General features: G+C 68.7%; 55 protein-coding genes and 1 pseudogene (1 of these 56 cut by a window edge). 30 read left to right on the top strand and 26 right to left on the bottom strand.

What is annotated here, in order from left to right; translation table 11 throughout:
• On the top strand, positions 1 to 159 hold the 3' end of the coding sequence (locus LIN44_RS00270) for a sensor histidine kinase (protein ID WP_227313053.1). 612 nt of this gene lie to the left of the window's left edge; the window shows 159 of its 771 coding nt (coding positions 613–771); its start codon lies beyond the left edge, outside the window; its stop codon occupies positions 157 to 159.
• A gap of 50 nt (positions 160 to 209) precedes the next feature.
• Here the strand turns inward: LIN44_RS00270 and LIN44_RS00275 are convergent, their stop codons facing one another.
• The 4 genes from LIN44_RS00275 to minC all read right to left on the bottom strand — a co-directional run bounded on the left by LIN44_RS00275 (position 210) and on the right by minC (position 3,584).
• Complete coding sequence (locus LIN44_RS00275; RefSeq protein ID WP_112776080.1) at positions 210 to 1,289, bottom strand: porin; 1,080 nt, start codon at positions 1,287 to 1,289, stop codon at positions 210 to 212.
• A gap of 336 nt (positions 1,290 to 1,625) precedes the next feature.
• The gene (minE, locus tag LIN44_RS00280; RefSeq protein WP_012351386.1) at positions 1,626 to 1,880 is read right to left on the bottom strand and encodes a cell division topological specificity factor MinE; all 255 of its coding nucleotides are present in this window, start codon (positions 1,878 to 1,880) and stop codon (positions 1,626 to 1,628) included.
• Positions 1,881 to 1,901: 21 nt separating this feature from the next.
• Positions 1,902 to 2,717 (bottom strand): septum site-determining protein MinD, encoded by an 816-nt coding sequence (minD, locus tag LIN44_RS00285; protein ID WP_062796161.1) that lies wholly within the window; start codon positions 2,715 to 2,717, stop codon positions 1,902 to 1,904.
• A 66-nt stretch (positions 2,718 to 2,783) separates the two neighbouring features.
• Entirely contained in the window at positions 2,784 to 3,584 is an 801-nt protein-coding gene (gene minC, locus LIN44_RS00290; protein ID WP_227313054.1) for a septum site-determining protein MinC, read from the bottom strand.
• A 219-nt stretch (positions 3,585 to 3,803) separates the two neighbouring features.
• Between minC and LIN44_RS00295 the strand changes: the two genes are divergently transcribed.
• Both LIN44_RS00295 and LIN44_RS00300 read left to right on the top strand, forming a co-directional pair.
• Complete coding sequence (locus LIN44_RS00295) at positions 3,804 to 4,775, top strand: magnesium and cobalt transport protein CorA (protein WP_227313055.1); 972 nt, start codon at positions 3,804 to 3,806, stop codon at positions 4,773 to 4,775.
• Positions 4,776 to 4,921: 146 nt separating this feature from the next.
• Positions 4,922 to 5,623 (top strand): tetratricopeptide repeat protein, encoded by a 702-nt coding sequence (locus tag LIN44_RS00300; RefSeq protein ID WP_227313056.1) that lies wholly within the window; start codon positions 4,922 to 4,924, stop codon positions 5,621 to 5,623.
• 165 nt (positions 5,624 to 5,788) lie between these two features.
• On the opposite strand, the gene LIN44_RS00305 is transcribed toward LIN44_RS00300, so the two are convergent.
• From LIN44_RS00305 to gatC, 6 genes are all read right to left on the bottom strand, one after another.
• Positions 5,789 to 6,901 carry an IS481 family transposase gene (locus LIN44_RS00305; RefSeq protein ID WP_227313057.1) on the bottom strand — a complete coding sequence of 371 codons (1,113 nt, stop codon included), beginning with the start codon at positions 6,899 to 6,901 and terminating at the stop codon, positions 5,789 to 5,791.
• Between the two features lie 239 nt (positions 6,902 to 7,140).
• Complete coding sequence (gatB, locus tag LIN44_RS00310) at positions 7,141 to 8,598, bottom strand: Asp-tRNA(Asn)/Glu-tRNA(Gln) amidotransferase subunit GatB (protein ID WP_227313058.1); 1,458 nt, start codon at positions 8,596 to 8,598, stop codon at positions 7,141 to 7,143.
• 89 nt (positions 8,599 to 8,687) lie between these two features.
• On the bottom strand, positions 8,688 to 9,800 hold the full coding sequence (locus LIN44_RS00315) for a dienelactone hydrolase family protein (protein WP_227313059.1): 1,113 nt from the start codon (positions 9,798 to 9,800) through the stop codon (positions 8,688 to 8,690).
• A gap of 18 nt (positions 9,801 to 9,818) precedes the next feature.
• Positions 9,819 to 10,277, bottom strand: coding sequence for a hypothetical protein (locus LIN44_RS00320; protein WP_227313060.1), 459 nt, complete (start codon positions 10,275 to 10,277; stop codon positions 9,819 to 9,821).
• A gap of 2 nt (positions 10,278 to 10,279) precedes the next feature.
• The gene (gene gatA, locus LIN44_RS00325) at positions 10,280 to 11,785 is read right to left on the bottom strand and encodes an Asp-tRNA(Asn)/Glu-tRNA(Gln) amidotransferase subunit GatA (protein ID WP_227313061.1); all 1,506 of its coding nucleotides are present in this window, start codon (positions 11,783 to 11,785) and stop codon (positions 10,280 to 10,282) included.
• An 85-nt stretch (positions 11,786 to 11,870) separates the two neighbouring features.
• On the bottom strand, positions 11,871 to 12,170 hold the full coding sequence (gatC, locus tag LIN44_RS00330) for an Asp-tRNA(Asn)/Glu-tRNA(Gln) amidotransferase subunit GatC (RefSeq protein WP_018006687.1): 300 nt from the start codon (positions 12,168 to 12,170) through the stop codon (positions 11,871 to 11,873).
• Between the two features lie 598 nt (positions 12,171 to 12,768).
• Here gatC and LIN44_RS00335 point away from each other — a divergent pair.
• From LIN44_RS00335 to LIN44_RS00365, 7 genes are all read left to right on the top strand, one after another.
• On the top strand, positions 12,769 to 13,812 hold the full coding sequence (locus LIN44_RS00335; RefSeq protein WP_008648066.1) for a rod shape-determining protein: 1,044 nt from the start codon (positions 12,769 to 12,771) through the stop codon (positions 13,810 to 13,812).
• A gap of 196 nt (positions 13,813 to 14,008) precedes the next feature.
• Positions 14,009 to 14,974, top strand: coding sequence for a rod shape-determining protein MreC (gene mreC / locus LIN44_RS00340; protein ID WP_092315236.1), 966 nt, complete (start codon positions 14,009 to 14,011; stop codon positions 14,972 to 14,974).
• Positions 14,971 to 15,483, top strand: coding sequence for a rod shape-determining protein MreD (gene mreD, locus LIN44_RS00345; RefSeq protein ID WP_012351397.1), 513 nt, complete (start codon positions 14,971 to 14,973; stop codon positions 15,481 to 15,483). The genes mreC and mreD overlap by 4 nt, the downstream gene beginning before the upstream one ends.
• Before the next feature lie 66 nt (positions 15,484 to 15,549).
• Positions 15,550 to 17,859, top strand: a complete 2,310-nt coding sequence (mrdA, locus tag LIN44_RS00350) for a penicillin-binding protein 2 (RefSeq protein ID WP_227313062.1) — start codon at positions 15,550 to 15,552, stop codon at positions 17,857 to 17,859.
• A gap of 11 nt (positions 17,860 to 17,870) precedes the next feature.
• A complete protein-coding gene (gene rodA / locus LIN44_RS00355; protein ID WP_227313063.1) occupies positions 17,871 to 19,013 on the top strand; it encodes a rod shape-determining protein RodA in 1,143 nt (380 codons plus the stop codon).
• A gap of 284 nt (positions 19,014 to 19,297) precedes the next feature.
• Complete coding sequence (locus LIN44_RS00360) at positions 19,298 to 19,984, top strand: DUF484 family protein (RefSeq protein ID WP_227313064.1); 687 nt, start codon at positions 19,298 to 19,300, stop codon at positions 19,982 to 19,984.
• A 23-nt stretch (positions 19,985 to 20,007) separates the two neighbouring features.
• Positions 20,008 to 21,084 carry a tyrosine recombinase XerC gene (locus tag LIN44_RS00365; RefSeq protein ID WP_227313065.1) on the top strand — a complete coding sequence of 359 codons (1,077 nt, stop codon included), beginning with the start codon at positions 20,008 to 20,010 and terminating at the stop codon, positions 21,082 to 21,084.
• A 1-nt stretch (position 21,085) separates the two neighbouring features.
• Here the strand turns inward: LIN44_RS00365 and LIN44_RS00370 are convergent, their stop codons facing one another.
• Positions 21,086 to 22,042, bottom strand: a complete 957-nt coding sequence (locus LIN44_RS00370; protein WP_227313066.1) for a transcriptional regulator GcvA — start codon at positions 22,040 to 22,042, stop codon at positions 21,086 to 21,088.
• Positions 22,043 to 22,289: 247 nt separating this feature from the next.
• Between LIN44_RS00370 and LIN44_RS00375 the strand changes: the two genes are divergently transcribed.
• The 3 genes from LIN44_RS00375 (at position 22,290) to lipA (ending at position 24,590) form a co-directional block, all read left to right on the top strand.
• Positions 22,290 to 22,658, top strand: coding sequence for a DUF2917 domain-containing protein (locus tag LIN44_RS00375; RefSeq protein ID WP_115663362.1), 369 nt, complete (start codon positions 22,290 to 22,292; stop codon positions 22,656 to 22,658).
• A 158-nt stretch (positions 22,659 to 22,816) separates the two neighbouring features.
• Positions 22,817 to 23,545 carry a lipoyl(octanoyl) transferase LipB gene (gene lipB / locus LIN44_RS00380; RefSeq protein ID WP_227313067.1) on the top strand — a complete coding sequence of 243 codons (729 nt, stop codon included), beginning with the start codon at positions 22,817 to 22,819 and terminating at the stop codon, positions 23,543 to 23,545.
• A gap of 40 nt (positions 23,546 to 23,585) precedes the next feature.
• Positions 23,586 to 24,590, top strand: a complete 1,005-nt coding sequence (lipA, locus tag LIN44_RS00385) for a lipoyl synthase (RefSeq protein ID WP_112776097.1) — start codon at positions 23,586 to 23,588, stop codon at positions 24,588 to 24,590.
• A gap of 59 nt (positions 24,591 to 24,649) precedes the next feature.
• Here the strand turns inward: lipA and LIN44_RS00390 are convergent.
• Both LIN44_RS00390 and LIN44_RS00395 read right to left on the bottom strand, forming a co-directional pair.
• Positions 24,650 to 24,999: pseudogene (locus LIN44_RS00390) on the bottom strand (type II toxin-antitoxin system RelE/ParE family toxin).
• A complete protein-coding gene (locus LIN44_RS00395; RefSeq protein WP_227313068.1) occupies positions 24,996 to 25,274 on the bottom strand; it encodes a type II toxin-antitoxin system ParD family antitoxin in 279 nt (92 codons plus the stop codon). Before LIN44_RS00395 ends, LIN44_RS00390 begins: the two are co-directional and overlap by 4 nt.
• 211 nt (positions 25,275 to 25,485) lie before the next feature.
• Between LIN44_RS00395 and pxpB the strand changes: the two genes are divergently transcribed.
• From pxpB to pcp, 6 genes are all read left to right on the top strand, one after another.
• Complete coding sequence (pxpB, locus tag LIN44_RS00400; RefSeq protein ID WP_227313069.1) at positions 25,486 to 26,133, top strand: 5-oxoprolinase subunit PxpB; 648 nt, start codon at positions 25,486 to 25,488, stop codon at positions 26,131 to 26,133.
• Entirely contained in the window at positions 26,130 to 27,149 is a 1,020-nt protein-coding gene (locus LIN44_RS00405) for a biotin-dependent carboxyltransferase family protein (protein WP_227313070.1), read from the top strand. Before pxpB ends, LIN44_RS00405 begins: the two co-directional genes overlap by 4 nt.
• A 42-nt stretch (positions 27,150 to 27,191) precedes the next feature.
• On the top strand, positions 27,192 to 27,932 hold the full coding sequence (pxpA, locus tag LIN44_RS00410) for a 5-oxoprolinase subunit PxpA (protein WP_227313071.1): 741 nt from the start codon (positions 27,192 to 27,194) through the stop codon (positions 27,930 to 27,932).
• A gap of 107 nt (positions 27,933 to 28,039) precedes the next feature.
• On the top strand, positions 28,040 to 28,786 hold the full coding sequence (locus LIN44_RS00415) for a DUF969 domain-containing protein (protein ID WP_227313072.1): 747 nt from the start codon (positions 28,040 to 28,042) through the stop codon (positions 28,784 to 28,786).
• A gap of 12 nt (positions 28,787 to 28,798) precedes the next feature.
• Positions 28,799 to 29,749, top strand: coding sequence for a DUF979 domain-containing protein (locus LIN44_RS00420; RefSeq protein ID WP_227313073.1), 951 nt, complete (start codon positions 28,799 to 28,801; stop codon positions 29,747 to 29,749).
• A gap of 16 nt (positions 29,750 to 29,765) precedes the next feature.
• The gene (gene pcp / locus LIN44_RS00425; protein WP_227313074.1) at positions 29,766 to 30,416 is read left to right on the top strand and encodes a pyroglutamyl-peptidase I; all 651 of its coding nucleotides are present in this window, start codon (positions 29,766 to 29,768) and stop codon (positions 30,414 to 30,416) included.
• 27 nt (positions 30,417 to 30,443) lie between these two features.
• Here pcp and LIN44_RS00430 read toward each other — a convergent pair whose 3' ends face one another.
• The 5 genes from LIN44_RS00430 to LIN44_RS00450 form a co-directional block, all read right to left on the bottom strand.
• On the bottom strand, positions 30,444 to 31,694 hold the full coding sequence (locus LIN44_RS00430; RefSeq protein WP_227313075.1) for a VanZ family protein: 1,251 nt from the start codon (positions 31,692 to 31,694) through the stop codon (positions 30,444 to 30,446).
• 18 nt (positions 31,695 to 31,712) lie between these two features.
• Positions 31,713 to 32,345 (bottom strand): ABC-type transport auxiliary lipoprotein family protein, encoded by a 633-nt coding sequence (locus LIN44_RS00435; protein WP_227314425.1) that lies wholly within the window; start codon positions 32,343 to 32,345, stop codon positions 31,713 to 31,715.
• A 92-nt stretch (positions 32,346 to 32,437) separates the two neighbouring features.
• Positions 32,438 to 33,382, bottom strand: a complete 945-nt coding sequence (locus LIN44_RS00440) for an MlaD family protein (protein WP_227313076.1) — start codon at positions 33,380 to 33,382, stop codon at positions 32,438 to 32,440.
• Positions 33,379 to 34,218, bottom strand: coding sequence for an ABC transporter ATP-binding protein (locus LIN44_RS00445; protein ID WP_227313077.1), 840 nt, complete (start codon positions 34,216 to 34,218; stop codon positions 33,379 to 33,381). The genes LIN44_RS00440 and LIN44_RS00445 overlap by 4 nt, the downstream gene beginning before the upstream one ends.
• A 17-nt stretch (positions 34,219 to 34,235) precedes the next feature.
• On the bottom strand, positions 34,236 to 35,366 hold the full coding sequence (locus LIN44_RS00450) for an MlaE family ABC transporter permease (protein ID WP_370641591.1): 1,131 nt from the start codon (positions 35,364 to 35,366) through the stop codon (positions 34,236 to 34,238).
• A 188-nt stretch (positions 35,367 to 35,554) separates the two neighbouring features.
• Between LIN44_RS00450 and LIN44_RS00455 the strand changes: the two genes are divergently transcribed.
• From LIN44_RS00455 to LIN44_RS00465, 3 genes are read left to right on the top strand one after another with little or no spacing between them, the layout of a single operon-like run.
• Complete coding sequence (locus LIN44_RS00455; protein ID WP_227313078.1) at positions 35,555 to 36,430, top strand: biotin--[acetyl-CoA-carboxylase] ligase; 876 nt, start codon at positions 35,555 to 35,557, stop codon at positions 36,428 to 36,430.
• On the top strand, positions 36,427 to 37,269 hold the full coding sequence (locus LIN44_RS00460) for a type III pantothenate kinase (protein ID WP_227313079.1): 843 nt from the start codon (positions 36,427 to 36,429) through the stop codon (positions 37,267 to 37,269). The genes LIN44_RS00455 and LIN44_RS00460 overlap by 4 nt, the downstream gene beginning before the upstream one ends.
• Before the next feature lie 33 nt (positions 37,270 to 37,302).
• Positions 37,303 to 37,515 carry a hypothetical protein gene (locus LIN44_RS00465; RefSeq protein ID WP_227313080.1) on the top strand — a complete coding sequence of 71 codons (213 nt, stop codon included), beginning with the start codon at positions 37,303 to 37,305 and terminating at the stop codon, positions 37,513 to 37,515.
• 15 nt (positions 37,516 to 37,530) lie between these two features.
• On the opposite strand, the gene rfaE2 is transcribed toward LIN44_RS00465, so the two are convergent.
• The 7 genes from rfaE2 to LIN44_RS00500 form a co-directional block, all read right to left on the bottom strand.
• On the bottom strand, positions 37,531 to 38,025 hold the full coding sequence (gene rfaE2 / locus LIN44_RS00470; protein WP_227313081.1) for a D-glycero-beta-D-manno-heptose 1-phosphate adenylyltransferase: 495 nt from the start codon (positions 38,023 to 38,025) through the stop codon (positions 37,531 to 37,533).
• A 382-nt stretch (positions 38,026 to 38,407) separates the two neighbouring features.
• Positions 38,408 to 39,265 (bottom strand): ferritin-like domain-containing protein, encoded by an 858-nt coding sequence (locus LIN44_RS00475; protein WP_227313082.1) that lies wholly within the window; start codon positions 39,263 to 39,265, stop codon positions 38,408 to 38,410.
• A gap of 200 nt (positions 39,266 to 39,465) precedes the next feature.
• Positions 39,466 to 40,743, bottom strand: a complete 1,278-nt coding sequence (locus LIN44_RS00480) for a patatin-like phospholipase family protein (RefSeq protein ID WP_227313083.1) — start codon at positions 40,741 to 40,743, stop codon at positions 39,466 to 39,468.
• A 35-nt stretch (positions 40,744 to 40,778) separates the two neighbouring features.
• Positions 40,779 to 41,576, bottom strand: coding sequence for a PhaM family polyhydroxyalkanoate granule multifunctional regulatory protein (locus tag LIN44_RS00485; protein ID WP_227313084.1), 798 nt, complete (start codon positions 41,574 to 41,576; stop codon positions 40,779 to 40,781).
• A 65-nt stretch (positions 41,577 to 41,641) separates the two neighbouring features.
• Complete coding sequence (locus tag LIN44_RS00490) at positions 41,642 to 42,475, bottom strand: enoyl-CoA hydratase/isomerase family protein (protein ID WP_227313085.1); 834 nt, start codon at positions 42,473 to 42,475, stop codon at positions 41,642 to 41,644.
• Positions 42,476 to 42,595: 120 nt separating this feature from the next.
• A complete protein-coding gene (locus tag LIN44_RS00495) occupies positions 42,596 to 43,576 on the bottom strand; it encodes a fumarylacetoacetate hydrolase family protein (RefSeq protein WP_227313086.1) in 981 nt (326 codons plus the stop codon).
• 89 nt (positions 43,577 to 43,665) lie between these two features.
• Entirely contained in the window at positions 43,666 to 44,664 is a 999-nt protein-coding gene (locus LIN44_RS00500; protein ID WP_227313087.1) for a tripartite tricarboxylate transporter substrate binding protein, read from the bottom strand.
• Positions 44,665 to 44,839: 175 nt separating this feature from the next.
• Between LIN44_RS00500 and LIN44_RS00505 the strand changes: the two genes are divergently transcribed.
• From LIN44_RS00505 to LIN44_RS00520, 4 genes are all read left to right on the top strand, one after another.
• Positions 44,840 to 45,673 carry an IclR family transcriptional regulator gene (locus LIN44_RS00505; protein ID WP_227313088.1) on the top strand — a complete coding sequence of 278 codons (834 nt, stop codon included), beginning with the start codon at positions 44,840 to 44,842 and terminating at the stop codon, positions 45,671 to 45,673.
• 58 nt (positions 45,674 to 45,731) lie between these two features.
• Positions 45,732 to 46,748 carry a DUF3108 domain-containing protein gene (locus LIN44_RS00510; RefSeq protein WP_227313089.1) on the top strand — a complete coding sequence of 339 codons (1,017 nt, stop codon included), beginning with the start codon at positions 45,732 to 45,734 and terminating at the stop codon, positions 46,746 to 46,748.
• 52 nt (positions 46,749 to 46,800) lie between these two features.
• Entirely contained in the window at positions 46,801 to 47,643 is an 843-nt protein-coding gene (locus LIN44_RS00515; protein ID WP_227313090.1) for an alpha/beta fold hydrolase, read from the top strand.
• 226 nt (positions 47,644 to 47,869) lie between these two features.
• The gene (locus LIN44_RS00520; RefSeq protein ID WP_012351433.1) at positions 47,870 to 48,127 is read left to right on the top strand and encodes a DUF3567 domain-containing protein; all 258 of its coding nucleotides are present in this window, start codon (positions 47,870 to 47,872) and stop codon (positions 48,125 to 48,127) included.
• Positions 48,128 to 48,229: 102 nt separating this feature from the next.
• Here the strand turns inward: LIN44_RS00520 and LIN44_RS00525 are convergent, their stop codons facing one another.
• The gene (locus LIN44_RS00525; protein WP_018006652.1) at positions 48,230 to 48,622 is read right to left on the bottom strand and encodes a rhodanese-like domain-containing protein; all 393 of its coding nucleotides are present in this window, start codon (positions 48,620 to 48,622) and stop codon (positions 48,230 to 48,232) included.
• A 211-nt stretch (positions 48,623 to 48,833) separates the two neighbouring features.
• Between LIN44_RS00525 and LIN44_RS00530 the strand changes: the two genes are divergently transcribed.
• The 4 genes from LIN44_RS00530 (at position 48,834) to LIN44_RS00545 (ending at position 54,325) form a co-directional block, all read left to right on the top strand.
• A complete protein-coding gene (locus LIN44_RS00530) occupies positions 48,834 to 49,895 on the top strand; it encodes a homocysteine S-methyltransferase family protein (protein ID WP_227313091.1) in 1,062 nt (353 codons plus the stop codon).
• Between the two features lie 18 nt (positions 49,896 to 49,913).
• Positions 49,914 to 52,661: a methionine synthase gene (metH, locus tag LIN44_RS00535; protein ID WP_227313092.1), complete on the top strand. Its 2,748-nt coding sequence runs from the start codon at positions 49,914 to 49,916 to the stop codon at positions 52,659 to 52,661.
• A gap of 262 nt (positions 52,662 to 52,923) precedes the next feature.
• Positions 52,924 to 53,385, top strand: coding sequence for a hypothetical protein (locus LIN44_RS00540; protein ID WP_227313093.1), 462 nt, complete (start codon positions 52,924 to 52,926; stop codon positions 53,383 to 53,385).
• 307 nt (positions 53,386 to 53,692) lie between these two features.
• Positions 53,693 to 54,325 (top strand): response regulator transcription factor, encoded by a 633-nt coding sequence (locus LIN44_RS00545; protein ID WP_018006648.1) that lies wholly within the window; start codon positions 53,693 to 53,695, stop codon positions 54,323 to 54,325.
• Positions 54,326 to 54,366 lie beyond the last annotated feature (41 nt).

The raw sequence follows: 54,366 nt of genomic DNA on the forward strand, positions 1-54,366 counted from the left end.
GTGCAACTGGCCCGGCCCGGGCCCGCGCTGCTGTGCGCGCAGCGCGTGGTGGCGCGCCATGGCGGCCTGCTGGTGCCGCTCCAGCCGCTGCAGCCAAACCAGGGCGTTGCCGCGCAGGCCGGCTGGTACCTGTGGCTGCGGCGCCGGCCGCGCCCATGAAAAAAGGCACCCGAAGGTGCCTTTGCCAGGAACTGCTGATCAGGTATCGATCAGAAGATGTGGCGGATGCCCAGCGCAGCGCCGGTCTGGTTGTTGCGGCCCGGCATTTCGGTGGTGGTGCCGCCCGAAACCTTGTTGAAGTCAACCGTGCCGTAGACCTGGGTGCGCTTGGACAGCGAGTACTCGGCCAGCAGCACGCCGGTGTAGCGGCGGCCGTTGTTGTTGTTCACGCCGTTCTTGTTCTCGACGTAGTCGCCGTAGAACACGCCGGTCAGCGCCAGGGCCGGGGTGGCCTGGTAGGTCAGGCCGATGTAGCCGATGGTGTCCTTGCGCGGGTTGCTGGCAGCGCCGGCGGCGACCACGCCCGGTGCCGGAGCGGCAGCCGAGTTGTTCAGGAAGCCGTTGTCGATGACGCCGGTGCGGTCCTTGCCGCCGATGTAACCCACGAACAGCTTGGCCGGGCCAAAGGCGTACTTACCGGCAGCGCCCCACATTTGCTGCTTGTTGCCGTTGATATCGCGGACTTCCTGGTACACGCCGCCGATGCCGAACGGACCGAACGAGTAGGCGGCACGGGTGCCCCAGTACTGGTTCTGGCTCATGCTGCCCGGCTGCTCGCCGAAGCCGTAGCTGGCGCCGACGTCCAGGCCGCCGAACTTGCCGGCGTAGCTGACCACGTTGTTGTTGCGGAACTGGGTCAGGAAGAACGGCCAGGCGTTGTTGGTGTAGTTGCCGATGGTCAGCGGATCGTAGTCGCCGAAGAAGTTAAAGCCTTCGGTGTACTGGCGGCCCAGCTTGATCGTGCCGAAGTCGCCCGACAGGCCGACGTAAGCCTGACGGCCAAACAGGCTGTTGTTCTGGTTGGCGCGGCCGGTATCCGGGTCAAAGCCGCCTTCCAGCTGGAAGATCGCCTTCAGGTTGTTGCCCAGGGCTTCGCTGCCCTTCAAGCCCCAGCGGCTGTTGGTGATGGCGCCGTTGGTCAGTTCCCACGAGTTGTCATTGTTGGCGTTCGCGTTCGTCTGGAAGCGGATGCTCTGGTCGACGATACCGTACAGGGTGACGGAGGTTTGTGCGAAAGCCGAACCTGCCAACAGGCTGCCGGCTGCGAGGACGATGGCCGATTTCTTCATGGTGCTCCTTTTCTGTCTTGTACTGTGCCCTTCGCCGGATCACGGCGGGGATATGGTCTACGTTTCGTGTAAACGCCGCGAAAATTTAACAAAACGTAAGGAACAAGGACACAAAACTCCGTGGAGCCGCGCTTTCAAGCAGGAAATTAGTGCAATTTCGTTGTCTGGCCGCTACAGAATTCTGCATTCGGGGGCAAAGGCAGCGCTGTGGCACCGCCTCGGAGCCGGGCTGCGCGACGGCAGGGCGCTGGAGCGCCAGGGAGCGAAGGCGAGAGAAGGGAACGGGGCGGGGAGCCCCGCGGGCGCAGGGACCCGGCGCTGCCGGGTCCTGTGTCCTCAGTGCTGCGGGATTTCGATCTTGACCTCGAGCACCTCGAGGTTGTCCTGGCGTTCCAGGCTGACGCGCAGGTCCTGGTCGCCGATCTTGACGTATTTGGAGATCACCGCCACCAGCTCGCGCTGCAGCGCGGGCAGGTAGTCGGCGGGGGCGGAATGGCCGGTGCGCTCGTGCGCCAGAATGATCTGCAGGCGCTCCTTGGCGACTGACGCGGACTTCTTCTTCTCTCCCAGCAGGAAGGAAAGGATCGACATGGGGTGAGCCCTCCTTGACCGTTACTTGTTGCCGAAGATGCGCGAGAACAGCCCGGGCTTCTGGTAGTCGGTGAAGCGCATCGGCTTGTCCTTGCCGAGGAAGCGGTCCACCACGTCGCTGTAGGCGTCGGACACGTCGCTGCCTTCCAGGTGGATGGCGGGCGTGCCCTGGTTGGACGCGTGCAGCACCGCTTCCGATTCCGGCACCACGCCGATCAGCTTGATGCGCAGGATTTCCTGGATGTCGGTCAGCGACAGCATCTCGCCGCCATGCACGCGCTTGGGGTTGTAGCGGGTGATCAGCAGGTGTTCCTTGATCGGGTCGCCGCCCTCGGTGGCGCGCTTGGTCTTGGACGCGAGGATGCCGAGGATGCGGTCCGAATCGCGCACCGACGACACTTCCGGGTTGGTCACGATCAGCGCCTCGTCGGCGAAGTACATGGCCATCAGCGCGCCCGATTCGATGCCGGCGGGCGAGTCGCAGACGATGTATTCGAAATCCATCTCGATCAGGCCGTCGATCACCTTCTCGACGCCCTCGCGCGTGAGCGCGTCCTTGTCGCGCGTCTGCGAGGCCGGCAGGATGAACAGGTTCTCGCACTTCTTGTCCTTGATCAGCGCCTGGCGCAGGTTGGCTTCGCCCTGCACCACGTTGATCAGGTCATACACCACGCGGCGTTCGCAACCCATGATCAGGTCGAGGTTGCGCAGGCCGACGTCGAAGTCGATCACGGCAGTCTTGTGGCCGCGCAGGGCCAGGCCGGCGGCAAAGCTGGCGCTGGTGGTGGTCTTGCCGACGCCTCCCTTGCCGGAGGTCACAACGATGATTTTTGCCATGGCTCTTTGGTCCAGTAATAAGTTGAAGCTTGCGCTCTCTGCGATTCGGTCCCGAGGGGCGAGCGGTTACTTGAGCCGCAGCGCTTCGAGGATCAGTTTTTCATCGGCCAGGCGCACCTGGGCGGTCTTGCCGTGCACATCGGCCGGAAGCGTCTGCTCCGCGGTCCGGTAGATGCCGGCGATGGAAATCAGTTCGGGCTCCATGCACGTGCTGAAGATGCGCGCGGCGGTGTTGCCCTTGACGCCCGCCAGCGCGCGGCCGCGTAGCGGGGCATAGATATGGATGTTGCCTTCGGCGATGACCTCGGCACCGTAGCTGACCACGTCCATGATCACCACGTCGCCATGCGCATAGACCTGCTGGCCGGAGCGCAGCGGCTTGTCGATCAGCAGGGTCTGGGTCTGGCGCACGGCGGCGGCCACGGCGGCGTCGGTGGCCGCCTGCGCCGCGGCGCGGGCGGCTTCCTCGCGCGCCGCCTGCTCGGCGGCAGCCTGTTCCGCGGCGGCAGCGGCCTTGGCCTCGGCGGCGCGCTCGGCGGCGCCGCTGCGGCGGGACTGGCTGTCGAGCAGCGGCAGGCCGAAGCGCTCGGCCCACTCGCGCTGGCCCGCACGCGCGACCACGCCGATGGCGCGGGCCTTGAGCGTGGCGAGCGTGTCGATCACGGTGCCGAGCGCGACTTCGCTGTCGTCTTCCAGCGCGCGCAGGTCCAGCGCGATCACGTCATTGGAGAAGAAGTCGGGAGTGGCTTCGAAGCGGGTGAGGAGGTCATCCCGCAGCGCAGCCATGTCGGCGGTCTGGAGGGCGAGAAGGAGGGCGTCGACGTTGCCACTGCGCAGCTCGAAGCGTGGCGATTTCTTCTGGGACATAGCCGGGTGACCGTGGAAATGCCACATTCTAACGTTGTCTCTGTCGCGAACTGTAACAATTGGATCGATATGTACCGCAGGTGGCGCGTGGGCTCCTTGCGCGCGCCGGTGGCGCAGCGCAAGTGGGGCCGGCGCGGCTTGCGCGGCATCGGAAACCGCGCAGTGCGGGCATCGTGCAAAGCCTTGTTACGATTGCGCCATCTGATCAGCGGAGTTTCCATGGGCGCCATCGTCAATTGCGTGGCTTACCGGCAGGGCAAGCGGCTCGGTACGGTAAGCATGGAGGAAATCCCGGCGGTGCTGGCGGTGCCCGGCACCTTCATCTGGCTGGGCCTGCACGAGCCAGAGCTGGCGCTGCTGCGGCAGGCCCAGCAGGCCTTCGGCCTGCACGACCTCGCGGTCGAGGACGCGACCAACGCGCACCAGCGCCCCAAGCTCGAGGCGTATGGCGATTCCGTCTTCGTGGTGCTCAACACCGCGCAACTGGTGCAGGATGAAGTCGTGGTCGGCGAGACCCATCTGTTCGTCGGCCCCAACTACGTGGTCTCGGTTCGCCACGGCGCGAGCAGCACCTATGCGCCGGTGCGCGAGCGCTGCGAACACGACCCGCATGGCCTGGCGAACGGCCCCGGCTACGTGCTGTACGCGCTGATGGACTTTGTCGTCGACCACTACCTGCCCATCGTCACGCGCCTGGAGGACACCTTCGAGGCGCTGGAGCAGGGCATCTTCCGCGACGAATTCGACCGTGCCGCGATCGAGCGCCTGTACCAGATCAAGCGCCAGGTGCTGCGCCTGCGCAATGCGGTCAGCCCGGTCGAGGACATGTGCGGCCAGTTGATCCGGCTGCACGAAGAACTGGTGCCCAGGGAGTTGCGCGCCTATTTTCGCGATATCGAAGACCACGCCAGCCGGCTGGTGCGCACGCTCGACGTGGTGCGCGAAATGCTGACCACGGCGGTGCAGGTCAATCTCGCGCTGGTGACCGTCGGCCAGAACGAAGTGGTCAAGCGGCTGGCCGGCTGGGGCGCGATCCTGGCGATCCCGACCGTGGTGTTCAGCCTGTACGGCATGAACTTCGATTTCATGCCCGAGCTGAAGGTCCACTACGCCTATCCGGCGGTGATTGGCATGACCGCGGTGGCGTGTGGCGCGCTGTGGCGGCGGCTGCACCGCGCGGGGTGGATCTGAGCCCGGGGTTGGTCATATTGGTACGACGAATGGCCATGTCGCCATTGTTCGCCGGTTGATTATTCCCGTCGATATTGCAGCCGCTACCCGGCACCCCGGCAGACTCCTACACTGGAGCAGAGAAGGCCCAGCGCCCGGAGTCCGCCATGTCGAAAGCCCGTTCCCCGCATGCCGCCGTGCTGGCCGGCATCCTCAGCGCATGGCTGTGCCTGCCTCCGGCCGCCGCCGCACCGCAGCCGCCCGCTCCCGCGCAGGCACAGACCCGCGATGCCGTCGCGGCTTACGAATCGGGGCGCTTCGATGAAGCCTTGCAGGGCTTCTCCGGCGCCGCGCGCCAGGGCAACCGCCTCGCGCAATTCAACTACGCGATGATGCTGCTGCGTGGCGAGGGCACCGCCGCCCGGCCGCAAGAGGCGCTGGTGTGGCTGCGCAAGGCGGCCGACAACGGCATGACCCATGCGCAATACACCTGGGGCGACCTGTACGAGCGCGGCGAACTGGTGCCGAAATCGCTGGAAGAAGCGAACCGCTGGTACGAGCGCGCGGCGCAGGGTGGCCACGTGCAGGCGCAGATGGAACTGGCGACGAACTATTTCACCGGGCGCGGCGTGCCGCGCGACTACGCGCAGGCGTTTGCGTGGTACCGGCGCGCGGCGAGCGCGGGGGATGGCGGCGCGCAGTACATCGTCGGCAGCTTCTATGAACGCGGCGAGCCTGGCGTGGTCGACCGGGATATCGAGCAGGCGAAGATCTGGTACGCGCGCTCCGCGGCACACGGGGATCCGGGGGCGCTGGCGAAGTTGCGGTCGCTGCTGGAGGAGACGGTGAGGGGAAGGGCGGGGATGTAGGCAAGAACTGCCATCACGACAACGAAGCGGCGGTTTTGAGTGCTCCAGCGCCGCCGGAGCTAGCCCAAGCAAGGTGTTCTCCCTCTCCCCTCATGGGGAGAGTGTATGGACCGGGGACATGGGTAACACATGTGCCAGGACATGGGTAACAGTCCAGTCTCTAGCTTAATTGGCCTCCTGTAGGTCTATTGTGGCCACCTTCTGATGGCAGAAGTAGACATCAAAGGTGCCGTCCAAATCCACGCGAGGGCGCAGCGCTACGGGCGTTCCGACCAAGGCTCGTCCGACCCGGAACGTCTTTCCTCGGAAGCAGATGCGCCCACCGTCGCCTACCTTTCGCACGATGTCATCGCTGCCGTACTCGATAGGCGGGAGCTCGCGCGGCATCGTCCGTGGACTAGGCGCATAGCGGCTTGCGGGTGTCTCCATATCCAGGGCGTGGTGTGGGCGCTTGAAGTTGTACACGTGGCGCCAATGGCTGAAGTGATGCTGCGCATCGTCCAGATCCCGGAAGCGCTGGTTGGCCAACAGCTCTGCCTGCATGGTTCGATGGAAGCGCTCGTCCTTACCGTTGGTCTGCGGATGGCGAGGTCGGCTATGACTGAGCCGCACCCCCAGGCGGATCAGCCAAGCACCCAACGTGGTAAGTGCACGGGGCACTGGAGAACCCCAGGGCGGGCCGTTGTCTGCATTGATGCGCTCGGGCAGCCCATAGCGCGCAAAAGCCTTCTCTAACGCTTCCTGTACGGATTCAAACTGTTCGTTGCCCAAGGCCCTGAGCAGCACATTGAACCGGGAGTGATCGTCCAAGACCGTGAGTGGGTGGCACCGCTGCGTGTCGGTAGCGAAGTGGCCTTTAAAGTCAATTTGCCATAGTGCATTGGGCCGGTCGTGCTCGAAGCGCTGCCAGGCTGTAGCGGCCGAGCTGGCGGCCGGATCGATCAAGCCATGGCGGCGCAGCACCCAATTGACTGTGCTCGGGGCGATTTGGACGCAGTGGTCACGCTCCAGTACGCGTGCGATCTTGCGGGCGCCCCAGGCCGAATGTTCGGCTCGGATCGCTAGCACGCCCTCTTCGACGGCAGCTGGCGTTCGGCCGGGAGAGCTATGTGGCCGCCGAGTTCGGTCGTCCAGATCCTCTCGGTTCAACCACTTGTAACCGGTCTTGCGACTGATGCAGAAGCGGCGGCAAAGCTCCGCAATATTGGCGTCCGCCTGGCGTGCCAGGCGGACGAACTCTTCTCTTTGCTGCTTCACGGTGGTTTGGCTCCAGGGCAACGTTGTCCTCCCGCTGACTAAGCGGGAAAAGTGTTACCCATGTCCTGGCACACCTGTTACCTATGTCCCCGGTCTATACAGGAGAGGGCTGGGGTGAGGGGTGGTTTAGCTAGGAACCACATGAAGCGGGGCCAACGTTTTTTCATCACCGCGGCTCCGGCAAACGTCCGCCCTCACCCCCGCCCCTCTCCCGCAAGCGGGAGAGGGGAGCGAACCGGCGCGGGTTGAACCGCTCAACCTTACCCCAGCTTCTTCCTCAACAACTCGTTCACCTGCGCCGGATTCGCCTTGCCCTTGGTCGCCTTCATCGCCTGGCCGACCAGCGCATTGAATGCCTTCTCCTTGCCCGAGCGGAATTCCTCGACCGACTTGGCATTGGCGGCCAGCACGTCGTCGATGATCTTCTCCAGCTCGCCGCTGTCGGACATCTGCTTCAGCCCCTTGGCCGCGATGATGGCGTCGGCGTCGCCGCCGTGCTCGCCCGCCCACATCGCCGGGAACACGTCCTTCTTGGCGGTGTTGTTCGACACCGTGCCGTCGGCGATGCGCGCCAGCAGCCTGGCCAGTTGCGCCGGCTTGACCGGGGCGGCGTCGATGGCGATGCCTTCGCGGTTGAGCTGCGAGGCCACGTCGCCCATCAGCCAGTTGGCGGCGGGCTTGGCGTTGGCGGCGCCGGCATCGGCCACCACGGCCTCGTAGTAGGCGGCGAATGCCTTGGTCGCGGTCAGCGTGGTCGCGTCATACGCGGACAATCCGTATTGCGACACGAAGCGCGCCTGCATCGCGGCCGGCAGCTCGGGCAGCGCGTTGCGCACGCGCTCGATCCAGGCTGGTTCGATCTCCAGCGGCATCAGGTCGGGGTCGGGGAAGTAGCGGTAATCGTGCGCGTCTTCCTTGGTGCGCATCGCGCGCGTTTCGCCGGTGTCCGGGTCGAACAGCACAGTGGCCTGCTGGATCTTGCGGCCGTCTTCGATCTCGGCGATCTGCCACTGCACCTCGTATTCGATGGCCTGCTGCAGGAAGCGGAACGAGTTCAGGTTCTTGATCTCGCGGCGCGTGCCGAATTCCTTCTGGCCGACCGGGCGCACCGACACGTTGGCGTCGCAGCGGAAGCTGCCTTCCTGCATGTTGCCGTCGCAAATGCCCAGCCACACCACCAGCGAGTGCAGCGCCTTGGCGTAGGCCACCGCTTCGGCGGCGCTGCGCATGTCGGGCTCGGTGACGATTTCCAGCAGCGGCGTGCCGGCACGGTTCAGGTCGATGCCGGTCATGCCGGCAAAGTCCTCGTGCAGCGACTTGCCCGCATCTTCTTCCAGGTGCGCGCGCGTCAGGTTGACGGTCTTCTCGTAGAACTCGCCCTTCCTGCCCTCGACCTGGATGGTGATGGTGCCGCCCTGCACCACCGGGATCTCATACTGGCTGATCTGGTAGCCCTTGGGCAGGTCGGGGTAGAAGTAGTTCTTGCGCGCGAAGACGCTGCGCGGCGCGATGGTGGCGCCGATCGCCAGGCCGAACTGGATCGCGCGCTCGACCGCGCCCTGGTTCAGCACCGGCAGCACGCCCGGCAGCGCCAGGTCCACCGGCGACGCCTGCGTGTTGGCCTCGGCGCCGAAGGCGGTGGAGGTGCCGGAAAAAATCTTGGAGGCCGTCGACAGCTGCGCGTGCGTTTCGAGGCCGATCACCACTTCCCATTGCATGGCGGTATTCCTGTTCGGTTCTTTCGGTGTTGTCTGTTGCGAGGGAGCGGCAGCGCCGCCCCCGTGTTCTGTCTGGTGTTCCTGTGCCGTCAGGGGTCGGGGCTGGCGAGCCAGGAGTCGAGCTGGGCCAGCGCGGCCACGCGGGCCACCGCGTCGCCGCCGACGGTGACGCTCTGGCTCTTGCGCATCGCGGCGGCGGGCACGTCGGTGCGCCGATGCAGCTCGCTGGTGCCGTCAAAGCCGTGATAGGCGCCCGGGAAGATCTCCAGCCGGAAGCGCGCGCCCGGCTGGCGCGCCTGCACCGCGCTCTGCAGCATGGCGCAGCGGGTCGCCGGGGTCCAGTCGTCGGCGCCCCCGATCATCAGCAGCAGCGGCGCGCGCAGGCGGAAGCTGTGCTGCTGCACCGCGCGCTTGCAGCCCGGGTAGAACGCCACCGCGCGCTCGACCGGCGGCGTGCCGGTCGGCCACGGGCGGCTGGCGTCGACCGTGGCCAGCACCGCCTGCGCGCCGTTCGACCAGCCCAGCAGCACGATGCGCGACGCGTCGACGGCAGGTTGCTGCGCTACCCAGCGCAGCGCGGCGAGCGCATCGGCGCGGCGGGTGCGGTCGTCGATGGCGCGGTTGTCGATCGGCTCGGCGCAGATGCCGTGAGGCCTGCCGCGCGCGCTGAAGCTGTCCGGCATCAGCACCGCGTAGCCGCGTTCGGTGAGCCAGTGCGCGTATTCGCGGTAGCGTTGCTGCAGCAGCGCGGCAACATCCGCGGTGTCAGCGCCCGTTGCTGCTGCGCTGCCTTCGCGCGCGGCGCGCTGCGCCAGCAGGCCGCCGCAGCCGTGCAGCGCCACCACCACCGGCAGCGCGCGCGGCGTGGCGCCTTCGCGCGGCAGGAACCAGTAGGCGGTCAGCGCCGGCGTGGCCGCATCGCCGCGCAGCTGCACCCGCTGCGCGGGCACGGGCGCGACTGCCGTCCTGGCCGCTGCCGCCGAAGCGGGCGCGGCCCGGCTCACTGCGTTCGGCGCTAGCGCGCCCGCCGGCGTCAGCGGTGCCGGCGCGTCCAGGGCGGGGGCCGGCAGATCCGGCGTATGCGCGGCGGCCCCCGCGAGCCACGCGCCCAGGCCCAGCGCCACCGCGGCGCGCAGCCATGCCGCCGCCGGGTGGGCGGCGCGCGGCGCGTGATGCGGGGTGGCGAGGGGGGCGTGCGGCATGGCCAGGCGGCAGTGGCTTCAGCGCGTGCGGGCGCAGGCGCCGGTGCCCGGCTCGAACATCACCGGCCAGGCTTCCTCGTAGATGCCGGGGGTGCAGCGCTGCTGGCAGTTGGCGTGCGCCAGCGTGACGCGGCGCGGATCCTGCCACACCATCAGCTTGCAGCCGCTGCCGTCGTTGGCGCGCAGCTCGATATGCGGCTTCTTCTGCGTCTGGCGGAACTCGGCGAGGTTGAAGCTGCATGAGCCGCGCTTGCCGACCCACAGCTTCCACGACAACTGCTGCACGCTGTTGTCCGCGATGCGCAGTTGCGCGTCTTCGCGGAAGCCGTCTTCCTCGGTGCGGCGGCAGTCGCCGGCCAGGTCGATGTCGCGGCTGGCGATCGGCGTGGGCTTGCCGATGATCGGCAGCTGGATGCAGCCGGCGACGAGCGCGGCGAGCGCCGCGGCGGCAAGCAGGCGGAGCAGGGTGCGGGTCATGGTCAGGCCTTGGCGGGGCGGCGCAGGTGCCAGTCGGTCGCCTGCTGGAACGCATGCGCGGCCTGCAGCAGGCGCGCTTCGTCGAAGTAGTTGCCGATCAGCTGCAGGCCCACGGGCATGTTGCCCGCGCCGAAGCCGCACGGCACGCTCATGCCGGGCAGGCCGGCCAGGCTGGTCGACAGCGTGAAGATGTCGGCCAGGTACATCTGCACCGGGTCCGAGGTCTTCTCGCCCAGCTTCCACGCCACCGTCGGCGCCACCGGGCCCATGATCACGTCGCACTGGGCGAAGGCGCGCTGGAAGTCGTCGGCGATGATGCGGCGGATCTTCTGCGCCTGCAGGTAGTAGGCGTCGTAGTAGCCGTGCGACAGCACGTAGGTGCCGACCAGGATGCGGCGCTTGACCTCGGCGCCGAAGCCTTCGGCGCGGGTCTTCTTGTACATGTCGAGCAGGTCGCGGTACTCGGCGGCGCGGTGGCCGTAGCGCACGCCGTCGAAGCGCGACAGGTTGGACGAGGCCTCGGCCGGCGCGATCACGTAGTACACCGGGATCGACAGCTCGGTCTTGGGCAGCGACACCTCGACCAGCGTGGCGCCCAGCTTTTCATATTCGGCCAGCGCCGCGCGCACCGCCTGCTCGACGTCGGCCGCCAGGCCCTTGCCGAAGTACTCCTGCGGCAAGCCGATGCGCAGGCCGGCGAGCGGGCGCCCGGCGGTGGCGCCGGCGCGCGGCTGACCCAGCAGGCGGGTGTAGTCCTCGTCCACGCCGCCTTGCTCCGGCGGGATGCTGGTCGAGTCCTTCGGGTCGAAGCCGGCCATGGCATTGAGCAGCAGCGCGCAGTCCTCGGCGGTGTGGGCCATCGGGCCGCCCTGGTCGAGCGACGAGGCAAAGGCGATCATGCCGTAGCGCGACACGCGGCCGTAGGTCGGCTTGATCCCGGTGATGCCCGAGAACGATGCCGGCTGGCGGATCGAGCCGCCGGTGTCGGTGCCGGTGGCGGCGGGCGCGAGCCCGGCGGCGACCGCCGCGGCCGAGCCGCCCGACGAGCCGCCGGGCACGCGGCTGGCGTCCCAGGGGTTGCGCACCGGGCCGAAGTGCGAGTTCTCGTTGGACGAGCCCATCGCGAACTCGTCCATGTTGGTCTTGCCCAGCGTGACCATGCCGGCGGCGGCCATGCGCTCGACCACGGTAGCGTCGAACGGGCTTTCATAGTTGCCCAGCATCTTCGAGCCGGCGGTGGCGCGCCAGCCGCGCGTGACGAACACATCCTTGTGCGCGACCGGCACGCCGGTCAGCGGCGCGGCCTCGCCGCGCGCGCGGCGCTCGTCGGCGGCGCGCGCCTGGGCCAGGGTCAGCTCGGCGTCGACGTGGATAAAGGCGTTGAGCGCGGCGGCCTGCTCGATGCGGGCCAGGTACTCGCGCGCGAGTTCCTCGGCGGAGACGGTGCGCGCGGCCAGGGCGTCGGCGAGCTGGCGCAGGGAAGTCACGGAATCAGCGGAAAAGGGCATGACAGTCGGTTGGCATCAGGGGTGTTGTACTGGCGGGCGGACCGTGCCGGGGCTGGCGGCGCCGGGGGCACGGACCGGGCAAGGGTCATTCGATGACCTTGGGCACCAGGTACAGGCCGTTTTCGGTGGCCGGCGCGGGGCGCTGGTAGTCGGCGCGGCGGTCGGCTTCGGTGACCACGTCCTCGCGCAGGCGCTGGACCATGTCGCGCACGGCCGACAGCGGATGCGCCAGCGGCTCGATGCCGGTGGTGTCGACCGCCTGCATCTGCTCGACCAGCGAGAAAAAGTTGTTCAGCTGCGCAAGCGTCTGGGCGGCCTCGTCATCGCTGGTTTCGATGCGGGCGAGGTGGGCAATGCGCTTGACGTCGGATAGGTCGAGGGCCATGGCGTGGTGGATCGATGCTCGGATACTCAGAAACGAAGGGTGGCGCGGGCTGCGCCGGCGGCTGGCTTACGGGGCTGCTGCGTCGCGTGGCCCGGGGCCTGACCATGGGCGCCGGAGGGCGCCCCGGAGTCGTCAGAATTGCAGGTATTTTCAGGCTGTAAACGCCCAAAGCAGCCAGAATTATAAGGTATCATTGCGAGTTACCGACCTTTGGCAACGCCTACGCCACATGGCCTGCGGCCGGCGCCTGCGCGCCCGGTGTCCGAAGGCGCCCGAAGGGCAAACCTGGGTCCTCTGATTAGGCCTTGCCGCCGGTCCCCGCATGTTGCGCGACAGCCAGCATGATGCGCCGGCGCCTGCACATTTCCGCGAACTTTTCGGCGGGGTCTAATCAAAGGTTCCCGTAGGGCCGGCGCGTGCGGTGCGCCGGCGGTGCCGATCCCATGCCCATCTTGCCGGACAGCCTCCGGCCGGTGCGGCGGGCGGAGCGGGAAGCCGAGAACCATTCCGTATTCAACACAACGTACTTCGTGGCCGGGCCGCTCGCGGCGCCGGCCGCTTCGCCTACCCGCGAACACCACCACAGACAGGATTCCTGATGTTCGGATTTCTCCGCAGCTACTTCTCCAACGACCTGGCGATCGACCTCGGCACCGCCAACACGCTGATCTACATGCGCGACAAGGGCATCGTGCTGGACGAGCCCTCGGTCGTCGCGATCCGCCAGGAGGGCGGCCCCAACGCCAAGAAGACCATCACGGCGGTGGGCAAGGAAGCCAAGCAGATGCTGGGCAAGGTGCCGGGCAATATCGAGGCGATCCGCCCGATGAAGGACGGCGTGATCGCCGACTTCACCGTCACCGAGCAGATGCTCAAGCAATTCATCAAGATGGTGCATGACAGCAAGCTGCTGCGCCCGAGCCCGCGCATCATCATCTGCGTGCCGTGCGGCTCGACCCAGGTCGAGCGCCGCGCCATCCGTGAATCGGCGCTGGGCGCCGGCGCCAGCCAGGTCTACCTGATCGAGGAGCCGATGTCGGCCGCGATCGGCGCCGGCCTGCCGGTGTCGGAGCCGTCGGGCTCGATGGTGGTGGACATCGGCGGCGGCACCACCGAGGTCGGCATCATCTCGCTGGGCGGCATGGTCTACAAGGGTTCGGTGCGCGTCGGTGGCGACAAGTTCGACGAGGCCATCGTCAATTACATCCGCCGCAACTACGGCATGCTGATCGGCGAGCAGACCGCCGAGGCCATCAAGAAGGAAATCGGCTCGGCCTTCCCGGGCTCCGAGGTCCGCGAGATGGAAGTCAAGGGCCGCAACCTGTCCGAGGGCATCCCGCGCGCCTTTACCGTTTCGTCCAACGAAATCCTGGAAGCCCTGACCGATCCGCTCAACCAGATCGTGTCGGCGGTGAAGATCGCGCTGGAACAGACCCCGCCCGAACTGGGCGCCGACATCGCCGAGCGCGGCATGATGCTGACCGGCGGCGGCGCGCTGCTGCGCGACCTGGACCGCCTGCTGGCGGAAGAAACCGGCCTGCCGGTGCTGGTCGCCGAAGACCCGCTGACCTGCGTGGTGCGCGGCTCTGGCATGGCGCTGGAACGCATGGACAAGCTCGGCAGCATCTTCTCCTACGAGTAAGCAGGACGCTCACGTGGCGATGCGCGGCCTGCCGGATCGACCGATCATGGCGCCGCCGCGGCGCCGCATCCGCCGGGGCCGGGCCCTGGCAGCTCCCGCCGCCCGACCGTGCCGCGCCTGTCCCCGCCAGGGGCCGGGGCGCGGCAAGGCGGGCGGCGGGGCGTTTCCGCGTGGCCTCCGGCCTTTGTTCGGGTAAATGGATTACTCCCCTCCGCCGCTCTTCAAGCAAGGCACCTCGGCCGTCGCCAGGCTGGTCCTGTACGTGGGCATCGCGCTGGCGCTGCTGGTGGTCGACGCCCGTTTCGACGCGCTGCGCGTGGGCCGGCAGGTTGCCGCCACCGTGCTGATGCCGGTCGAGCGCCTGGTGCTGGCGCCGCGCGACGCGCTGCGCACCATGTTCGACTATGCGCAGTCGTCGGCGACGCTCGCCACCGAGAACCGCGAGCTGCGCCAGAACGCGGTGCAGCAGGCGCAGGCCTCGGTACGCCAGGCCCAGCTCGAGGCCGAGAACAACCAGCTGCGCAAGCTGCTCGGGCTTGCCCAGCAGTCGGCCACGCCGGTGACCGCGGCCGAGATCCTGTATGACGCGCGCGACCCTTACAGCCAGCGCATCGTCATCGACAAGGGCAGCCAGCACGGCCTGCGCGCCGGCTACCCGGTGATCGACGAGCGCGGCGTGGTGGGGCAGGTCACGCGCGTGTCGCCGTTCCAGTCCGAGGTGACGCTGCTGACCGACAAGGACCAGGCGATCCCGGTGCAGGTGGTGCGCAACGGCCTGCGCAGCGTGGCCTTCGGCGGCGCCCGCGCGGGCCATCTCGACCTGCGCTTCATGGCCGCCGCCGCCGACCTGCAGCAGGGCGACCTGCTGGTGACCTCGGGCCTGGACGGCACCTATCCGCCCGGCCTGCCGGTGGCGAAGATCGTGCAGATCGAGCGCAAGGCCGATACCGCGTTCTCGCGCGTCTATTGCGAGCCGGTGGCCGGCGTGCGCGCGCACCGCCAGCTGCTGGTGGTGCGCTACGACGCCGCCATCCCGGCGCGCGAAGCGGTCGAGGCGCGCCCCGAGGCGCCGGTCAAGGGCGCCAAGTCCGCCGCGGCGCGCGCCGCCGCCGACAGCGCCGCGGCCGGCAAGGCCGCGCCCGCCAAGGAGGCACCACGGTGACCAACCCCCAATACCTGCTGCGGCCGGTCAACCCGGCCTTTATCGCCTTCAGCTTCGTGCTGGCGTTCCTGTTCAACCTGATGCCGTGGGGCACCACGCTGTGGATTCCGGACATGGTGGCGCTGGTGCTGGTGTTCTGGAACATCCACCAGCCGCGCAAGGTGGGCATGGGCGTGGCCTTCCTGCTGGGCCTGCTGATGGATGTGCACGATGCCCGGCTGCTGGGCGAGCACGCGCTGGCGTACACGCTGCTGGCCTACTTCGCCATCACCATCCACCGTCGCGTGCTGTGGTTCACGGTTTATACCCAGGCGCTGCACGTGCTGCCGCTGCTGTTCATCGCGCACGCGGTGCCGGTGCTGATCCGGCTGGCGATGGGCGCGCCGCTGCCGGGCTGGCCGCTGCTGCTGGCGCCCGCGATCGAGGCGCTGCTGTGGCCGCTTGCCACCAGCCTGCTGCTGGCGCCGCAGCGCCGCTCGACCGATGTCGACGAGACCCGGCCGATCTGACGCCGCCATCGTCATCGCCATCGCCCGCCACCGTCCACCACCGATTTCTCCAGGCCACGCAGTACCATGACCGAAATCCGCAACGTCGAACTGGAAATCGGCCGCTTCCGCATCCGCGTGGCGGCAGCGGCGCTGTTTACGGTGGTCTGCTTCGGCCTGCTGTTCTCGCGCTTCCTGTGGCTGCAGTGGTACAAGCATGACCAGTATTCGGCCAAGGCCGAGGACAACCGCATCTCGGTGGCGCCGATCGAGCCCAACCGCGGCATCATCATGGACCGCAACGGCATCGTGCTGGCGCGCAACTATTCGGCGTACACGCTGGAGATCACCCCGTCCAAGCTGACCGATACGCTCGACAACACCATCGAGGGCCTGTCGGCGCTGGTCGAGATCCAGCCGCGCGACCGGCGCCGCTTCAAGCGGCTGATGGAGGAGTCGCGCAGCTTCGAAAGCCTGCCGATCCGCAGCCAGCTGACCGACGCGGAGGTGGCGCGCTTCTCCGCGCAGCGCTTCCGCTTCCCCGGCGTCGACGTGCGCGCGCGGCTGTTCCGCCAGTACCCGCTGGGGGAGTCGGCCTCGCACGTGATCGGCTACCTCGGCCGCATTTCGCAGCGCGACCAGGAGCGCATCGAGGCCATGGACCTGGCCAACGATGCCGACGGCGCCAAGTATGATCCGCGCAAGGATGCCGACAACTACAAGGGCACCAACTACATCGGCAAGATCGGCCTGGAGCAGAGCTACGAGAGCGAGCTGCACGGGCTGACCGGCTTCGAGGAAGTGGAAGTCAGCGCGGGCGGGCGCCCGATCCGCACGCTGTCGACCTCGCCCGCCACCCCCGGCAACAACCTGATCCTGTCGCTCGACATCCGCCTGCAGCAGCTGGCCGAGGCGCTCTATGGCAACCGCCGCGGCGCGCTGGTGGCGATCGAGCCGTCCACCGGCGACATCCTGGCCTTCGTCTCCAAGCCGACCTTCGACCCCAACCTGTTCGTCGAGGGCATCGACACCAATACCTGGAACGAGCTCAACGGCTCGCCCGACAAGCCGCTGCTGAACCGACCGCTGCGCGGCACCTATCCGCCGGGCTCGACCTACAAGCCATTCATGGCGCTGGCCGCGCTGACCACCGGCAAGCGCACCGCGGCGTGGGGCATGTCGGACCCGGGCTATTTCACGCTGGGCAACCACACCTTCCGCGACGACAAGCCGGGCGGCCACGGCTGGGTCGACATGCACAGCTCGATCGTGCATTCGTGCGACACCTATTACTACGCGCTGGCGCGCGACATGGGCGTCAACGGCATCCATGACTTCATGAAGCCGCTGGGCTTCGGCCAGATCACCGGCATCGACATCGAGGGCGAAAGCCGCGGCATCCTGCCGTCGACCGAGTGGAAGCGCAAGGCCTACCGCAAGCCCGAGCAGCAGAAGTGGTATGAGGGCGAGACCATCTCGCTGGGCATCGGCCAGGGCTACAACAGCTTCACCATCCTGCAGCTGGCGCAGGCGACCTCGGTGATCGTCAACGACGGCAAGGTGATGAAGCCGCACCTGGTCAAGGCCATCGAAGACGCGGTCACGCGCAAGCGCACGCTCACCGTGCCCAAGGAAAGCTACACCATCCCGTTCAAGCAGGCCGACATCAACGTGATCAAGCGCGCCATGGTGGCGGTGACGCACTCCGGCACGGCCGCGCGCGTGTTTGCCGGCGCCGCCTACGAGTCCGCCGGCAAGACCGGCACGGCGCAGACCTACAGCCTGGCCAAGGGCGAAAAGTACAACCACCACGCGCTGGCCGAGCACAAGCGCGACCATTCGCTGTACACCGCGTTCGCGCCGGCGGACCAGCCCAGGATCGCGATCGCGCTGATCGTCGAGAACGCCGGCTTCGGCGCCGCGGTGGCCGCGCCGATCGCGCGCAAGGTGATGGACTATTACCTGACCGGCAAGTGGCCCGCCGAGCTGGAGGCGATTGCCCCGCCCGCCGGCGAGCGCGTCGCGGGCCGCGCGCCGGTGGATACGCCGAGCGTGTTCACCACCGGCCAGACCGCCAGCATTGCCAGCGCCACGGTGATGTCCAGCGGCGGCGCACCGGCCAGCGGCGCTGCCGCCAGCGCCGCGGTGGCGGCGGCCTCGGCCGCGCAGGTGCCGACGCCGGAGGCGATCGCCGCGACGCTCGATCCTGATGCCATCGCCCCGGCGTCCGCGGTGCAGACGCTGGACCAGCGCATGCTGCAGGCGCTGGGGCACAGCAAGCCGCAGACCCCCGCGCCGGCCTCCGCGGCCGTCGTGCCGGCCAAGGCGCCCGCGCCCAAACCACGCGTCAAGCCCGTCGCTGCCAAGGCAGCCAGCGGTGCCGACGCCAATCGCTGAAGGAGACGCGCATGGATCGACGCCGCGTCCTGTCCCTGGTCAAGACCGCGCTGACCGGCTTTGACAAGCCGCTCTCGCTGATCGTGTTCCTGCTGTTCGCCACCGGCATCGTGGCGCTGTATTCGGCCGCCATCGACATGCCGGGCCGGGTCGAGGACCAGCTGCGCAACATCCTGCTGTCGTACGTGGTGATGTTCGTGATCGCCTACCTGCCGACGCAGACGCTGATGCGGGTGGCGGTGCCGATCTATACGGTGGGGGTGGCGCTGCTGATCGCGGTGGCCATGTTCGGCCTGATCCGCAAGGGGGCGCGCCGCTGGCTCTATGTCGGCATGGTGATCCAGCCGTCCGAGATCATGAAGATCTCGATGCCGCTGATGCTGGCGTGGTACTTCCAGAAGCGCGAGGGCGTGATCCGGTGGTTCGACTTCATCGTCGCGCTGGGCCTGCTGCTGATCCCGGTGGGCCTGATCGCCAAGCAGCCCGACCTGGGCACGGCGCTGCTGGTGATGGCCGCGGGCCTGTATGTGATCTACTTCGCCGGGCTGTCGTGGAAGCTGATCCTGCCGTTGATGGGCATCCTGGTGGTCGCCATCACGCTGCTGCTCACGTTCCAGAACGACATGTGCGCGCCAGGCGTGAACTGGCCGGTGCTGCACGACTACCAGCAGCACCGCGTCTGCACGCTGCTGGACCCGACCAGCGATCCGCTCGGCAAGGGCTTCCACACAATCCAGTCGATCATCGCAATCGGCTCGGGCGGGGTCGAGGGCAAGGGCTGGCTCAAGGGGACGCAGACCCACCTGGAGTTCATCCCGGAAAAGCACACCGACTTTATCTTCGCGGTGTACTCGGAAGAGTTCGGCCTGATCGGCAACGCGGTGCTGCTGGTGCTGTACCTGCTGCTGATCTTCCGCGGGCTCTTTATCGCGGCCAATGCGCCGACGCTGTTCTCGCGGCTGCTGGCGGGGTCGATCACGCTGATCTTCTTCACCTATGCCTTCGTCAACATGGGCATGGTCAGCGGCATCCTGCCGGTGGTGGGCGTGCCGCTGCCGCTGCTGAGCTACGGCGGCACCGCGCTGGTGACGCTGGGCGCGGGCATCGGCATCCTGATGAGCATTTCGCGGCAGAAGCGGTTGATACAGACGTAGTTGGGATACGCCGGCGGTTTGCTCCCCTCTCCCGCGTGCGGGAGAGGGGCGGGGGTGAGGGCGGGCGTTTGCCGGAGCCACGGTGCTGAAAAAACCGTAGGCCCCGCTTCATGTGGTTCCTAGCTAAACCACCCCTCACCCCGGCCCTCTCCCCATGAGGGGAGAGGGAGAACACCTTGCTTGGGCAAGTGCGGGCGGCTTGGGAGCACGTTAAACCGGTCGTCTCTCTTGCTTTGTGGGTTTGCTAAACTGCCACCCACTTTACCTCTACCGGTCCACGCCCCATGAACGCCCAAGACGTTGCCGCCTACCTGCAGAGCCATCCTGAATTCTTCGAAGAGCATGCCGAGCTGCTGGCCGCGGTGCAGCTGACCAGCCCGCACAGCCATCGTGCCGTGTCGCTGCAGGAGCGCCAGATGGAAATCCTGCGCGAGAAGAACAAGGGCCTGGAGCTGCGCCTGGCGGACCTGGTCCGCCATGGCCACGAGAACGACCGCACCCAGCAGCGCCTGCATGACTGGCAACTGCGCCTGCTGGCCGAGGCCGATTCGCATGCGCTGCCGTATGCGGTGCAGGACGGTTTGCAGCAGGTGTTCGACGTGCCGGCGGTCGCGCTCAAGCTGTGGGATGTCGCCGAGCAGTACGCGCACATGGAAGTGGCACAGGGCGCCAGCGAAGACCTGCGCATCTTTGCCGAAGGCCTGCGTGCGCCGTACTGCGGCGGCAACAGCGGCTTCGAGGCGGCCAGCCTGCTGGAGCGCGACGATGTCACCTCGCTGGCGATGGTGACGCTGCGCGTGCCGGTGCGCGCCGGCGAGGCCGCGGCCGGCGCCGACGTGCGTGGCGCCGCCTTTGGCCTGCTGGTGCTGGGCTCGCCCGACCCGCGCCGCTTCCACGAAGGCATGGGCACCGCCTACCTGGCGCAGATCGGCGAGGTTGCGGGCGCGGCGCTGAACCGGCTGCGCGACTGAAGCCACGGCCGGGCCATGACGCCATGACGGCACGCCGGCCACCGCGCGACGCGGTCGCGCCGCCCGCTCCCGCCGGCGGCGCAGCGGCGCCGCCGGACCCGCTGGTCACGCGCTACCTCGACTGGCTGCGCGGCAGCCGCAAGCTGGCCGAGCACACGCTGTCGGGCTATGCGCGCGAGCTGCGCGTGCTGCAGGCGCACGCGGCGCAGCATGCGCCGGGCGTCGCGCTGCTGGCGCTGCAGACTCACCATATCCGTCATTTCGCCGCGCGGCTGCATGCCGCCGGGCTGGTCGGCACCAGTATCGGGCGCGCGCTGTCGGCATGGCGCGGCTTCTATCTCTGGGCCGCACGCCATGGCCATGGCGTGACCGTGAATCCGGTCGACGGCGTGCGCGCGCCGCGCTCCAGGCACGCGCTACCGAAGGCGCTGTCGGTCGAGCACGCGGTGGCGCTGGTCGCACACCCGGCCGGCACCGACGCCGAGGCGCTGCGCGACCAGGCCGTCTACGAATTGTTCTACTCGAGCGGGCTGCGGCTGTCCGAGCTGGTGCAGCTGGACCTGCGCTATGCCGATGCCGACGGCTACCGCTCCAGCGGCTGGCTCGACCTGGCCGGCGCCGAGGTCACCGTGACCGGCAAGGGCTCGCGCCGGCGCTCGGTGCCGGTCGGCAGCAAGGCGATCGCGGCGCTGCAGGCGTGGCTCGCGGTACGCGACGACTTGCTGCGGCCGGGCGCCCCGCCCGAGGACGCCCATGCGCTGTTTCTCGGTGCGCGCGGGCGGCGCCTGTCGATGCGCACGGTGCAGCTGCGGCTCAAGCAGCAGGCGCTGCGCGCCGGCGTGCCGGCCGATGTGCATCCGCATATGCTGCGGCATTCCTTCGCCACCCACATGCTGCAGTCTTCCGGCGACCTGCGCGCGGTGCAGGAGATGCTGGGCCATGCCAGCATCTCCACCACGCAGGTCTACACCGCGCTGGATTTCCAGCACCTGGCCAAGGTCTACGACAAGGCCCACCCGCGCGCCGGCCGGGCGCGCGCGAAGCCGGCGGCCGATGCCGCTGGCATTGCGGCGGACCGCGACCAAACGCCGGAAGACTGACTCACTCCCACTGCGCCAGCACCTCGCGGAAGCGCTCGATCTCGGGCAGCAGCCAGCCGCGGAACGCCTGCACCTTGGGCAGGTTCAGCGAGCCGGGCGCGCACACGAAGTACAGCAGCCACGGGCACGGGATGCTGACCTCGAACAGCCGCACCACGCGCCCGGACAGCAGGTCGTTGCACGCCAGCGACGAGCGGATCAGGGCGATGCCCTGACCTTCCGAGGCGGCCTGCAGCAGCAGCGAGGAATCTTCCAGCAGCAGGCCCTTGCGCGGCTCCGGCCAGTCGAGCCCGGCGGCCTCGAACCACGGCTTCCACGGATCGCCCTCGCCACGCAGCAGCGGCATGCCGGCCATGTCCTGCGGCCGTGCGGGCAGCCGGCCGCCGTTGAAGTGGGGGCTGCACACCGGGAAGAAGACGTCGTCGAGCAGCCGCTCCACGTACAGGCCGGGATAGTCGCCGCTGCCCATGCGCAGCGCGATATCGACTTCTTCGTGCGCAAAGTTGACCAGCGTGTTCGATGACAGCAGTTCGACATCCAGCTCCGGGTGGCGCTCGATAAAGCTGCCGATGCGCGGCGTCAGCCAGCGCGCGGCGAACGACGGCATGGTGCTGATGGTCAGGCGCTTGTCGCGGTTGCCGGCCTGCAGCGCGCGCGTGGCATCGGCGATCTGCAGCAGGGCGTCGCGCACGCGCTCGGCATACAGCCGGCCCGCCGGCGTCAGCGCCACGCGCTTGCCATGGCGCTCGAACAGCGGCATGCCCAGTTCCTCTTCCAGCGCGCGGATCTGGTGGCTGACCGCGCCATGGGTGACAAACAGCTCGGTCGCCGCGCGCGAAAAGCTCTCGTGCCGTGCCGCGGCCTCGAACGCGCGCAGCGCGGTCAGCGCCGGCAGGCGCGGCAGCTCGCGGTGCCAGCCGCGCGGCAGGTCTTTCTCCCAGGCGCTTTTCCAGGCCATGGCCGCCTCCAGACGATCGGGGTTATGTGAGATTGGCTAACAAGAACAAAGAAAATATATCGTTTTGATAGTGGTCGGGCAATCACTAATATTCCCTCACCGGCCCCCGCTTTGCACACTTCTTCACGGCGATATTCGCAGGATTTAACTGGCCTGGTCCCCTTGCCGGGCCAGTTCCTGTGACCCGCCGCGAATCCGTACTGCGTCTGGCGTATCCCCGCCAGGGCCGGCTGAACGGAGAACCACCATGAAAACCGTGCTCACAACGACCGAGTTCACCCTGAATCCTGGCGAAGTCACCACGCTGTCGGTGCATGCCGCGCAGCGCCTGCATATTGCAGAGGCCCGTGGTACCGACGTGTGGCTGACCCGCGAGAACGATTCGGAGGACTACTGGCTGCGTTGTGGCGGCAGCCTGCTGCTGCGCCCGGGCGACGAGGTGGTGCTCAGCATCGACCCGCGCGCCCTGCATCCGGTGCGCCTGGCGCTGATTGCCGAGGCGCGCCGCCCGGCGCTGGCGCTGGCCGACCTGCCGCACCTGGTGTACCGCAGCCTGCGCCGTCTGGTTCGAGGCACGGAGTGGACGCCTAACCAGGACCGGGTCACCGCCTCCTGAAGCGGGGCCGGGCGGGGCAACGTCCGCATCGCACCGGCACCGGGGCCATCTGCGCCTGGTCTGGTCGCGTGACGCATCGGACGGTTGCCCGCCTGCGGTGCGCTGAACCGGGGCAGGCAGGGCCGGCGCAAGCCGGCCCTTTTCGTTACACTCTCGCCATGCATCCGATTCAAGTCATCGAACGCGGCCGCGAGGACTATCAGCCGTGTTTCGACGCGATGCGCGCCTTCACCGCCGCACGCACTCCCGAGACGCCCGACCAGGTCTGGCTGGTCGAGCATCCGCCGGTCTACACGTTGGGCCAGGCGGGCGACCCCGCGCACCTGCTGGCGCCGGACGAGCGGATCCCGGTGGTCCAGATCGATCGTGGCGGGCAGATCACTTACCACGGTCCGGGACAGGTCGTGGCTTACCTTTTGCTCGACCTGCGCCGCCGCAAGCTGATGGTGCGCGAGCTGGTGCACGGCATCGAGCAGGCCGTGCTCGACACGCTCGCGGCGTATAATCTCGCAGCCGAACGCAAGCCCGGCGCCCCCGGCATCTACCTGTCCGGCGGGCCGCACCAGGGCGCCAAGATTGCGGCGCTCGGCCTCAAGATCCGCAACGGCTGCAGCTACCACGGTGTCAGCCTCAACGTGCAGATGGACCTGTCGCCGTTCCTGCGCATCAATCCCTGCGGCTATGCCGGACTGGAAACGGTCGACATGGCCACTGCGGGAGCCACCTGTCCGGTGGCGGATGCAGACGGCGCGCCGGTGCCCGTGACCGCGGCAACACAACCCGAGATCGCACAACGCCTGGCGGCTGCATTGTGCGAGGTGCTGGCAGTGCACGAGGCTCGCGTGCTGGCGGCTGAAGAACCCGCCGCCCCGGCCCTGGCCTCCTAGTCAAAAGCGAAATGCACGCCGAACGCGTGCGGAGAAATGTATGAGCGACGCACTGATCGCCCCGATCGCATCTTCCAGCGAAGCCCCGCAATCCCCCGCGGAGCAGTACGACCCGACCCGCAAGCAGAAGTCGGCCGACAAGACCGCGCGCATCCCCATCAAGATCGTGCCGGCCGAGAAGCTCAAGAAGCCGGACTGGATCCGCGTGAAGGCCGCCACCGGCAATTCGCGTTTCTATGAGATCAAGGACATCCTGCGCGCCAACAACCTGGTGACGGTGTGCGAGGAAGCCAGCTGCCCGAATATCGGCGAATGCTTCGGCAAGGGCACCGCCACCTTCATGATCATGGGCGACAAGTGCACGCGCCGCTGCCCCTTCTGCGACGTCGGCCACGGGCGTCCGGACCCGCTCGATGTGAACGAGCCCGGCAACCTGGCGCGCACCATCGCCCAGCTCAAGCTGAACTACGTGGTGATCACCAGCGTCGACCGCGATGACCTGCGCGACGGCGGCGCCCAGCACTATGTCGACTGCATCTCGCAGACCCGCGAGCTGTCGCCCGACACCCGCATCGAAGTGCTGGTGCCCGACTTCCGCGGCCGCCTCGACAAGGCGCTGGACATCCTGCAGGCGTGCCCGCCCGACGTGATGAACCACAACATGGAAACCGTACCGCGCCTGTACAAGCAGGCCCGCCCGGGCGCCGACTATGCGCACTCGCTCAAGCTGCTGCAGGAATTCAAGCGCCGCAATCCCAACGTGCCGACCAAGTCCGGCCTGATGGTCGGCCTGGGCGAGACCGACGAGGAAATCCTGGAAGTCATGCGCGACATGCGCGCGCACGACATCGACATGCTGACCATCGGCCAGTACCTGGCGCCGTCGAACCACCACCTGCCGGTACTGCGCTACGTGCATCCCGACACCTTCAAGATGTTCGAGGACGAGGCCTACAAGATGGGCTTCACCCACGCTGCCGTGGGGGCGATGGTGCGCAGTTCGTACCATGCCGACCAGCAGGCGCATCAGGCGGGGTTTGCCTGAGCTGGGTGGTTGGTGGATGGAATGAGAACGGCCGGGAAATTTTTCCCGGCCGTTTTGCTTTAAGGCGTGCGGCTTGGCGGAACGCTCGCCGGCGTCGCTTCATTCTGCGCGTTCAGCATTGTCTCGTAGTCCTGGCCGCCATAAAACAAGCCAATTATCGAAACCTTGCTGGGACCCACGGCAAACGCGATCACGGCGCGCTTCTTGTAATGGGTAATCCGCAGGCCGGGCCGCACGTCATCGCGACAGGTACCGCGATGTGGAAACGTGCCGAGCGACTCGCAATACTCTACGATCGCGTCGGTGTACCGTGCCGCAATGTAGGCGAGGCTTCTTCGGCGATATAGTCGTAAAGGCTCTCAAGTTGCTCCACAAACTCCGGCGCGAAGACGACGGCATAGGTTCTCATCGGGCTTTGGTTTTCCCAGCCTGTCTGGCAGCCAGACGGGCGCGAACGTCATCTGCGCTCACGGCCCGGGACGGATCAGCCTGAAGCGCATCATAGGCCGGGCCGACCTGCTGCAGCAGCCACGCGTCCACGGCCCGGTCGCGCGCGAGCAACGCGCGCAGGCCATCGCGAATGACCTCGCTTTCACTGGCGTATTCGCCCGACCGCACCTTGTCCTTGACCGCCTGAGCCATCTCGGTCGGCAGCGTTACGCTCAATTGTTGAGTGGTTCGCATGACGATCTCCAATCGATAGGATTTAATCCTACTCCGTAGGGCGTGGTGCCGTCCATCGGCATGTCCTCTCCATCCTAGGGTCAACCCGACTGTCCCGCGACAGTGCATTTCGATACGATGAATTCATCGATAAATTATCGATGAAATACAAACACGTCACATTCCCACTTGTCTGCCTACACTGGGTAGCAAGTGCGCTACCGGGACTCTGATGAACTGCACCGTCCACCGACTCGCCGAGCAGGCGCTGCTGTACAGCGTCGCGCCGCCCGCATCGCTGGCCGTCCAGCGCCGGATCTGGGCCATGGCCGCGCGTGCCGCGGACTGGCGTGGCGTGGTCGACGTGGTGCCGGGCATGAACAACCTGACCGTGATCTTCGACGGCAGTGCCGACGTCGACGCGCTCGAGCGCAACCTGAAGCTGGCGTGGGCCTCGGGCGAGGCGCGCAGCGCGACCGGCAAGCTGGTCGAGATCCCGGTGCGCTACGGCGGCGAGCATGGCCCGGACCTGGGCGATGTCGCCGCGCATACCGGCCTGACGCCGCAGGAAGTGGTGCGCCGCCACGCGGCGGGCGAGTACGTGGTCTATTTCCTCGGCTTCCAGCCCGGCTTTGCCTATATGGGCGGGCTGGCGCCGGAACTGGCCACGCCGCGCCGGCGCGAGCCGCGGGTGGCGGTGCCGGCGGGCTCGGTCGGCATCGGCGGCGAGCAGACCGGCATCTATCCGGCGGTGCTGCCGGGCGGCTGGCAGCTGATCGGGCGCACCGACGCCGAACTCTTCGTGGCGGACCGCGATCCGCCGTCCCTGTTCGCGCCCGGCGATACCGTGCGCTTTGTCGCCGAGGAAATCAGCGCGTGATCGAGATCCTTCGTCCCGGCGCGCTCGCCTCGGTGCAGGACCTGGGCCGTACCGGCTTCCGCCGTTTTGGCGTGGGCCGCTGCGGCGCCATGGACATGCTGGCGGTCGAAGTCGGCAACCGCCTGCTTGGCAATGCACCCGGCTGCGCCGCCATTGAATTCACGCTCGGCCGCGCCGCGGTGCGCTTCCATGCCGATCTGCGCGTGGCCCTGGCCGGCGCCGAATGCGGCGCCAACCTCGACGGCGTGCCGGTGTGGTCGTGGCATGCGTTCGACGCGCACAAGGGCGAGACCCTGACGCTGCCGTCGACACGCGGCGGCACGCGCGTGTACCTGTGCGTGGCGGGCGGCATTGCGGTAGAGCCGGTGATGGGCTCGCGCAGCACCGACCTGAAGTCCGGTTTCGGCGGGCTGGGCGGCCGCGCGCTGCAGGAGGGTGACCGCCTGCCCGCGGGGCGGCCGGGGCTGGAGGCCGAGTCTGACTGGATCGGCGTGCAGGCGCCGGCGTGGGCGCTGCCCGCCGGGGTCGAAGGCAAGGCCACGGTGATCCGCATGCTGCCGGGTCCGGAATACGATGACTTCGACGCGGCCTCGCAGGCCGCGCTGTGGCAGGCCGACTGGACCGTCACGCCCAACAGCAACCGCATGGGCCTGCGCCTGAACGGGCCGGCGCTGGCGCGGCGCCCCGAGCGCAGCGCCGACCTGCTGTCGCACGGCGTGGTGCCAGGCGTGATGCAGGTGCCGCCGGCGGGCCAGCCGATCGCGCTGATGGCCGATGCGCAGACCACCGGCGGCTATCCCAAGATCGGCGTGGTGATCGGCGCCGACCTGTGGCGGCTGGCGCAGGTGCCGCTGGGCGCGCCGGTGCGCTTCGTGCAGGTCACGCTGGCGCAGGCACAGGCCGCGCAGGATGAGCTGGCCCGCTACCTGCGCCAGATCGAGCAGGCGCTGCGGTGGCAGGGCGATGGCATGCCCATCGCCGCGCGCCGGCGCGCGCGCACGCGCGCGGCAGCATAAGGAAGGCGCCAGGGCGCCGCACAGGAGCACAGGAGAATGGCAATGCAGATCGATTTGAACGCGGATCTTGGCGAAGGCTGTGGCAATGACGAGGCGCTGCTGGCGCTGATCAGCTCGGCCAATATCGCCTGCGGCTGGCACGCGGGCGACGCCGCCACCATGGTGCAGACGGTGCGCTGGGCGCTCGCGCGCGGCGTGGCGATCGGCGCGCACCCGAGCTACCCCGACCGCGAGAACTTCGGCCGCACCGAGATGCAGCGCGACCCGGAACACGTCTACGCCGACGTGCTGTACCAGATCGGCGCGCTCGCCGCCATCGTGCGCGCGCAGGGCGGCGTGCTGCATCACGTCAAGCCGCATGGCGCGCTGTACAACCAGGCCGTGCGCGACCCGGCGCTGGCGCGCGCGATCGTGCGCGCGGTGCGCGACTTCGACCCCGACCTGGTGTTCTTCGGCCTGGCCGGCAGCCAGATGATCGACGTGGCGAAGGAGGCCGGCCTGCGCGTCAGGCAGGAGGTCTTCGCCGACCGCGGCTACAACCCCGATGGCACGCTGGTCAAGCGCGGCACGCCCGGCGCGCTGCACGACGACGAGGAAGTTGCCCTGGACCAGACCCTGACCATGGTGCGCGAGCAGCGCGTGCGCGCCATCGACGGCACCTGGGTACCGATTCAGGCCGAAACCGTGTGTCTGCACGGCGACGGCGCCCACGCGCTGGCCTTTGCGCGCCGCATCCGGGAACGGCTGGGCGCAGAAGGCATCGCGATCCGCGCCGGCGACTGAGCGCGTTCCTGCGCCTGCACGCCGGCATTTCCCCCACGCGGCTTGCCCCGTCACGCGTCACGACGGCTGCTGTCCGCGCGCCTTCGTTATCTTCGTTTGGTGTTTCCATGGAACAGGCAGTCAATCTCTGGCCCCTTGTCGGGGTGGGCGTCATCATCGTCGGCTTCGTGCTGCGCTTCAATCCCATGCTGGTGGTGGTGCTCGCCGCGCTGGCCACCGGGCTGGCCGCGCCGATGCCGCTGATGCAGATCTTCGCCGCGATCGGCACCGCCTTCGTCAAGGCGCGCAACCTGCCGCTGATCATCCTGCTGCCGCTGGCCGTGATCGGCCTGCTCGAGCGCCACGGGCTGCGCGAGCACGCGCAGGCGTGGATCGCGCGCATCGCCTCGGCCACGGTCGGGCGCCTGCTGATCGTCTACCTGGGCGTGCGCGAGCTGACCGCGGCGATCGGCCTGACCAGCCTCGGCGGCCATCCGCAGATGGTGCGCCCGCTGCTGGCGCCGATGGCCGAGGGCGCGGCCGAAAGCCGCTTCGGCCACCTGCCCGAGCCGGTGCGCCAGCGCGTGCTGGCGTTCTGCGCCGCCACCGACAACGTCGGCCTGTTCTTCGGCGAGGACATCTTCGTCGCGTTCGGCGCGATCGCGCTGATGCATACCTTCCTGCTGTCGTCGAATATCGAGGTCGAGCCGCTGCATATCGCCGTGTGGGGCATCCCCACCGCGATCTGCGCCTTCCTGATCCATGCCGTGCGCCTCAAGCGCCTGGACGGCTGGCTCGAGCGCGAGCTGGGCCCGAACGGCGCCCGTGCCGCCCGTGGCGCCCGCGCCGCCGTGCCTGCACAGAGCGCCGAGTAAGGAGAGCGCGCCATGATTATTTCGATCGAATATCTCTACTGGCTCGCCGGCCTGGTGCTGGCCATCACCGCGCTGATGACCTTCACCGACCGCGCGCATCCGCGCCGCCTCAGCACCGGCCTGTTCTGGCTGCTGTACGCGATCGTGTTCCTGGTCGGCGACCGGCTGCCGCCGGCGGCGGTCGGCATCGGCGCGGTGGTGATGGCGCTGATCGCCGGCTTCGGCGGCGTCGGCCACGGCAAGCACGACAGCCTGCCCGAGGCAGAGCGCCGCGCCAGCGCGAGCCGCCTCGGCAACCGGCTGTTCATCCCGGCGCTGCTGATCCCGCTGGTGACCGTGATCGGCACCATGCTGTTCAAGGACGTCAAGCTGGCCGGCGTGCCGCTGCTCGATCCCAAGAACGTGACCTTCGTTTCGCTGGGGATCGGCTGCCTGGTCTCGCTGGCGGTGGTGTGCTGGCTCACGCGCGACACCGTGGCGCAGGGCCTGCGCGAATCGCGCCGGCTGACCGAGTCGCTGGGCTGGGCGCTGGTGCTGCCGCAGATGCTGGCGATGCTGGGGCTGGTGTTTGCCGACGCGGGCGTGGGCAAGGCGGTGGCGCACCTGACCACTGCCTATATCAACCTGGACTACAAGCTGGTGGCAGTGGCGGTCTATTGCGTCGGCATGGCGCTGTTCACGGTGATCATGGGCAATGGCTTCGCCGCCTTCCCGGTGATGACCGGCGGCGTCGGCGTGCCCATCCTGGTCGGCATGTTCGGCGGCAATCCTGCGGTGATGGCGGCGATCGGCATGTTCTCGGGCTATTGCGGGACGCTGATGACGCCGATGGCCGCCAACTTCAATATCGTGCCGGCGGCGCTGCTGGAACTCGACGACAAGAACGCCGTGATCCGCGCGCAAGTGCCGACCGCGCTGGCGATCCTGGCGGCCAATATCGTGCTGCTGTACTGGCTGATGTAAGCGCAGGAGCCCCGCCATGCCTACCGTGCTGCTGACCGGCTTCGAGCCGTTCGAGGATGAACCGATCAACCCGTCGTGGGAAGCCGTGCGCGCGCTCGACGGCGAACGCGTCGGCGACGCGATGATCGTCGCGCGCCAGCTGCCGTGCGTGTTCGGCGCGGCGATCGCCGCGATCGGCGAACTGCTCGACGCGCTGCGGCCGACGCTGGTGATCGCCGTCGGCCAGGCCGGCGGACGCGCCGAGATCTCGGTCGAGCGCGTGGCGATCAATGTCGACGATGCGCGCATCGCCGACAATGCCGGCGCCCAGCCGATCGACACCGCCATCGTCGCCGACGGCCCGGCGGCTTACTTTGCCACGCTGCCGATCAAGGCGATGGTGCGCGACATGCGCGCGGCCGGCGTGCCGGCGTCGGTGTCGCAGAGCGCCGGCACCTTCGTCTGCAACCATGTGTTCTACGGGCTGATGCACCGGCTCGCGCGGCAGCCGGACGGCGCGGTGCGCGGCGGCTTTATCCATATTCCGTACCTGCCCGAGCAAGCGGCACGCCATCCGGGCCAGCCGAGCCTGGCGCACGAGACGCTGGTGAAGGGCCTGCGCACCGCGGTGGCCACGGCGCTGTCGACCCGCACCGACGTGCGCGAGCAGGGCGGGCAGTTGCACTAGCTGCCGCCGCCGCCAGCGCGCCCCGGCTTACTCCTGCAGGTTGGCCGCGGCCGCCTCGCGCCGTGCCGCGGCCTTCCTCATCGCATGGCGGCGCAGGCTGACCTGTTCGAAGCGCCAGATCACATAGCAGAACGCCAGGAACGGCCATAGCCAGCCGAGCCACTGCGCCAGGCTGTTGAAGTGGATGAAGCGGCCCATGCGCCAGCCTTGCTCCGAGATCCACGCATAGGGATTGGACGGCAGCACGTTGGTCAGCGCCACCAGCACGATCAGCGCCGCCATCGCCAGCACCGTGCGCAGCCAGCGCGGCAGGTACAGCAGCAGCGCCAGCACCAGCGAACTGGTCAGCAGCGCGAAGCGTCCGCCTTCGGACAGCCAGACGAAGGCGCTTTCGGTCGGAAACTGCAGCTCGGCCGCGGTGGCCTTGAGCAGCAGCGCCGCCGCCAGCAGCCCCACCAGGATGCGCAGCATCGGCGCGCTGCGGCGCATCGCGATCGAGGCGAACAGGCCGGTGCCGATCCAGCTGCTGGCGGTCACCAGCGATTCCAGCAATTGCTGGCTCTGCATGTCCTCGGGCCGCAGGCCGATATGGTCCTGCCACGCCTCCAGCTGCGGGAACACCATCTGCAGCACCTGCATCGGCCAGGATTCCGGGTCGGTCAGCCATTCGCGCACGATGCCGCCCATGCCGAACAGGTGCTCCTGCGGAAACACCTGCGCGAACGGCCACAGCAGCAGCAGGATGATGGCGAAGCTGGCATGCGGCTCGAACCACGCGTGGCGCAGCCGGGTCAGGCGGCCGTCGTCGATCAGCGCGCGCGTGAACGGCGCCACCACGGCGCCGCCGAGCAGCGCGCCGAGCGCATTGGTGATCAGGTCGATGTTGGACGAGATGCGGCTGGGCAGCCAGGTCTGGAACGCCTCCATGCACGCCGACAGCAAGGCCCCGGCGACCAGCGCCACCAGCGTGGCGCGCCCGCCCGACACGCGCGGATGCAGCGACAGCACCACCAGCGCGCCGAACGGGAAATACCCCAGCACGTTGGTCAGCAGGTCGAAGCTGGTGATGTAGCGGGGCTTGGGCGCGCTGAGAAAGGCAAAGGGCGAGATGCCGTTGTCGATCCAGCCGGAGAATGGGTACAGGCTGGCATACACCACCAGCAGCGTGAAGCAGAGCAGCCCCACGCGCGCCAGCGGCGAGTGCTGCGGCGCGGTGGCGGGTGGCGTGGGCACAGCCGCCGGCGGCGGCGCGGAGAGCGGCGGAGGAGCCGGCTCCATGGCAAATCTCCTGTTGCTTTACTTTAGCTGCAGCGTGCCGATCCAGTCGAGCAGCGCGGCAATCACGGCATCGCTGGCTTCGGCCAGCGCCTTGACGCCGCCGGCGCCATCGGCGCTGGGCGCGGGCCGGCGCGCCTCGAAGGTCTGCTGGCCGAGCATGCCGTGCCGGTACACGGTGGCGCGCAGCCGCACCACGCCCTCGCTGGTGGTGGCGCTGTCGAAGACCTGGTCGAACTCGAGCAGGTCCACCTTCAGCGCCGGCACGCTGCTGTCGCCGGACCAGCCCAGCGTGCCGCGCGCGGCCACGGCCTCGCGCAGGCGCTCGTCGAACAGGCGCGTAGGCGACATCACCCAGCGCTGCGTGGCATAGGCCTGCAGGCGCTGGGCCTGCGCGTACTGCAGCCGGTAGAACAGGGCATTGCCTTCCAGCCAGTTGGGCCCGTCGGTCTGCGCCACGCGCAGTTTGGGCAGCGGGGCGGGCGCAGGGTTCCCGCTGCCGGCGGCCGCGGGCGCGGCCACGGCCGGGCCGAGGTCATAGGTGATGGTGGGCTCGCCGCGCGTCAGCGCGCAGCCCGACAGCGCCAGCGCGGCGGCGGCGAGCAGCAGGGCGGCGCGCAGGCGCACGGGCGCGGAGCGCAGGAAGCGTGGCATCTCGGTCGCAGGGGTCACGGCGGATTCTCGCGGTTGGCGTTTGGCGTTATCGAGGGAGCGAAGGGCTGGGGCGTTGCCGCATGCCGGCCGCGCTATGGCGCGGCGCTGAAGCCCGGTTCGCCCGGGCCTGGCGTGGGCGCGGGCGCGCCGAACAGCACGCTGCTCGGGCTCTCGTTGAACTGGCCGGCGGCGCGCTCGAAGCTGCGCGCGGTCTGGCGCGCGTCGCGCGCGAGGCCATTGAGCTGCGGCAGGGTCTCTTCGCTGAAGGTGCCGGCCGCCGCCTGCACCGACGCGGCCGCGCCCTGCAGGTCGCGCCCGACGCTGTCGACGGTGCGCATCACGGTGCCGTTGGGGTTGGCCAGTTCCTGCGTCAGGCGCCGGGTCGATGCCAGCGTCGCGTTCAAATTCTCGGCCACTTTCGGCAGGCGCTGCGCCGCCGGTGCGAGCGAGTCGGACAGGCGCGAATAGTCTTCGGCGGTCTTGCGCACCGAGCGGATCGCCGCCATCAGCTCGTCGCGGTTGGCCCCCTGGAACATGTCGTTGAGCGAACCCATCAGGGTCTCGGCCTGGGTCAGCAGCGAATCGCCGCGCTTTTCCAGTTCCTCGAAGAAGCCGGGGCGCATGGCGATGCGCGCCACCGCCCGTGGCGAGGTGGGCAACGGCGGCGAGCCGGTGGTGCCGTCGTGCGCGGCGGAATCGTCAAGCTGGATGTAGGCGATCCCGGTCACGCCCTGGAAGCCCAGCGTGGCGTAGGTGGTGCGCGTGATCGGGGTATCCTGGTTGACGCTGACGCGCACGATGATCTGGCCCGGCACCTGCGGATCGAACTTGATCGACTCGACCTTGCCCACCGCCAGCCCGCGGTACTTGACGTCGGCCTGCGGACCCAGGCCGTTGACGGTGGAGCGGGTGATCAGGTCGTACGGCACGCGCACCGCGTGGTCGCTGCTGAACCAGAAGATCGCGAACAGCACCAGCACGGCCAGGCCGATGGTGAACACGCCGGCGAGGAAGGCGTGGGACTTGTTTTCCATCATGCTTCTCCAGGGGGCGGCGCCGCGGGCTGCCCGGGCTGGGGCAGCGCCTGCAGGGCGCGCTGGGCGCGCTCGCCCAGGAAATACTCGCGGATGAAGGGGTGCTCCACCTTCACCACCTGCGGGATCGGCGCGGCCGCGATCACCTTGTGGTCGGCCAGCACCGCGACGCGGTCGGACAGCGCCACCAGCGTGTCGAGGTCGTGCGTGATCATGACCACGGTCAGGCCCAGCTCGCGGCGCAGCTCGCGGATCAGCGCGACGTAGTCGTCGGACGCCATCGGGTCCAGGCCGGCAGTGGGTTCGTCCAGGAACAGCAGCTCGGGTTCCAGCGACAGCGCGCGCGCCAGCGCCACGCGCTTGATCATGCCGCCGGACAGGTCCGACGGCATCTTGTCGGCATCGCGCGCGGACAGCCCCACCAGCTGCAGCTTGAGTAGCGCCGCCTGGCAGATCAGATTGTCGGGCAGCGCGCGCAGTTCGCGCAGGGGCAGCGCGATATTGTCGATCACCGACAGCGCCGAGAACAGCGCGCCGCGCTGGAACTGCAGACCCCAGCGGCTGCGCAGCGCCTGCAGCTGCGCCGGCGCCAGCCGGGCCGGGTCCTCGCCGAAGACCTTGATGGTGCCTGAGGTGGGGCGCTCCAGCCCGACGATCTGGCGCAGCAGCACGGTCTTGCCGCTGCCCGAGCCGCCGACGATCGACAGCACCTCGCCGCGGTAGACGTCGAGGTTTACATGGTCGTGCACCACCGCCTTGCCGAAGCGCTTGACCAGGTCGCGCACCTCGATCACCGGGGTGCGGTCGGGCGCGCGTTGCGGCGCGCCTGGCGGATTCATGTTCGCTGGCGCCGCGCTCACAGGCCCACGTCCTTGAACAGGATGGCGAACACCGCGTCGGCCAGGATCACGATGGTGATCGCGGTCACCACCGAGGCGGTGGTGCCTTCGCCCAGGCTCTGGGTGTTGGGCTTGATGCGCAGGCCGAAGTGGCAGGCGGTCAGCGCGATCAGGATGCCGAACACCACGCCCTTGCCCAGCCCCAGCCACAGGTTGGCCACCGGCACCGCATCGGGCAGCTCGCGCAGGAAGAAGGCGGCGCTGATGCCCAGCTGCATGCGCGCGGCCAGCATGCCGCCGGCGAGCGCCATCACGTCGGTCCACGCCACCAGCAGCGGCATGGCGATGGCCAGCGCGATCACGCGCGGCATGATCAGCCGGAAGCCGTGCGAGATGCCCATCACGCGCATCGCGTCGAGCTCTTCGGTCACGCGCATCACGCCGATCTGCGCGGTGATGGCCGAGCCCGAGCGCCCCGCGATCAGGATCGCGGCGAGCACCGGCCCCAGTTCGCGGATCACCGCCATGCCCAGGATGTTGACGATGAAGGTGCTGGCGCCGAAGGTGCGCAGCTGGTTGGCCGACAGGTACGACAGCACGATGCCGATCAGGAAGCCGACCAGCGCCGTGATCCCCAGCGCCTTGTAGCCCACGTTGTAGATATTGGCCGAGATCTCGCGCCACGGGCCGCGCTGCGGCGTGCGCGCGAAGCGCAGCAGGTCGAATGCCAGCTGGCCCAGCATGGTGATGCCGTTGCCCAGCTGCGCGCCGAACGACATCACGTTGGCGCCGAGCAGCGTGACCGGGTTGAAGCGGTCCACCATGTGCTTTTTCCAGCCCTCGTCATGCACCGCGGCAATGCGCTCGAACACGCGGCGCTGGCCCTCGCTCGCCTCGAGCCGTTGCGGCAGCTGGCCGTTCCAGGCCTGCCACAGCAGCTGCCCGCCGATATGGTCAAGGCGCTCGATGCCGGCCAGCGACCATTGCGCATGATCCGGCGCCTGCGCCAGCTCATGCAGCTGCGCGCGCAGCTGCCGCGCCTGGCGGCACCCGGCCAGCGCGAGCGCGGTCCAGTCGCCACGCAGCTGTACGCTGACGGTTCCGTCCCCGCGCGTGATCTGGAAGTCTGGCGTCGTCTGGCGTTCCAAGGGCTAGCGATGTGATGGCCGAGTCTCGATTCTAAGCCACGCGCCCCGCTGGCGCGACCGCGCCGTGCCCGGGCGCGTGCCGCGGGGCGCGGCACGGCTACAATGCGGCATCCGCCGCAGGACCGGGGTCCCTTCCGGTGCCTGCCTGTTCCGACCGCGCTCCCGTCCATCCCAGTCCCTTGCCGCGCATGTCCGCCGTTCCTCCGAATCCTCCCGATACGCCCACTGCCACGTCCTGGCGCATCGATGCCGGCGCGCTGCGCGCCATGCTGTCGCCGGCGCTGCGCGACTGGACCCTGGAACTGGTCGACGAAACCGGCTCGACCAATGCCGACCTCACCGCGCGGTGCCGCCAGGCGCCGTGGTCCGACGCCGGCACGCTGCGCCTGGCGTATCGCCAGACCGCCGGGCGCGGGCGCCAGGGCCGGCCGTGGCAGGGGCAGGCCGGCATGACGTTCTCGGTGGCGCTGCCGCTGGCGCTGGCGCCGGCGCAGCTGAGCGGCCTGAGCCTGGCGGTGGGCCTGGCGCTGGCCGAGGCCCTGGCCGACGTCGCCCCGGCGCTGGGCGCGCGGGTGGGGTTGAAATGGCCCAATGACCTGCAGATCGATGGCCGCAAGCTGGCCGGCATCCTGATCGAGTCGGTGCCGGCGGGCCCGCAGCGGGTCTGGGCAGTGATCGGCATCGGCCTGAACCTGGTGCGCGATGCGCAGATGGAGGCCGCGCTGGGCCGCCAACTGGCGGGCGTGGCCGAGGGCATGCCGGGCTTCGATGCCGGGCGCGATGCGCCGCGCCTGCTGGCGGCGGTGCTGGAGCGGCTGGCGGCGATGCGCGCGGACTTCCTCGCGCATGGCTTCGGGCCGATGGCGCGGCGCTGGTCCGCCGCCGATGCCTACCGCGACCAGCCGGTGCGGCTGCTGCACGACGGCCAGGTGATCGCCGAAGGCATGGCGCGCGGCGTCGACGAGGCCGGCCACCTGCTGCTGGAAACGCCCGCCGGGCTGGAGCGCATCGCCAGCGGCGAGCTGTCGCTGCGGCCCGCCCCGGGAAAGGCAGGCGACGCATGACCCCGCCGCGGCTGCTGGTCGATATCGGCAATACCCGGCTCAAGTGGGCGTGGTGCGAAGCCGGTGCGGCGCTGCCTGCCACGGGTGCCCTGCCCACGCCGTGGCAGCACGCCGGCGCGGTGGCGCATGCCGAGGACGGCGCGTTGCGGACGCTGGCCGCCGAGCTGCGCACGCTGCGCGCCGGCGGGCCGACGCCGTCGGTGTGGATCAGCAACGTGGCCGGGCCGGTGCTTGCCGCCGCCGTCGATGCCGCGCTGGCCGATGCCTTCGGCGGCTGCGCGCCGGTGCAATGGGTGCGCAGCGCCGCCGCGCATGGCGACCTTGCCAACGGCTATCGCGAACCCACTCAGCTGGGCGTCGACCGCTGGACCGGCGCCGTCGGCGCGCACCGCTGGCTGCCGCACGACACGCTGCTGCTGGTGACCGCCGGCACCGCCACCACGCTGGATATCGTCACCGTGGCGGCGGATGGCGGCGCGCGCTTCGAAGGCGGCCTGATCCTGCCGGGGCTGGCGCTGATGCTGGGCACGCTGGCACGCAATACGGCGCAGCTGCCGGCGCTGGATGTCGGCGAGGCCGGCAGCGTCGCCGGCGCGCAGCGGCGCTGGGCCGACAACACCCACGACGCCATTGCCGCCGGTTGCCTGGCGGCGCAGGCTGGCGCGATCGAACGCACCTGGCGCGCGCTGGGCGAGCGCGGCGAGGCTGCGCGCCCGCCGCGCTGCGTGCTGTCGGGCGGCGCGCGCGGCGCGCTGGCCGGGGCGCTCGCGGTGCCGTTCGAGATGCACGATAATCTGGTGCTGCTCGGCCTGCATGCGATGGCCCTGGCCGACGCGTAACGACGCTACCTCCCCACCTCCGTCCGATTCCCCATGATCACCCGCTCGCTGCGCTTCGCATTGCTGTTGCTGCTGGTCGCCAACGCCGTGCTGTTGGCGGCGGTGCTGGGCGCGTTTGGCGCGCAGCCGCTGTCGGGCTGGTTCGAATCGCCGCGCGAGCCGCACCGGCTGGAGCAGCAGGTGCGGGGCGAGCGCATGCGGCTGCAAGCGCCGCCGGCCATGCCGGCGTCGGCACCGGGCGCGTAGCGCCGGCGCAGTGCCTCAGCCGCCCTGGCGAACCTTGGTCAGCAGCTTGGTGGTCGAGCGGTCGTGCAGGAAGGGGATGGCATAGGCCTGGCCGCCCCAGCTGCGCACCAGCCGGGTTTCTTCCAGCGTGTCGATATCGTAGTCGCCGCCCTTGACGTAGATGTCGGGCCGCACCAGGCGGATCAGCTCCACCGGCGTCTGTTCGCGGAACATCGCCACCAGGTCGACCGAGGCCAGCGCGGCCAGCAGCGCCATGCGGTCGGATTCATGGTTGAGCGGGCGGTCGTCGCCCTTGCCCAGCATCTTCACCGACGCATCGCTGTTGACCCCGACCACCAGGCTCGCGCCCAGCGCGCGCGCCTGCGCAAGGTAGGTGGCATGGCCGCGATGCAGGATGTCGAAGACGCCGTTGGTAAACACCAGCGGGCGCGGCAGCGCGGCGATGCGCGCGGCCAGCGCGGCGGCGTCGTCGGCGGGAGTCAGCTTGGATTCGAAGGCGGGTACGGACATGGATCGGGACATGGGATGGTTGGAGGCCGGCACCGTGGCGGAGCCGGCGCGCTTGCCCGAATGGTACCTGTTCTTGCGGCGCGCTCCGGGCCGGTGCCGGCTGGCGCCGTCGCGCCACGGTAGCGGCGACCGGCACGGCAAGGATGTAGTAACCGGCTACTACCTGCGCGGCGGCTGGCGCGCTTATCATCCGCGGCACCGTATTTCCGGGAACAGGAAAACGGCGTTGCACCCTACCCGCCAGGGCCGGACCGGATCCGGCGCGCCGCCGCGGGCCGCATTTGTCGGGAATGCGTGAAGGCAAGAAAGAAGGTAAGAAAGAAGGTAAAAAAATGCCCCGCTTCGGCGGGGCATTTTTTTGTCCGGACCGGACCGACCAGGCCTATGCCGGGCGCGCCGCGCCGGCGCCTTGCAGGCTGGCGTTCAGCTCCTTGCGGTAGCGGTTCAGGTCCTGCACGGTTTCAAAGGTACGTTCGAACAGCAGCGACATGTTGTGCAGGATCCGTTCGATGACCTTCTTCTCCCAGCCTTCGTCGAAGCGGATCTGTTCGTCCAGCCATTTCTCGAGCCAGTCCGGGTCCGGCAGGCGCGACTGCACCGTGTCATTGGGGAACAGTGCCTTGTTGACGTGCAGGTTGGTCGGGTGCAGCGGCTTCTCGGTGCGGCGCGCCGAGGCCATCAGCACGCCGATCTTGGCGAAGGCCGCGCGCGCGCTGTCGCCGAACTGCGCCAGGTATTTCTTCATGTAGCGCAGGTAGGCGCCGCCGTGGCGGGCTTCGTCCTGCGACAGGGTGCGGTAGATATGCTTGATCACCGGTTCGGTGTGCCATTCGGCGGCACGGCGGTACCAGTGGTTCAGGCGGATCTCGCCGCAGAAATGCAGCATCAGCGTTTCCAGCGGCGGGGCCGGGTCGAACTCGAAGCGCACCGCGTGCAGTTCTTCCTCGGTCGGCACCAGGTCCGGGCGGAAGCGGCGCAGGTACTCCATCAGCACCAGCGAATGCTTCTGTTCCTCGAAGAACCAGATGCTCATGAACGCCGAAAAGTCAGAGTCGTGGCGGTTGTCGCGCAGGAACATCTCGGTCGCGGGCAGGGCGGACCATTCCGTGATCGCATTCATGCGAATGGTCTTGGCCTGGTCGTCCGTCAGCATGCTGGCGTCGAAGGAGTCCCAGGGGATGTCCTTGTCCATGTGCCAGCGGACGGCTTCCAACGATTTGAACAGTTCGGGGTAGAGCATGGTAAGCCTTTGAAATTACGGGCAGATTCTACCAGATGCGAATTATTCTCTTCTTCCTTTTTTAGGCGGGATCGGGGCGAATGCAACGCCTTGGGCGGGGTTTGGCGCCGCATGTTGCATATTCCGGGCGATCAGCGCCGCGGCGGCGCGGCAAAGTGCCTGCGCGGGCGCCCATGGCGCCCGCATGTGACGGTGGCGGCTCAGGGCGAGATCGCCTGCTCGGCTGGCTGGTCCCCCACGCCCGGCGCCGCGGGCGCCGCGCCCGGGACGACGCCGTAGAGGAAGGCCGCCAGCTCGTCGGCCTGGGCCTCGGCGTCGCGCTCGCCCAGCGCGATCAGCGCCTGCGTAAAGGCCGGCTCGAACAGCAGGTAGCTGGCGAACGCGGCGCCGCGCGCCTCGGTGCCGCCCAGCGGCGCCAGCAGCGCGCGCACGGTGCGCGGCAACTGCTTCTGGTGCTCGGCGGCGATGGCTTCGATCGGCTCGCTGGGCGCCACCGTCATGACCTGCACCGGGCGCCAGCCTTCGCGGTCGCCGGCGACCTCGGGCATGCGTGCCAGCAGCCGGTTGATATGCAGCAGCCGCTCCAGGTCGGCGTTCAGCCCGTCGAGGAAGATGCTGGCCAGCGCCTGGCCGCCCACCTGCGCCAGCGACGGATAGCCGCCCCCGGGCATGGTGTCGAACCAGCCCGAGCGCTGCCGCGACGCCGCGCCGATCGCCAGGATGCGCGACGCGCCCAGGTGGATCGCCGGCGACAGCGGCGACATCTGGCGCATGGTGCCGTCGCCGAACCACTCGTGGTGGCCGTCCAGTTCCAGCGGCATGGCGGGGAACAGGAACGGGATCGATGACGATGCCAGCAGGTGGTCCACGGTGATCTGCGCCGGCACCGCGATGCGCTGGCTGCGGTGCCACGGATGGATGCGGTGGTGCGACTGGTAGAAGGTCACATGGCGTCCGGTGCTGTACGACAGCGCCGTCACCGCGAACGCCTGCAGCGCGCCGCTGTCCAGGCTGGCCTGCACCCGCGCGGGCTCGAACAGCTCGCCCAGCATGCTGCCCAGCGGCGTGTTGTCGAACAGGGCGCGCGGCGCGCGCCGCTGGGTGGCCCAGCCCAGCGCCAGCGTCGACAGCCAGCGCGCTCCCGACACGCCCACGCGCAGCACATCGGTGCGGTAGACCTCGTCGGCATGGATGCTGTGCCAGAGCGCGCCCAGGCTCTGCGTGGCGGCCTGGAAGTCGCCGGCGTGGATGGCCAGCCCCGCGCCGTTGATGGCCCCGGCCGAGGTGCCGGCGATGATGCCGAACGGCAGCGCGGCCTGCGCCTTGCCGAGGCGCGCGGCGATGCGAGCCACGCCGTTGAGCACGCCGGCCTGGTAGGCGGCGCGTGCGCCGCCGCCCATCATGATCAGGGCGGTGGCGGCGGGGTTGGGACCGGAGGAGGGCGCCGCGGGGGGCAGCGGCAGGGAATCGCGGTGCATGGGGGCGGAAGCGGGGGCGTCGGGCCGTGGCGGGATCAGTTGGTGACGCTGCCTCCGGCGCCGTTGTTGCTGCCGTTACCGCCATCGCCGCCCTCGCCGGCATGCCGGGCCGGTTTGGCCTTGGCCGACTTCCTGGCAGCCGCTTTCTTCGCCGGTGCCTTCTTCGCGGCAGGCCTGGAGGCGCCGGATGATGGCGGCTCGCCGGCTGCCGCGGTCTTCGGCTTCCCTGCGCCGGATGGTGCGGCGCCGGCTGGCGTGGCGGCGCCGGCGGCGCCAAAGCCCCCCATGCCGCCCATGCCGAACGGCACCATGCTGGCCGCGGCGGCGCTGCTGGCAATCTGGTTGAACTGTTGTTGCAGCATGTCCCACCACAGCGCGGCGTTGGGCGCCCGGGCCGCCTCGGCGTCGCCGGCGGCGGGCTGGGCGGGCTGGGCGGGCTCGGCGGCGGGCGGCTCTGCCGGCTTGCCGCTGCCGGTATCGGCGCCGGTGCGTTGCGGCGCCTCGGCGCTGGGCGCGTTGGCCGCGCGCGCGACGTTGTCCATGGCCGATTGCATCGCCTCGGGCGACAGCGCGTTGCCGAAGGTCTGCAGCGCCACCAGCGTGGCGCGCTGCACTTCGAGTCCCTGGATGGTGGTGCGCAGCAGGTTGGTATTCAGCTGCAGCCAGCTTTCCACCGCCTTCAGGTCGGCGATGCGCTTGTCGAGGTCTTCCAGGTCCATCGGCGGCGTCATGGCCTGCAGGCCGGGCATCAGGCTGGCGGGCATGCCCGCCCCGCCCCAGAGTCGGCGCATGAAGTCGAAGCCGTTGGTGAAATCGGGAATCTGTCCGAACATGGTCGCGCGCTCCGTGTGCGGCGCAGCCCGTTGCCCGGACCTCCGGGAGCGCGGCTGCGTCGTCGTTACCTGAACTGAGGCGGCCGCTTCTCGCGCAGGCTCGCCATGCCTTCGTGCACGTCGGGGCCGGCAAAGCCCATGAATTCCAGCGCCAGCGAGGTATCGAAAGCGGGGCCGGCCATGCGCAGCCAGTTGTTGAGGGCATACTTGGTCCAGCGGATCGCGCTCTGCGATCCCGCCGCCAGCCGGTTGGCCACCTCGAACGCGCGCGCCACCAGTTCGTCCTCATCCACCGCCAGCGAGACCAGGCCGATCCGCTCGGCCTCTTCGCCGCTGACCGACTCGCACAGCATCAGATAGTACTTGGCCTTGGCCATTCCGCACAGCAGCGGCCACACGATCGCGGCATGGTCGCCGGCGGCGACGCCCAGGCGGGTATGGCCGTCGACGATGCGCGCGGTCTTGGCCGCGATCGAGATATCGGCGAGCAGGCCCGCCACCAGGCCGGCGCCGACGGCCGGGCCGTGCATCGCCGAGACCACCGGCTTGTCGCAGTTGATGACGTTGTAGACCAGGTCGCGCGCCTCGTGCCAGACGCGGGTGCGGGTGTCGAAGTCGTTGGCCATGTCCTCGACCAGCGCCAGGTCGCCACCGGCGGAGAAGCCCTTGCCCTCGCCGCGGATCAGCGCCACGCGCACGTCGGGGTCGGCGGACACGTCGCGCCAGATTTCGGCCAGCTCGCGGTGCATGCTGGCGTCCGCGGTGGCCAGCTTCTGGTTGGCCGACTGGGCCGCGCCCATGACGATTTCCAGGATCGGGCCGTGGCGGCGCAGAGTCAGCGCGCGGTAGCGCTCGTAGCGCGGGGACAGCGTGGCGGTGTCAGCGGAGGGCGTGGTCATGGGGGGCCTGTGAAGTGGGCGCCAGCGGGGGCGCCGATGCATGGTTAATTTGCCAACCGATCGGTCGGTTAATTATATGCAAATCCGGCACGCCGCCAGCGCTTGCTGGCCCGCCGTGCTTCAGGCGGCCGCCACCAACTGGTCGATCGCGCCGAACACCGAATGGCCCTGCGCGTCGAACATCTCGATCTTGACCGCGTCGCCAAACTTCATGAATTCGGTCACCGGCTGGCCTGCGTCGATGGTCTCGAGCATGCGCTTCTCGGCGATGCAGCAGTAGCCCTTGCTGCGGTCGACGTTGGAGATCGTGCCCGAGCCGACGATGCTGCCGGCGCGCACGTTGCGGGTCTTGCAGATATGCGCGATCAGCTGGCCGAAGTCGAACACCATGTCGGTGCCGCAGTCGGGCTGGCCCACCTTCTTGCTGTTCCAGTGCACGGTCATCGGCAGGTGCACCTTGCGCTCGCGCCAGGCCTCGCCCAGTTCGTCGGGCGTCACCGCCACCGGCGAGAACGCCGTCGCCGGCTTGCTCTGGAAGAAGCCGAAGCCCTTGCCCAGCTCGGCCGGGATCAGGTTGCGCAGCGAGACGTCGTTGGCCAGCATCACCAGCCGGATGGCGTCGCCGGCCTGCTCCGGGGTGGCGCCCATCTTCACGTCGCCGGTGATGACCGCGACCTCGGCCTCGAAGTCGATGCCGAAGGCCTCACTGGCGCAGACGATGTCGTCGTGCGGGCCCAGGAAATCGTCGGAGCCGCCCTGGTACATCAGCGGGTCGGTCCAGAACTCGGGCGGCATCTCGGCGCCGCGCGCCTTGCGCACCAGCTCGACATGGTTGACGTAGGCCGAGCCGTCGGCCCACTGGTAGGCGCGCGGCAGCGGCGCCATGCAGTCCTTCGGCGCGAATGCGAACGGATGGCGCGCGCGGCCGCCGTTGAGCGCGTCGTACAGGTCCTGCAGCTGCGGCGCGTAGAACTGCCAGTCGTCGAGCACGGTCTGCAGCCTGCCGGCGATGTCGTTGGCGAAGTGCGCGGTCTTCAGGTCGCGCGACACGACCACCAGCTGGCCGTCGCGTGAACCGTCCTTCAAAGTTGCGAGTTTCATGGAGCAGATACGGTAAGGATCCGGGCGCCTGCCCGGCAGGCGCAATGGCCGTTAGTCTAACGCGGCGCGCGCGCCGCTCAGTCGACCGCTCAGTCGACCGTAATGCCCTTGGCCTTGATCAGCTTGCCCCAGCGCTCGGCCTCGGCGCGCGCATAGCTGGCGAATTCCTCCGGCGAGCTTGACACCGCTTCCACGCCCACGCCTTCCAGCTTCTTCTGCACTTCGGGCGTCTTCAGCGCCTTGACCAGTTCGGCATTCAGCCGCGTGACCACGGCCTTGGGCGTGCCCGCCGGCGCCACCATGCCTTGCCAGGCGTAGGCCTCGAAGCCGGCCACGCCGCCTTCGGCAACGGTCGGCACACTGGGCAGCACGCCGAGGCGCTTGGGCGTGGCCACGCCCAGCGCGCGCAGCTTGCCGGCCTGCACGTTCTGCTGGCCCGAGGCCAGGTCCAGGAACATCAGGTCGACCTGCCCGGCCAGCAGGTCCTGCACCGCGGGGGCGGCGCCCTTGTAGGGCACGTGCGTCATCTTGACCCGGGTCTGGTCCATGAACAGCTCCATCGCCAGATGGTGCGGGCTGCCCGCGCCCGGCGAGGCAAAGTTGACCTTGCCCGGATGCTTCTGCGCATAGTCGATCGCTTCCTTGAGCGTGCGCGCGGGAAAGTTCGGGTTGGCCACCAGCACCAGCGGGAAGCGCGCCAGCTGGCCGATATAGACAAAGTCCTTGTCGACGTTGTAGGGCAGCTTCTTGTACAGCGACGGATTGGCGGCCAGCGTGGCGGTATCGGCGGTCAGCACGGTGTAGCCGTCGGGCTTGGCATGCGCCACCGCATCGGCGCCGACGATGGTGGCGGCGCCCGGACGGTTGTCGATCACCACCTGCTTGCCCAGCGCCGGCGTGATGGCCTGGGCCACGGTGCGCGCCACCACATCGGTGCCGCCGCCGGCGGGGTACGGCACCACCCAGCGGATCGGCTGCGACGGCCAGTTGTCGGCGCGCGCGGGTGCGCTGGCGGTGCACAGCAGGGCAAGCAGGGGAGCGGCCGTCAGGGCGGCAAGGACAGGGCGGAAGTAGCCAGCGGGGCGCATCGTTTGTCTCCATGGTAAAACGGAGCCCGGCTTTGCGACGGCATGCGCCGCGCCGGCCAGGTCTGTAGCGAAGAAAGTCTACCGAGCGCTTAAAAATTGGTAAATCGATTTCGCTATAGTAAATTTACCTAGGATTTTTCCCTTCCCCAGCCAGCAAGAGCCGCCTGCCACCCGCATGTCAGAGATCGAAGAAGAAGACGCCAAGCTGCGTTCCGGCATCCAGTCCATCGAGGTGGGCTTCAAGCTGCTGCAGGCGCTGGCGGCATCGCCGCGCGCGATGATGCTGCGCGACCTGGCCGCCGCCGCCGGCATGAATCCGGCCAAGGCCCACCGCTACCTGGTCAGCTTCATGCGGCTGGGGGCGGTGGCGCAGGATCCCGTCAGCGGGCGCTATGACCTGGGGCCGTTCGCGCTGCAACTGGGGCTGGCTGGGCTGAACCGCCTCGACCCGGTCAAGAAGGCGCGCCCGATCCTGTCGCAGCTGCGCGACGAGCTCGACCTGACCGCCGGCATCGCCGTGTGGGGCAACCACGGTCCCACCGTGGTGCACTGGGAGGAGTCCAGCCATCCGGTTACCGTCAGCCTGCGGCTGGGCGACGTGATGCCGATGCTGAACTCGGCCACCGGCCGGCTCTACGGCGCCTACCTGCCGCGCAAGCAGACACTGCCGCTGATCGAGCGCGAGCTGGGCGCGCGCGGCCACGACGGCGTGCCGGACATGCCGCGCACGCTGGCCGAGTACGACGCGATCTGCGCCGAGGTGCGCGCACATGGCGCCGCGCGCACGCTCGGCGGCGTGCTGCCGGGCATCAATGCGTTCTCGATGCCGGTGTTCGACGCCAATGGCCATCTCGCCATGGGGCTGATCGTGCTGGGCGCGCAAAGCATATTCGATGCAGAATGGGGCGGTACGATGGACCGGCGCGTACGCGCCATCGCCCAACAGCTCTCATCGGAACTCGGCTACCTTGGTGCCGCCGCCCCGGCCGGACAAACCGGCCCCGCCTAAACCTGACGCCCGTCCGGGCGCGGATCCCCGCGTCTGGCGCCGGCGCCGCTGGATATTTGTGATTGCGCTGGTGCTGCTGGTCCACCTGCTGGCGGTGGTGGGCCTGGTGCGCATGCCGGGGCCGCTGATCCCGGTCGATGTCAGCAACACTCCCACGCTGGAAGCGGTGCTGCTGCCGCCGCCGGCCCCGCCGGCCCCGCCCAAGCCACGGCAGATCGCGCGCGCGCCGCGGCCGCAGCCCAAGCCCGCGCCGCCGCCGCCCGAGCCGGAAGTGCCCGCCCCTGCCCCCGCTGCCGAGCCGGCGCCGCCGCTCGCCACCAGCCCGCAGGGTGCTGCCGAGATGGCCGCCGGCAGCGGCGGCGAAGGCAGTGCGGCCGGTCCCGCCGCCGCCGCCGCGCCGGCGCCTTCCGGCGGGCCGCAGGGCGGGGTCAACGGCGTGCGCTACAGCGCGCCCGCGTCGGCGACCATGCATTACGCCAGCTTCGTCAATGGCGTGCAGAACCCGGATGGCCTGATCCGCTGGGAGCAGGACGGCAGCCGCTACCGCCTCGCGGTCGAGACCCGCGTGCTGTGGTTCCGCTTCGCCTTCCAGAGCAGCGGCGCGCTGTCCGAGCAGGGGCTGTTGCCGGAACGCTACGAAGAGCGCCGCCGCAACAAGGTCGAAGCCTCGCGCATCGACACCGCCGCGGGCACCGTAACCTTCGCCTCGGGCGCGCAGGCGCCGTTCCCGCCCGGGGCGCAGGACCGCTTCAGCGTCTTCCTGCAACTGGTGGGGCTGGTGCGCGGCAATCCGCAGCGCTATGTCACGCCCGGTGTGACCGAATCGTTCCAGGTGGCCGACACCCGGGATGTCGAACCCATGCAAGTGCAGTATGTTGGAGAGGTCGACATCGACACCGGCCAGGGCGTGGTGCGTGCCAAGCACTTTGTGCGGCTGCCCCGCCGCGCCAACGACAGGCGCCGCGTCGAAGTCTGGCTGGCGCAGGCGCTGGGCTGGATGCCGGTGCGGTTGCGCCAGACCGAGCCCGACGGCACCCAGATCGACCTGGTGTACCGCGGCAGGGAAGGACCGTAGCGCCGCCGGGTTGCGCAGTTCCATGCAGGCTTGACCGAAAGGAGTCCACGCCATGACCGTTGCCACGCCGCCCACCGAAACCCGCCGCATCCACGCCGACGGCGCCGACCTGCACGTGCGCCTGGACGGGGCCGACGGGCCCTGGGTGATCCTGACCCACGCCCTGGCGGCCGACCATACCCTGTGGGACATCACCGCCGCGCACCTGGCCGGCCGCTATCGCGTGGTGCGCCCGGACCTGCGCGGCCACGGCGCCAGCGATGCCCCGCTCGGCCCCTACACCATGACGCGGCTGGCCGACGACGTGGTCGCCGTGATGGACGCGCTGGAGATTCCGCAGGCGCATTTCTGCGGCATCTCGGTGGGCGGGATGATCGGGCAGAGCATGGGGCTGCGCCATCCGGAGCGGCTGCTGTCGCTGACGCTGGTGGCGACCAACAGCCAGACGCCGATGGAAGCCCACCCGATGTGGCACAACCGCATCGGCCAGGCCGAGGCCCATGGCATGGCGGGCCTGGCCGACGCCACCCTCGGCCGCTGGCTGACGCCGGCCTTCCATGCGGCGCATCCGGACCAGGTGTTGCGTATTCGCGACATGTTTGTGGCCACCCAGGTACGTGGATACGTGGGGGTGGCCGAGGCCATCATGGCTTTTGACCTGGCCGGCGCGCTTTCCCGCATTCATTGTCCTACGCTGGTAGTAGCGGGCGAGCAGGACCAGGGCGCTACCGTGGCGATGGCGCAAAGCATTGCCGCGGCGATTCCCGGGTCCAGGCTCGAGGTGGTGCCGCAAGCGGCGCACCTGGTGCACGTGGAGCAGCCGGAACGCTTCCACGCCGCGCTGGACGCCTTCCTGGGAAGCGCCGCATGTGGGGGCCAGTGCGACGTTCCGTGACAAGCAACACACTGATGTTCCAGGCTCAAGAAACTTGTTGCATTGGCCGATGCCCAATTCATGTAAGGCAGAAAATCGTGGCAATGTGGTGACAGGCACGCAATAACTTGATTTCCCGCCGGTCACCCCAAGTTTGGAGGTAAAGCCGCGGCGCCCCCTCATGGCAACAACTGAGGCAAGAACCACAAGGGCGAGCCGCCCATCCATGACGCCCAGGAGGTGTGCCATGCAAATGATCTACAACAGCGACAACTACTGCATCGTCGAGTTCGGTGCGGATGTCGAGCAAGCGCCGCTTGAATTCGGCGGCTACGAAATCGTCGACAAGAACCTGAAGCGCGAGATTTTCCTCGGCGGCCAGCTCGCCGAGAGCTTCCGCGCCGACGTCAAGCGGCTGATCGAAAGCGAGCCGTCGGTGGAGGAAGTCGATGACTTCCTCGGCAAGTTCGACAACGTGATGACGCATCCGCTGGTGATGCACTGAGCGGCCACGCCGGGCCGGCGTCCGAGCCGCCGCCCGCCCGGTATCGCGAGAGGACCCAGCCCGCTTCGGCGGGCTTTTGTTTTTTTGCCGCTCAGCGCGGTTTTAGTACTGCTCCCAGGGCAGCCCGTCGTGGCGCCATCCGTTGAGCGTATTGCGGTGGCGCTCCGCATCGAGGTCCCCCTCGAAGCCGTGCAGCACAAAGCGGACATTGGAGAACCCTGCCCCCTCGAGCGCACGTGCCGCGGCCGACGAGCGGTTGCCGCTGCGGCAGATCAGCAGCACCGGCCGCGCCGACGCCTGCCCGGCGAGCTTCTTCACCATCTGCACGAAATGCGGGTTGACCTCCCAGTCGGGGCCGTCGTTCCAGGGCACGTTGTGCGCGCCCTTGGGATGGCCGACGAACAGGTATTCCATCTCGCTGCGGCAGTCGATGAACAGCGTCTCGGGCGATTGCGCCAGCAAGGCGTGGGCGTCGGTCGGGGATAGGTGTTGCATGGTCGGAGAGAACGCGGCGCAGGCCGGCGGACGGTGACGCGGACGGTGATGTTTACGTCTCTCAGTGTAGGCGCCGGAGCGTCCGGCAGGCAACCGACGGCGGCCGCAAGGCCTTGATACACCTGATAAAATCGCACCTCTTTGGCCGCCATCGGCCACCGCGGCCTACCGTCGAAGCTCCGCCGGCCCCGCCTTTCCAGAGTTCCCCGCCATGAGTGCCCCTGAATCCCGCGCGGCCGCACCGCGCCCCTACACCCGGGCTGCCGAGCTGCCCCGGCTGCTGCAAGAACGCATCCTGATCCTGGATGGCGCCATGGGCACCATGATCCAGCGCTACAAGCTGAGCGAGGCCGACTACCGCGGCACGCGCTTCGCCGAGCACAAGGTGGACGTGAAGGGCAACAACGAACTGCTGCTGCTGACGCGCCCGCAGGTCATCAGCGAGATCCACGAGCAATACCTCGCCGCCGGCGCCGACCTGATCGAGACCAATACCTTCGGCGCCACCCGCGTGGCGCAGGAAGACTACAAGATGGCCGCGCTGGCGTACGAGATGAACGTCGAGGCCGCGCGCCTGGCGCGCGCCGCCTGCGACAAGTACAGCACGCCCGACAAGCCGCGCTTCGTCGCCGGCGCCTTCGGCCCCACGCCCAAGACCGCCAGCATCTCGCCCGACGTGAACGATCCCGGCGCGCGCAACGTCACCTTCGAGGAACTGCGCGAGTCGTACTACGAACAAGGCAAGGGCCTGCTCGAAGGCGGCGCCGACGTGTTCCTGGTCGAGACCATCTTCGATACGCTCAACGCCAAGGCCGCGCTGTTCGCCATCGACCAGCTGTTCGAGGACACCGGCGAGCGCGTGCCGGTGATGATCTCAGGCACCGTCACCGATGCCTCGGGCCGGATCCTGTCGGGGCAGACCGTCGAGGCGTTCTGGAACAGCCTGCGCCATGCGCGCCCGGTCACCTTCGGCCTGAACTGCGCGCTCGGCGCGACGCTGATGCGGCCGTATATCGCCGAGCTGGCCAAGATCTGCGACGCCGCGGTGTCGTGCTACCCCAACGCGGGCCTGCCCAACCCGATGAGCGACACGGGCTTCGACGAAACCCCCGAGGTCACCTCGGCGCTGGTCGAAGAGTTCGCCGCGTCCGGGCTGGTGAACCTGGTGGGCGGCTGCTGCGGCACCACGCCCGAGCATATCGCCGCCATCGCCCAGCGCGTGGCCGACAAGAAACCCCGCAGCTGGCCCGGCCAGTACCGCGACGCCGCCTGAGCCCGAGAGCACGACAACATGAGCGACAACCAACTGCCCCCGCGCCCGATGCGCCTGTCCGGCCTCGAGCCCTTCACCATCGACGACGACACGCTGTTCGTCAACGTCGGCGAGCGCACCAACGTGACCGGCTCCAAGGCCTTCGCGCGCATGATCCTGAACGGCCAGTTCGACGAGGCGCTGGCGGTGGCGCGCCAGCAGGTCGAGAACGGCGCGCAGATCATCGACATCAACATGGACGAGGCCATGCTGGATTCGAAGGCCGCGATGGTGCGCTTCCTGAACCTGATCGCGTCCGAGCCGGATATCGCGCGCGTGCCGATCATGCTGGATTCGTCCAAGTGGGAGGTGATCGAGGCCGGCCTGCAGTGCGTGCAGGGCAAGCCGGTGGTCAACTCGATCTCGCTGAAGGAAGGGGAGGAACAGTTCCGCCACCATGCCGAGCTGATCCGCCGCTACGGCGCCGCCACCGTGGTGATGGCCTTCGACGAGCAGGGGCAGGCCGACACCTTCGCGCGCAAGACCGAGATCTGCCAGCGCAGCTACGACATCCTGGTCAATGAAGTGGGCTTCCCGCCGGAAGACATCATCTTCGACCCGAACATCTTCGCGGTCGCGACCGGCATCGAGGAACACAACAACTACGCCGTGGACTTCATCGAGGCCACGCGCTGGATCAAGCAGAACCTGCCGTATGCCAAGGTCAGCGGCGGCGTATCGAACGTGTCGTTCTCGTTCCGCGGCAACGACGTGGTGCGCGAGGCGATCCACACCGTGTTCCTGTACCACGCGATCGGCGCCGGCATGGACATGGGCATCGTCAACGCCGGCCAGCTCGGCGTGTATGACCAGCTCGATCCCGAGCTGCGCGAGCGTGTCGAAGACGTGGTGCTGAACCGCCGCGAGGATTCGACCGACCGCCTGCTGGAAATCGCCGACCGCTACAAGGGCGGCGGCGCGAAGAAGGAAGAAAACCTGGCCTGGCGCGGCACGCCCGAGCAGCCGGTGCCGGTGGCCGAGCGCCTGGCGCATGCGCTGGTGCATGGCATCACCACCTTCATCGTCGAGGACACCGAGGAAGTGCGCCAGCAGGTGGCCGCGCGCGGCGGCCGCCCGATCGAGGTGATCGAGGGCCCGCTGATGGACGGCATGAACATCGTCGGCGACCTGTTTGGTGCCGGCAAGATGTTCCTGCCGCAGGTGGTCAAGAGCGCGCGCGTGATGAAGCAGGCGGTGGCGCACCTGCTGCCCTTCATCGAGGAAGAGAAGCGCCTGCTGGCCGAGGCCGGCGGCGACGTCAAGGCGCGCGGCAAGATCGTGATCGCCACGGTCAAGGGCGACGTGCACGACATTGGCAAGAACATCGTCTCGGTGGTGCTCCAGTGCAATAACTTCGAAGTGGTCAACATGGGGGTGATGGTCCCGTGCAACGAGATTTTGGCCCGTGCCAAGGTCGAGGGCGCGGATATCGTCGGGCTGTCGGGACTGATCACGCCGTCGCTGGAAGAAATGGCCTACGTCGCGTCGGAAATGCAGCGTGACGACTACTTCCGCGTGAAGAAGATCCCGCTGCTGATCGGCGGCGCCACCACCTCGCGCGTCCATACCGCGGTCAAGATCGCGCCCAACTACGAGGGGCCGGTGGTGTACGTGCCGGACGCGTCGCGCTCGGTCAGCGTGGCGTCGAGCCTGCTGTCGGACGAGGGCGCGGCGAAGTACCTGGACGAACTGAAATCCGACTACGAGCGCATCCGCACCCAGCACGCCAACAAGAAGGCGACGCCGATGGTGACGCTGGCGCAGGCGCGCGCCAACAAGACGCCGATCGACTGGAGCGCCTACGTGCCGCCGAAGCCCAAGTTCATCGGCCGCCGCGTGTTCCGCAACTACGACCTGGCGGAGCTGGCCAACTATATCGACTGGGGCCCGTTCTTCCAGACCTGGGACCTCGCCGGCAAATTCCCCGACATCCTCAACGACGAGATCGTGGGGGAGTCGGCACGCAAGGTGTTCTCCGACGGCAAGGCCATGCTGTCGCGCCTGATCCAGGGCCGCTGGCTCAGCGCCAACGGCGTGATCGCGCTGCTGCCGGCCAACACCGTCAACGACGACGATATCGAGATCTATACCGACGAAAGCCGGACCAAGGTCGCGCTGACCTGGCACAACCTGCGCCAGCAGAGCGAGCGCCCGGTGGTCGACGGCGTGCGCCGGCCCAACCGCTGCCTCGCGGACTTTGTCGCGCCCAAGGACAGCGGCATTGCCGACTACGTGGGCATGTTCGCCGTCACCGCGGGCCTGGGCGTCGACAAGAAGGAGGCGCAGTTCGAGGCCGACCACGACGACTACAGCGCGATCATGCTCAAGGCATTGGCCGATCGCCTGGCCGAGGGTTTCGCCGAATGCCTGCACGAGCGCGTGCGCAAGGACCTGTGGGGCTATGACGCCGCCGAGGCGCTGAGCAACGACGAGCTGATCGCCGAGAAATACCGCGGCATCCGTCCCGCGCCCGGCTATCCGGCCTGTCCCGAGCACACCGTCAAGGGTCCGATGTTCGAATACCTCGACGCGGCCGAGATCGGCATGGGCATTACCGAGTCGCTGGCGATGACGCCGGCGGCCTCGGTCAGCGGCTTCTACCTGGCGCATCCCGCGTCGACCTACTTCACCATCGGCAAGATCGGCCAGGACCAGCTCGACGACATGGCGGCACGCCGCCACGAAGACCGCGCCACGCTGGCGCGCGCGCTCGCACCCAACCTGTAACCGGGTGCGACGCCCGCGCGGCAGCGGCGGCGGCGGTGCGCCGCCGCCAGCCCGTTGATGCGGCAGGAAAAGCGCAGCGCGCGGCCACCCCGGCGCCGCCGGGGTGGCGCGCGGTCCGCTTCACAACTCCTTACAGTGCCTTTCAACTGCTCACAGACCGGCGCAGTCCGGCTCCCTAGACTGAGGGCTCGATACACGCAATCACCAGCGTGATCACCGCGGCGAATGTTTCGCCGTGGGGCATCCTGAAAGGAGTCTGTCCATGAAGAAACTGCTGCTCTCCCTGTCCGCACTGTCGATCGCCGCGGCTTCCTCGCTGGCCATGGCCCAGGGCACCGGCGGCGCCGTCGGCGCCAAGGCCGATGTCGGTGCCTCGGTGACCACGCCCGCGCCCGCTGCGGCGGCGCAGGGTGGCCTGAACGCCGTCGGCAGCGCCGCAACCGGTGCCGCGGGTGCGGCCGAGAAGGGCTTGTCGACCGCCGGCGCGGCGACCGACAAGGGCCTGTCGGCAGCGGGCACGGCGGCTGACAAGGGCCTGTCGACCGCGGGCGCCGCCGTCGACAAGGGCGTAGGCACCGCCGCCGACGCGACCGGCGCGGCCAAGGCAGATGCCGGCAGCAAGGCCAAGCACGGCAAGCACGCCGCCAAGTCGACCAAGAAGTCGAAGGCCGACGCCAGCGTGGGCGTGAGCGCAGGGGCGGAAGCCGGCGCCAAGGCCCAGTAAGCACCCGGTAGTCGCTTGCAGGACTAGCCACAGCCTCTGCCGGTGGCGGCCGCGCCGGGCTCCCTCCAGGGAAGCGCACGGGCCTGACGCGCCGCAGCAAAGCGGGACGGATCTGATCCGTCCCGCTTTGCTTTTGGGCGGCCGCCACCGCACCGCGGCCGGCCTTGCCGCCACGCCGCATTGTCAGCCTGACACCGACAGCCCGCGCCCGCGCGCGGCACTACAATGACAACATCGCAAGCGGTTCCGCCTGCACCCGCCGTGCACCGGGCCGAAGTGCCGGTCCGATAAACCCGTGGAGCCTCACATGATCCGCGTCCTGATCGCCGACGACCACGAGATTGTGCGTGCCGGGCTGCGTCAGTTCATTTCCGAAGAGCCCGATATCCAGGTGACCGGCGAGGCCGGCAGTGGCGATGAAGTTATGGCGCAGCTGCGCGATGCCGAATTCGACGTGCTGGTGCTGGACATCTCGATGCCGGACCGCAACGGCATCGACGTGCTCAAGCTGATCCGGCAACGCAAGCCCGACCTGCCGGTGCTGATCCTGTCGACGTATCCGGAAGACCAGTACGCGATCAACCTGATCCGTGCCGGCGCCTCCGGCTACCTGACCAAGGAAAGCGCGCCGGACGACCTGGTCAAGGCGATCCGCACGGTGGCGCAGGGCCGCCGCTACGTCAGCGCCACCGTGGCCGACCTGCTGATCGGCGGGCTCGACAAGCCGACCGAGCAGCCGGTGCACCAGATGCTGTCCGAGCGCGAGTTCCAGATCTTCTGCAAGCTGTCGCGCGGGCAGTCGGTGTCGGTGATTGCCGACGAGCTGTTCCTCAGCGTCAAGACCGTCAGCACCTACCGGTCGCGCATCCTGGAGAAAATGGGCATGAAGACCAACGCCGACCTGACCTACTACGCGATCAAGAACGGCCTGGTGGAATAGCAGTTCAATTGCGGCCCGCGCGGGCCGCCCCGGAAGGGACC

Source organism: Cupriavidus sp. MP-37 (assembly GCF_020618415.1).
Taxonomy (GTDB): domain Bacteria; phylum Pseudomonadota; class Gammaproteobacteria; order Burkholderiales; family Burkholderiaceae; genus Cupriavidus.

What these genes read in the sequence shown, in the direction of transcription:
- LIN44_RS00275 (WP_112776080.1), bottom strand. Translation starts at nt 1,289, where the DNA reads ATGAAGAAATCGGCCATCGTCCTCGCAGCCGGCAGCCTGTTGGCAGGT.
- minE (WP_012351386.1), bottom strand. Translation starts at nt 1,880, where the DNA reads ATGTCGATCCTTTCCTTCCTGCTGGGAGAGAAGAAGAAGTCCGCGTCA.
- minD (WP_062796161.1), bottom strand. Translation starts at nt 2,717, where the DNA reads ATGGCAAAAATCATCGTTGTGACCTCCGGCAAGGGAGGCGTCGGCAAG.
- minC (WP_227313054.1), bottom strand. Translation starts at nt 3,584, where the DNA reads ATGTCCCAGAAGAAATCGCCACGCTTCGAGCTGCGCAGTGGCAACGTC.
- LIN44_RS00295 (WP_227313055.1), top strand. Translation starts at nt 3,804, where the DNA reads ATGGGCGCCATCGTCAATTGCGTGGCTTACCGGCAGGGCAAGCGGCTC.
- LIN44_RS00300 (WP_227313056.1), top strand. Translation starts at nt 4,922, where the DNA reads ATGTCGAAAGCCCGTTCCCCGCATGCCGCCGTGCTGGCCGGCATCCTC.
- gatB (WP_227313058.1), bottom strand. Translation starts at nt 8,598, where the DNA reads ATGCAATGGGAAGTGGTGATCGGCCTCGAAACGCACGCGCAGCTGTCG.
- LIN44_RS00315 (WP_227313059.1), bottom strand. Translation starts at nt 9,800, where the DNA reads ATGCCGCACGCCCCCCTCGCCACCCCGCATCACGCGCCGCGCGCCGCC.
- LIN44_RS00320 (WP_227313060.1), bottom strand. Translation starts at nt 10,277, where the DNA reads ATGACCCGCACCCTGCTCCGCCTGCTTGCCGCCGCGGCGCTCGCCGCG.
- gatA (WP_227313061.1), bottom strand. Translation starts at nt 11,785, where the DNA reads ATGCCCTTTTCCGCTGATTCCGTGACTTCCCTGCGCCAGCTCGCCGAC.
- gatC (WP_018006687.1), bottom strand. Translation starts at nt 12,170, where the DNA reads ATGGCCCTCGACCTATCCGACGTCAAGCGCATTGCCCACCTCGCCCGC.
- LIN44_RS00335 (WP_008648066.1), top strand. Translation starts at nt 12,769, where the DNA reads ATGTTCGGATTTCTCCGCAGCTACTTCTCCAACGACCTGGCGATCGAC.
- mreC (WP_092315236.1), top strand. Translation starts at nt 14,009, where the DNA reads ATGGATTACTCCCCTCCGCCGCTCTTCAAGCAAGGCACCTCGGCCGTC.
- mrdA (WP_227313062.1), top strand. Translation starts at nt 15,550, where the DNA reads ATGACCGAAATCCGCAACGTCGAACTGGAAATCGGCCGCTTCCGCATC.
- rodA (WP_227313063.1), top strand. Translation starts at nt 17,871, where the DNA reads ATGGATCGACGCCGCGTCCTGTCCCTGGTCAAGACCGCGCTGACCGGC.
- LIN44_RS00360 (WP_227313064.1), top strand. Translation starts at nt 19,298, where the DNA reads ATGAACGCCCAAGACGTTGCCGCCTACCTGCAGAGCCATCCTGAATTC.
- LIN44_RS00365 (WP_227313065.1), top strand. Translation starts at nt 20,008, where the DNA reads ATGACGGCACGCCGGCCACCGCGCGACGCGGTCGCGCCGCCCGCTCCC.
- LIN44_RS00370 (WP_227313066.1), bottom strand. Translation starts at nt 22,042, where the DNA reads ATGGCCTGGAAAAGCGCCTGGGAGAAAGACCTGCCGCGCGGCTGGCAC.
- LIN44_RS00375 (WP_115663362.1), top strand. Translation starts at nt 22,290, where the DNA reads ATGAAAACCGTGCTCACAACGACCGAGTTCACCCTGAATCCTGGCGAA.
- lipB (WP_227313067.1), top strand. Translation starts at nt 22,817, where the DNA reads ATGCATCCGATTCAAGTCATCGAACGCGGCCGCGAGGACTATCAGCCG.
- lipA (WP_112776097.1), top strand. Translation starts at nt 23,586, where the DNA reads ATGAGCGACGCACTGATCGCCCCGATCGCATCTTCCAGCGAAGCCCCG.
- LIN44_RS00395 (WP_227313068.1), bottom strand. Translation starts at nt 25,274, where the DNA reads ATGCGAACCACTCAACAATTGAGCGTAACGCTGCCGACCGAGATGGCT.
- pxpB (WP_227313069.1), top strand. Translation starts at nt 25,486, where the DNA reads ATGAACTGCACCGTCCACCGACTCGCCGAGCAGGCGCTGCTGTACAGC.
- pxpA (WP_227313071.1), top strand. Translation starts at nt 27,192, where the DNA reads ATGCAGATCGATTTGAACGCGGATCTTGGCGAAGGCTGTGGCAATGAC.
- LIN44_RS00415 (WP_227313072.1), top strand. Translation starts at nt 28,040, where the DNA reads ATGGAACAGGCAGTCAATCTCTGGCCCCTTGTCGGGGTGGGCGTCATC.
- LIN44_RS00420 (WP_227313073.1), top strand. Translation starts at nt 28,799, where the DNA reads ATGATTATTTCGATCGAATATCTCTACTGGCTCGCCGGCCTGGTGCTG.
- pcp (WP_227313074.1), top strand. Translation starts at nt 29,766, where the DNA reads ATGCCTACCGTGCTGCTGACCGGCTTCGAGCCGTTCGAGGATGAACCG.
- LIN44_RS00430 (WP_227313075.1), bottom strand. Translation starts at nt 31,694, where the DNA reads ATGGAGCCGGCTCCTCCGCCGCTCTCCGCGCCGCCGCCGGCGGCTGTG.
- LIN44_RS00435 (WP_227314425.1), bottom strand. Translation starts at nt 32,345, where the DNA reads ATGCCACGCTTCCTGCGCTCCGCGCCCGTGCGCCTGCGCGCCGCCCTG.
- LIN44_RS00440 (WP_227313076.1), bottom strand. Translation starts at nt 33,382, where the DNA reads ATGATGGAAAACAAGTCCCACGCCTTCCTCGCCGGCGTGTTCACCATC.
- LIN44_RS00445 (WP_227313077.1), bottom strand. Translation starts at nt 34,218, where the DNA reads ATGAATCCGCCAGGCGCGCCGCAACGCGCGCCCGACCGCACCCCGGTG.
- LIN44_RS00455 (WP_227313078.1), top strand. Translation starts at nt 35,555, where the DNA reads ATGTCCGCCGTTCCTCCGAATCCTCCCGATACGCCCACTGCCACGTCC.
- LIN44_RS00460 (WP_227313079.1), top strand. Translation starts at nt 36,427, where the DNA reads ATGACCCCGCCGCGGCTGCTGGTCGATATCGGCAATACCCGGCTCAAG.
- LIN44_RS00465 (WP_227313080.1), top strand. Translation starts at nt 37,303, where the DNA reads ATGATCACCCGCTCGCTGCGCTTCGCATTGCTGTTGCTGCTGGTCGCC.
- rfaE2 (WP_227313081.1), bottom strand. Translation starts at nt 38,025, where the DNA reads ATGTCCGTACCCGCCTTCGAATCCAAGCTGACTCCCGCCGACGACGCC.
- LIN44_RS00475 (WP_227313082.1), bottom strand. Translation starts at nt 39,265, where the DNA reads ATGCTCTACCCCGAACTGTTCAAATCGTTGGAAGCCGTCCGCTGGCAC.
- LIN44_RS00480 (WP_227313083.1), bottom strand. Translation starts at nt 40,743, where the DNA reads ATGCACCGCGATTCCCTGCCGCTGCCCCCCGCGGCGCCCTCCTCCGGT.
- LIN44_RS00485 (WP_227313084.1), bottom strand. Translation starts at nt 41,576, where the DNA reads ATGTTCGGACAGATTCCCGATTTCACCAACGGCTTCGACTTCATGCGC.
- LIN44_RS00490 (WP_227313085.1), bottom strand. Translation starts at nt 42,475, where the DNA reads ATGACCACGCCCTCCGCTGACACCGCCACGCTGTCCCCGCGCTACGAG.
- LIN44_RS00495 (WP_227313086.1), bottom strand. Translation starts at nt 43,576, where the DNA reads ATGAAACTCGCAACTTTGAAGGACGGTTCACGCGACGGCCAGCTGGTG.
- LIN44_RS00500 (WP_227313087.1), bottom strand. Translation starts at nt 44,664, where the DNA reads ATGCGCCCCGCTGGCTACTTCCGCCCTGTCCTTGCCGCCCTGACGGCC.
- LIN44_RS00505 (WP_227313088.1), top strand. Translation starts at nt 44,840, where the DNA reads ATGTCAGAGATCGAAGAAGAAGACGCCAAGCTGCGTTCCGGCATCCAG.
- LIN44_RS00515 (WP_227313090.1), top strand. Translation starts at nt 46,801, where the DNA reads ATGACCGTTGCCACGCCGCCCACCGAAACCCGCCGCATCCACGCCGAC.
- LIN44_RS00520 (WP_012351433.1), top strand. Translation starts at nt 47,870, where the DNA reads ATGCAAATGATCTACAACAGCGACAACTACTGCATCGTCGAGTTCGGT.
- LIN44_RS00525 (WP_018006652.1), bottom strand. Translation starts at nt 48,622, where the DNA reads ATGCAACACCTATCCCCGACCGACGCCCACGCCTTGCTGGCGCAATCG.
- LIN44_RS00530 (WP_227313091.1), top strand. Translation starts at nt 48,834, where the DNA reads ATGAGTGCCCCTGAATCCCGCGCGGCCGCACCGCGCCCCTACACCCGG.
- metH (WP_227313092.1), top strand. Translation starts at nt 49,914, where the DNA reads ATGAGCGACAACCAACTGCCCCCGCGCCCGATGCGCCTGTCCGGCCTC.
- LIN44_RS00540 (WP_227313093.1), top strand. Translation starts at nt 52,924, where the DNA reads ATGAAGAAACTGCTGCTCTCCCTGTCCGCACTGTCGATCGCCGCGGCT.
- LIN44_RS00545 (WP_018006648.1), top strand. Translation starts at nt 53,693, where the DNA reads ATGATCCGCGTCCTGATCGCCGACGACCACGAGATTGTGCGTGCCGGG.